Origin of the sequence: Stenotrophomonas maltophilia R551-3 (assembly GCF_000020665.1) — a bacterium.
Classification (GTDB): domain Bacteria; phylum Pseudomonadota; class Gammaproteobacteria; order Xanthomonadales; family Xanthomonadaceae; genus Stenotrophomonas; species Stenotrophomonas maltophilia_L.
Map to the genome: position 1 here is coordinate 2,453,749 of NC_011071.1, position 57,671 is coordinate 2,511,419.

49 protein-coding genes (2 of these 49 only partly in view) are annotated in these 57,671 nt (G+C 67.1%); 13 read left to right on the top strand and 36 right to left on the bottom strand.

Annotated features, from left to right (window positions below):
* On the bottom strand, nucleotides 1-429 hold the 5' portion of the coding sequence (locus SMAL_RS11140; RefSeq protein WP_012511233.1) for an RNA polymerase sigma factor. 75 nt of this gene lie to the left of the window's left edge; 429 of the gene's 504 nt are visible here — the first part of the coding sequence; it begins with the start codon at nucleotides 427-429; the stop codon falls past the left edge of the window.
* A 140-nt stretch (nucleotides 430-569) separates the two neighbouring features.
* Entirely contained in the window at nucleotides 570-1,496 is a 927-nt protein-coding gene (locus tag SMAL_RS11145; protein ID WP_012511234.1) for a LysR family transcriptional regulator, read from the bottom strand.
* Between the two features lie 151 nt (nucleotides 1,497-1,647).
* Here SMAL_RS11145 and SMAL_RS11150 point away from each other — a divergent pair, with 151 nt between their 5' ends.
* The 5 genes from SMAL_RS11150 to SMAL_RS21280 all read left to right on the top strand — a co-directional run bounded on the left by SMAL_RS11150 (nucleotide 1,648) and on the right by SMAL_RS21280 (nucleotide 5,958).
* A complete protein-coding gene (locus SMAL_RS11150) occupies nucleotides 1,648-2,514 on the top strand; it encodes a pirin family protein (protein ID WP_012511235.1) in 867 nt (288 codons plus the stop codon).
* Nucleotides 2,515-2,585: 71 nt separating this feature from the next.
* A complete protein-coding gene (locus SMAL_RS11155; RefSeq protein WP_012511236.1) occupies nucleotides 2,586-3,266 on the top strand; it encodes a hydrolase in 681 nt (226 codons plus the stop codon).
* Between the two features lie 54 nt (nucleotides 3,267-3,320).
* On the top strand, nucleotides 3,321-3,962 hold the full coding sequence (locus SMAL_RS11160) for a hydrolase (RefSeq protein WP_012511237.1): 642 nt from the start codon (nucleotides 3,321-3,323) through the stop codon (nucleotides 3,960-3,962).
* A gap of 85 nt (nucleotides 3,963-4,047) precedes the next feature.
* The gene (locus SMAL_RS11165; RefSeq protein ID WP_012511238.1) at nucleotides 4,048-4,437 is read left to right on the top strand and encodes an OsmC family protein; all 390 of its coding nucleotides are present in this window, start codon (nucleotides 4,048-4,050) and stop codon (nucleotides 4,435-4,437) included.
* Nucleotides 4,438-4,563: 126 nt separating this feature from the next.
* A complete protein-coding gene (locus SMAL_RS21280; RefSeq protein WP_012511239.1) occupies nucleotides 4,564-5,958 on the top strand; it encodes an ABC-F family ATP-binding cassette domain-containing protein in 1,395 nt (464 codons plus the stop codon).
* Between the two features lie 131 nt (nucleotides 5,959-6,089).
* On the opposite strand, the gene SMAL_RS11175 is transcribed toward SMAL_RS21280, so the two are convergent.
* The 6 genes from SMAL_RS11175 to SMAL_RS11200 all read right to left on the bottom strand — a co-directional run bounded on the left by SMAL_RS11175 (nucleotide 6,090) and on the right by SMAL_RS11200 (nucleotide 12,873).
* Entirely contained in the window at nucleotides 6,090-6,419 is a 330-nt protein-coding gene (locus SMAL_RS11175) for a hypothetical protein (RefSeq protein ID WP_012511240.1), read from the bottom strand.
* Nucleotides 6,420-6,516: 97 nt separating this feature from the next.
* Complete coding sequence (locus SMAL_RS11180) at nucleotides 6,517-8,262, bottom strand: putative porin (protein WP_012511241.1); 1,746 nt, start codon at nucleotides 8,260-8,262, stop codon at nucleotides 6,517-6,519.
* Between the two features lie 42 nt (nucleotides 8,263-8,304).
* Nucleotides 8,305-8,970: a TonB family protein gene (locus tag SMAL_RS11185; RefSeq protein ID WP_041864528.1), complete on the bottom strand. Its 666-nt coding sequence runs from the start codon at nucleotides 8,968-8,970 to the stop codon at nucleotides 8,305-8,307.
* Nucleotides 8,971-9,009: 39 nt separating this feature from the next.
* Nucleotides 9,010-9,423, bottom strand: coding sequence for an ExbD/TolR family protein (locus SMAL_RS11190; protein WP_012511243.1), 414 nt, complete (start codon nucleotides 9,421-9,423; stop codon nucleotides 9,010-9,012).
* A gap of 10 nt (nucleotides 9,424-9,433) precedes the next feature.
* Nucleotides 9,434-11,218 carry a DUF2341 domain-containing protein gene (locus SMAL_RS11195; RefSeq protein ID WP_012511244.1) on the bottom strand — a complete coding sequence of 595 codons (1,785 nt, stop codon included), beginning with the start codon at nucleotides 11,216-11,218 and terminating at the stop codon, nucleotides 9,434-9,436.
* A gap of 38 nt (nucleotides 11,219-11,256) precedes the next feature.
* The gene (locus SMAL_RS11200) at nucleotides 11,257-12,873 is read right to left on the bottom strand and encodes a ShlB/FhaC/HecB family hemolysin secretion/activation protein (protein WP_041864529.1); all 1,617 of its coding nucleotides are present in this window, start codon (nucleotides 12,871-12,873) and stop codon (nucleotides 11,257-11,259) included.
* 201 nt (nucleotides 12,874-13,074) lie between these two features.
* Between SMAL_RS11200 and SMAL_RS11205 the strand changes: the two genes are divergently transcribed.
* Nucleotides 13,075-13,410, top strand: coding sequence for a hypothetical protein (locus SMAL_RS11205; protein WP_012511246.1), 336 nt, complete (start codon nucleotides 13,075-13,077; stop codon nucleotides 13,408-13,410).
* A gap of 91 nt (nucleotides 13,411-13,501) precedes the next feature.
* On the opposite strand, the gene SMAL_RS11210 is transcribed toward SMAL_RS11205, so the two are convergent.
* Nucleotides 13,502-13,954 (bottom strand): general secretion pathway protein, encoded by a 453-nt coding sequence (locus SMAL_RS11210; protein ID WP_041864659.1) that lies wholly within the window; start codon nucleotides 13,952-13,954, stop codon nucleotides 13,502-13,504.
* 115 nt (nucleotides 13,955-14,069) lie between these two features.
* Between SMAL_RS11210 and gspH the strand changes: the two genes are divergently transcribed.
* From gspH to SMAL_RS11225, 3 genes are read left to right on the top strand one after another with little or no spacing between them, the layout of a single operon-like run.
* The gene (gspH, locus tag SMAL_RS11215) at nucleotides 14,070-14,516 is read left to right on the top strand and encodes a type II secretion system minor pseudopilin GspH (RefSeq protein WP_012511248.1); all 447 of its coding nucleotides are present in this window, start codon (nucleotides 14,070-14,072) and stop codon (nucleotides 14,514-14,516) included.
* An 8-nt stretch (nucleotides 14,517-14,524) separates the two neighbouring features.
* A complete protein-coding gene (gspI, locus tag SMAL_RS11220) occupies nucleotides 14,525-14,875 on the top strand; it encodes a type II secretion system minor pseudopilin GspI (RefSeq protein WP_012511249.1) in 351 nt (116 codons plus the stop codon).
* Nucleotides 14,872-15,486 carry a prepilin-type N-terminal cleavage/methylation domain-containing protein gene (locus SMAL_RS11225; protein ID WP_012511250.1) on the top strand — a complete coding sequence of 205 codons (615 nt, stop codon included), beginning with the start codon at nucleotides 14,872-14,874 and terminating at the stop codon, nucleotides 15,484-15,486. The genes gspI and SMAL_RS11225 overlap by 4 nt, the downstream gene beginning before the upstream one ends.
* 461 nt (nucleotides 15,487-15,947) lie before the next feature.
* Here SMAL_RS11225 and SMAL_RS11230 read toward each other — a convergent pair whose 3' ends face one another.
* From SMAL_RS11230 to SMAL_RS11305, 16 genes are all read right to left on the bottom strand, one after another.
* Nucleotides 15,948-28,346, bottom strand: a complete 12,399-nt coding sequence (locus SMAL_RS11230) for a filamentous hemagglutinin family protein (RefSeq protein ID WP_012511251.1) — start codon at nucleotides 28,344-28,346, stop codon at nucleotides 15,948-15,950.
* 206 nt (nucleotides 28,347-28,552) lie between these two features.
* Nucleotides 28,553-29,740, bottom strand: a complete 1,188-nt coding sequence (locus SMAL_RS11235; RefSeq protein ID WP_006370760.1) for a substrate-binding domain-containing protein — start codon at nucleotides 29,738-29,740, stop codon at nucleotides 28,553-28,555.
* A 98-nt stretch (nucleotides 29,741-29,838) separates the two neighbouring features.
* Nucleotides 29,839-31,032, bottom strand: a complete 1,194-nt coding sequence (locus SMAL_RS11240) for a substrate-binding domain-containing protein (RefSeq protein WP_006370827.1) — start codon at nucleotides 31,030-31,032, stop codon at nucleotides 29,839-29,841.
* A gap of 217 nt (nucleotides 31,033-31,249) precedes the next feature.
* On the bottom strand, nucleotides 31,250-32,449 hold the full coding sequence (gene gspF, locus SMAL_RS11245) for a type II secretion system inner membrane protein GspF (RefSeq protein WP_012511252.1): 1,200 nt from the start codon (nucleotides 32,447-32,449) through the stop codon (nucleotides 31,250-31,252).
* Nucleotides 32,450-32,456: 7 nt separating this feature from the next.
* Entirely contained in the window at nucleotides 32,457-33,890 is a 1,434-nt protein-coding gene (gene gspE, locus SMAL_RS11250; protein WP_012511253.1) for a type II secretion system ATPase GspE, read from the bottom strand.
* A complete protein-coding gene (gspD, locus tag SMAL_RS11255) occupies nucleotides 33,887-36,268 on the bottom strand; it encodes a type II secretion system secretin GspD (protein ID WP_012511254.1) in 2,382 nt (793 codons plus the stop codon). The genes gspE and gspD overlap by 4 nt, the downstream gene beginning before the upstream one ends.
* Entirely contained in the window at nucleotides 36,265-36,792 is a 528-nt protein-coding gene (locus SMAL_RS11260; protein WP_012511255.1) for a type II secretion system protein M, read from the bottom strand. Before SMAL_RS11260 ends, gspD begins: the two co-directional genes overlap by 4 nt.
* Nucleotides 36,789-37,952, bottom strand: coding sequence for a type II secretion system protein GspL (gene gspL / locus SMAL_RS11265; RefSeq protein ID WP_012511256.1), 1,164 nt, complete (start codon nucleotides 37,950-37,952; stop codon nucleotides 36,789-36,791). Before gspL ends, SMAL_RS11260 begins: the two co-directional genes overlap by 4 nt.
* Nucleotides 37,949-38,854, bottom strand: coding sequence for a type II secretion system minor pseudopilin GspK (gene gspK, locus SMAL_RS11270; protein ID WP_012511257.1), 906 nt, complete (start codon nucleotides 38,852-38,854; stop codon nucleotides 37,949-37,951). The genes gspL and gspK overlap by 4 nt, the downstream gene beginning before the upstream one ends.
* A 9-nt stretch (nucleotides 38,855-38,863) precedes the next feature.
* Nucleotides 38,864-39,301 carry a type II secretion system major pseudopilin GspG gene (gspG, locus tag SMAL_RS11275; RefSeq protein ID WP_006370834.1) on the bottom strand — a complete coding sequence of 146 codons (438 nt, stop codon included), beginning with the start codon at nucleotides 39,299-39,301 and terminating at the stop codon, nucleotides 38,864-38,866.
* 57 nt (nucleotides 39,302-39,358) lie between these two features.
* Nucleotides 39,359-39,943, bottom strand: a complete 585-nt coding sequence (locus tag SMAL_RS11280) for a hypothetical protein (protein WP_012511258.1) — start codon at nucleotides 39,941-39,943, stop codon at nucleotides 39,359-39,361.
* Between the two features lie 120 nt (nucleotides 39,944-40,063).
* A complete protein-coding gene (locus SMAL_RS11285) occupies nucleotides 40,064-40,615 on the bottom strand; it encodes a hypothetical protein (protein ID WP_006370836.1) in 552 nt (183 codons plus the stop codon).
* A gap of 58 nt (nucleotides 40,616-40,673) precedes the next feature.
* A complete protein-coding gene (locus SMAL_RS11290; RefSeq protein WP_012511259.1) occupies nucleotides 40,674-41,654 on the bottom strand; it encodes a FecR family protein in 981 nt (326 codons plus the stop codon).
* A gap of 69 nt (nucleotides 41,655-41,723) precedes the next feature.
* Nucleotides 41,724-42,254 (bottom strand): RNA polymerase sigma factor, encoded by a 531-nt coding sequence (locus SMAL_RS11295; RefSeq protein WP_006370838.1) that lies wholly within the window; start codon nucleotides 42,252-42,254, stop codon nucleotides 41,724-41,726.
* A gap of 16 nt (nucleotides 42,255-42,270) precedes the next feature.
* A complete protein-coding gene (locus SMAL_RS11300) occupies nucleotides 42,271-42,951 on the bottom strand; it encodes an STN domain-containing protein (protein WP_012511260.1) in 681 nt (226 codons plus the stop codon).
* Between the two features lie 470 nt (nucleotides 42,952-43,421).
* Entirely contained in the window at nucleotides 43,422-43,886 is a 465-nt protein-coding gene (locus SMAL_RS11305; protein WP_005409896.1) for an Lrp/AsnC family transcriptional regulator, read from the bottom strand.
* A 127-nt stretch (nucleotides 43,887-44,013) separates the two neighbouring features.
* On the opposite strand from SMAL_RS11305, the gene SMAL_RS11310 reads away from it, so the two are divergent.
* The 4 genes from SMAL_RS11310 (at nucleotide 44,014) to SMAL_RS11325 (ending at nucleotide 47,218) form a co-directional block, all read left to right on the top strand.
* Nucleotides 44,014-44,745 carry an AzlC family ABC transporter permease gene (locus SMAL_RS11310; RefSeq protein ID WP_012511261.1) on the top strand — a complete coding sequence of 244 codons (732 nt, stop codon included), beginning with the start codon at nucleotides 44,014-44,016 and terminating at the stop codon, nucleotides 44,743-44,745.
* On the top strand, nucleotides 44,742-45,056 hold the full coding sequence (locus SMAL_RS11315) for an AzlD family protein (RefSeq protein ID WP_012511262.1): 315 nt from the start codon (nucleotides 44,742-44,744) through the stop codon (nucleotides 45,054-45,056). Before SMAL_RS11310 ends, SMAL_RS11315 begins: the two co-directional genes overlap by 4 nt.
* A gap of 207 nt (nucleotides 45,057-45,263) precedes the next feature.
* Nucleotides 45,264-45,692 (top strand): PAS domain-containing protein, encoded by a 429-nt coding sequence (locus SMAL_RS11320; RefSeq protein ID WP_012511263.1) that lies wholly within the window; start codon nucleotides 45,264-45,266, stop codon nucleotides 45,690-45,692.
* Complete coding sequence (locus SMAL_RS11325; protein ID WP_012511264.1) at nucleotides 45,689-47,218, top strand: diflavin oxidoreductase; 1,530 nt, start codon at nucleotides 45,689-45,691, stop codon at nucleotides 47,216-47,218. The genes SMAL_RS11320 and SMAL_RS11325 overlap by 4 nt, the downstream gene beginning before the upstream one ends.
* A 361-nt stretch (nucleotides 47,219-47,579) precedes the next feature.
* On the opposite strand, the gene SMAL_RS11330 is transcribed toward SMAL_RS11325, so the two are convergent.
* The 11 genes from SMAL_RS11330 to SMAL_RS11380 all read right to left on the bottom strand — a co-directional run.
* Nucleotides 47,580-48,248 carry an ATP-binding cassette domain-containing protein gene (locus tag SMAL_RS11330; protein ID WP_012511265.1) on the bottom strand — a complete coding sequence of 223 codons (669 nt, stop codon included), beginning with the start codon at nucleotides 48,246-48,248 and terminating at the stop codon, nucleotides 47,580-47,582.
* Entirely contained in the window at nucleotides 48,238-48,921 is a 684-nt protein-coding gene (gene modB, locus SMAL_RS11335; RefSeq protein ID WP_012511266.1) for a molybdate ABC transporter permease subunit, read from the bottom strand. Before modB ends, SMAL_RS11330 begins: the two co-directional genes overlap by 11 nt.
* Before the next feature lie 3 nt (nucleotides 48,922-48,924).
* Complete coding sequence (gene modA, locus SMAL_RS11340) at nucleotides 48,925-49,668, bottom strand: molybdate ABC transporter substrate-binding protein (RefSeq protein ID WP_012511267.1); 744 nt, start codon at nucleotides 49,666-49,668, stop codon at nucleotides 48,925-48,927.
* Nucleotides 49,669-49,687: 19 nt separating this feature from the next.
* Complete coding sequence (locus tag SMAL_RS11345) at nucleotides 49,688-50,464, bottom strand: helix-turn-helix domain-containing protein (protein WP_012511268.1); 777 nt, start codon at nucleotides 50,462-50,464, stop codon at nucleotides 49,688-49,690.
* Nucleotides 50,465-50,475: 11 nt separating this feature from the next.
* The gene (locus SMAL_RS11350; protein ID WP_041864531.1) at nucleotides 50,476-51,690 is read right to left on the bottom strand and encodes a coproporphyrinogen III oxidase; all 1,215 of its coding nucleotides are present in this window, start codon (nucleotides 51,688-51,690) and stop codon (nucleotides 50,476-50,478) included.
* Nucleotides 51,691-51,812: 122 nt separating this feature from the next.
* On the bottom strand, nucleotides 51,813-53,144 hold the full coding sequence (locus tag SMAL_RS11355; RefSeq protein ID WP_012511270.1) for an MFS transporter: 1,332 nt from the start codon (nucleotides 53,142-53,144) through the stop codon (nucleotides 51,813-51,815).
* Nucleotides 53,145-53,167: 23 nt separating this feature from the next.
* Entirely contained in the window at nucleotides 53,168-54,067 is a 900-nt protein-coding gene (locus SMAL_RS11360) for a peptidylprolyl isomerase (protein ID WP_012511271.1), read from the bottom strand.
* A 3-nt stretch (nucleotides 54,068-54,070) separates the two neighbouring features.
* Entirely contained in the window at nucleotides 54,071-54,778 is a 708-nt protein-coding gene (gene narI, locus SMAL_RS11365; protein WP_010485313.1) for a respiratory nitrate reductase subunit gamma, read from the bottom strand.
* Entirely contained in the window at nucleotides 54,775-55,455 is a 681-nt protein-coding gene (gene narJ, locus SMAL_RS11370; RefSeq protein ID WP_012511272.1) for a nitrate reductase molybdenum cofactor assembly chaperone, read from the bottom strand. The genes narI and narJ overlap by 4 nt, the downstream gene beginning before the upstream one ends.
* Nucleotides 55,455-56,999: a nitrate reductase subunit beta gene (narH, locus tag SMAL_RS11375; protein ID WP_012511273.1), complete on the bottom strand. Its 1,545-nt coding sequence runs from the start codon at nucleotides 56,997-56,999 to the stop codon at nucleotides 55,455-55,457. The genes narJ and narH overlap by 1 nt, the downstream gene beginning before the upstream one ends.
* On the bottom strand, nucleotides 56,999-57,671 hold the final stretch of the coding sequence (locus SMAL_RS11380; protein ID WP_012511274.1) for a nitrate reductase subunit alpha. It continues 3,071 nt past the right edge of the window; only the last 673 of its 3,744 coding nucleotides appear in the window; its start codon lies beyond the right edge, outside the window — the gene reads right to left on this strand; its stop codon occupies nucleotides 56,999-57,001. The genes narH and SMAL_RS11380 overlap by 1 nt, the downstream gene beginning before the upstream one ends.

The window sequence follows — 57,671 nt, forward strand, 5'->3', positions numbered from 1 at the left end:
GGAAATGCCGAGCCGAGTGGCGATTTCACGCTCGCTCAGGCCCAGGTAGCGGTTCAGCACAAAGCACTCACGCACCTGCGCCGGCAGCGCGAGGATGGTCTGGGTGATCTCGCGCAGTTGTGCCTGGTCCAACGCCTGCGCCTCGCCATCGTGGCCGGCCTCGGCCATGTCGGCGGCGTACTCGGCCATCGCGCGCCGCTCGCGGGCGTCAGCCTGGCTGCGGTTGAGCGCGTGGTGGTAGGCCATCCGGTACAGATAACCACGCGGTTCCAGGATCGGCGGATCGCCGGGCACGCTGCTGGCCTTCAGGTACAGGTTCTGCAGGGTGTCCTCGGTACTGGCCGGGTCGAGATAGCGCGCGATGAAGCGCGACAACGCACGGCGCTCGCGGATCAGCAGCTCGACCAGCGCCAGGGCATTGGGAGACATAGGTGCCAAGGCCGGACCGGGGAATGATGGGCGTGATGGCGACGGTCCGGACGTGGATTGTGGGCTGCACGGCCGCAGGCGGCAAGCGAAGGCCCGTCGCGCGGCACCAGGATCATCCACGCATGGCGTGGATGCGGAGCCTACGGTTCATCCAACGCCTCGAAACGCTCGGCGAGGTAATCGATCAACGCGCGTACCGCCGGCAGCAGCCCACGCCGCGACGGGAACACCGCATGCACGATGCCGTGTTTCGGCACCCACTCGGGCAGCACCGGCAGCAGCGCCCCGCTCTCCAGCTCATCGGTGATCATCATCCGCGGCAGCATCAACAGCCCGACCCCGGCCACCGCCGCCGCACGCAGCGCGATCATGTCATCGCTGACCAGGCGCGGACGGTGATGCACACTGGCCTGTACGTCGTCCGGCCCGCTGTACTCCCAGACGTGCTGCTGGCTGGCCGAAGCGAGGTCCACCGTCGGCATCACCGCAAGATCGGCCGGCACCTGCGGCGTGCCCAGCCGCTGCAGCAGCGCCGGACTGGCACTGGTGCACCACACTCGGCGCGCCAGCACGCGTACCACAAGGTCACTGTCCTCCAGCGGCGGCGGCCGTACCCGGATCGCCACATCCACGCCCTCGCCCACCACGTCCACGCGGCGGTTGGTGGCGTCCAGCTGCACCGACACCTGCGGGTGCAGGGCCAGGAAGTCGGCCAGCATCGGACCGATGCGCGCGTGCAGGATCGCGATCGGGCACGCAAGGCGGATGGTGCCGCGCGGCTCGGCGCGTGACATCGCGATGGCTTCTTCTGCGGCCTCGGCCTCGACCAGCATCGCCTTGCAGTGGCGGTAGTAGTCCTGGCCGACCTCGGTGACCGAGAAACGCCGCGTCGAGCGCTGGATCAGGCGCACGCCCAACCGTTCCTCCAGCAGCGCGATGCGCCGGCTCAGTTTCGACTTCGGCATGGCCAGCGCCCGGCCTGCCTGCGAGAAGCCGCCGTGCTCGACCACCATGGCGAAATAGAACAGGTCGTTGAGGTCACAACGGCGGATATCTGCGATGAACACGGGGCGATCTCCTGCGGCCCACGGCCTGCGACCATTGTTCACCATATAGGACTATGACGGCAAATATTGGCGTCTACCGGCCCAATTGTCGCGGCGATATCGTCTCCTGCAACGAAGAACAGCGGCCGACAGCCCCGGCCAGGAGATCGCCATGAAGCGTGTCACCGGTACCTACAGCGCCCCCCGCCCGCACTGGGTGGGCGACGGATTCCCCGCCCGCTCGATGTTTTCCTACAACACCCACGGCCAGCACCTGAGCCCGTTCCTGCTGCTGGACTATGCCGGCCCCTACCGCTTCGCGCCCAGCGAAACGCCGCGTGGCGTCGGCCAGCATCCGCATCGCGGTTTCGAGACCGTCACCATCGTCTATGACGGCGAGGTCGCACATCGCGATTCGACCGGTGCCGGCGGCACCATCGGCCCGGGTGACGTGCAGTGGATGACTGCTGCCTCCGGCATTCTCCACGAGGAATTCCACACACCGGAATTCAGCAAGCGCGGCGGCACGCTGGACATGGTGCAGCTGTGGGTGAACCTGCCGGCCCGCGACAAGATGGGCGCACCGGGCTACCAGACCCTGCTCGATGCGCAGATCCCTTCGGTGGAGCTGCCCGATGGCGCCGGCCGCGTCCGTGTCATCGCCGGCCGCTTCGACGGCCACGCCGGTCCGGCACGTACCCACACGCCGATGGATGTCTGGGACATCCGCCTGCAGCAGGGCCACCACGCCGAACTGGCGGTGGCCGATGGCCGCACGCTGGCACTGGTGGTGCTGAAGGGCACGGTCCGCGTCAATGGCGGCCAGCCGGTCGGTGAGGCGCAGCTGGTCACCTTCGACCGAAGTGGTGAAGACGTGTTCGTCGACGCCGACAGTGACGCCACCCTGCTGCTGCTCAGCGGCGAGCCGATCGACGAGCCGGTGGTGGGCTACGGCCCGTTCGTGATGAACAGCCAGGCCGAGATCAGCCAGGCGGTCAACGATTTCAACAGCGGCCGCTTCGGCCAGATCGCGCACTGAGCGCTTCCGCGCGGCGGGTGATGACCCGTCGCGCCAACGGGCCATCGCCCACCTTCCCCAGGAGACTGACCATGAGTACCCCCGCCAACTTCAACGGTGCCCGCCCGGTGATCGATCCGGACAACGCCGCGATGCTGCTGATCGACCACCAGAGCGGCCTGTTCCAGACCATCGGTGACATGCCATTCACCAGCGTGCGCGCCCACGCCACTGCGCTGGCGAAGATGGCCACGCTGGCGAAGATGCCGGTGATCACCACCGCCTCCGTTCCTCAGGGCCCGAACGGCCCGCTGATCCCGGAGATCCACAACGCGGCCCCGCATGCCCAGTACGTGGCGCGCAAGGGCGAGATCAACGCTTGGGACAACCCGGAATTCGTTGCTGCGGTGAAGGCCACCGGCCGCAAGCAGCTGATCATCGCCGGCACCATCACCAGCGTGTGCATGGCCTTCCCGTCGATCTCCGCCGTGGCCGATGGCTACCAGGTGTTCGCGGTGATCGATGCCTCGGGCACCTATTCGAAGATGGCTGAAGAGATCACCCTGGCCCGCGTGGCGCAGGCCGGCGTGGTGCCGATGGACACCGCCGCGGTGGCCTCGGAGATCCAGCGCACCTGGAACCGCGACGACGCCCAGCAGTGGGCCGAGGTCTACACGAAGATCTTCCCGAACTACCAGCTGCTGATCGAAAGCTACCTGAAGGCTCAGGACGTGCAGAAGAATCACGAGCAGCTGGATTCGCAGCGCAGCTGAGCTGCCCCCGGGGTGCCCGCCAGCCGCCGGCCCCCTCCCAACCGGAGACCCACCATGTCCAGTGAACCGATCCGCGACCCGGCCAGCGACCACCTGCTGACCCCGCAGAATTCCGCCTTCATCATCATCGACTACCAGCCGGTGCAGGTGAACTCCATCGCCTCGATGGACCGCCAGCTGCTGGTCAACAACATCGTCGGCACCGCCAAGGCCGCAGTGGCCTACGGGCTGCCGATCGTGCATTCGACGGTCAACGTCAAGACCGGCCTGAACAAGCCGCCGATTCCGCAGCTGCGCAAGGTGCTGGCCGACCACCCCACCTACGACCGCACCACCATCAATTCCTGGGAGGACGTCGAGTTCCGCCAAGCGGTGGAAGCCACCGGCCGTCGCAAGCTGATCATGACCGCGCTGTGGACCGAAGCCTGCCTGACTTTCCCGGCCCTGGATGCGTTGAAGGAAGGCTATGAGGTGTATGTGGTGGTCGACGCCGTCGGTGGCACTTCGCTGGCGGCACACGAAGCCGCACTGCGCCGCATCGAACAGGCAGGTGGCCAGCTGATCAGCGTGCCGCAGCTGTTCTGCGAGCTGCAGCGCGACTGGGCCCGTTCGGAAACGGTGCCGGCGTTCATGAACCTCTTCATCGAAACCGGTGGTACGGCGGGTATCCAGTTCTCGTACGATCGTACCGAGTGATTTCGTGGCGGCGCTGGCCTTGGCTGGCGCCGCCTTTATGGAGCAGTCGAGCACGGCTCGACGCTATAGACAGATGGAGACTCCGATGGCCTACGCACGCATTGTTTCGACCGGCGACAACTACCTGCACCACATCAGCAATGGCAGCTTTGATGTGGACGCGGACGAGCCGGCATCGCTCGGCGGCCAGGGCAAGGGCTTCGCGCCGTTCGATCTGTACCTGGCCTCACTGGCGGCCTGCACCGCCATTACCCTGCGCATGTATGCGCAACGCAAGGGCTGGGAGCTGGGCGAGTTCCATGCCGAGCTGCGTTCGGAACGCGATGCGGATGGACGCCTCCATGTACATCGCGTGCTGCACGCCAGCGCTGAGCTGAGCGATGCACAGTGGCAGCGTCTGCTGGAAGTGGTGGAGAAGACCCCGGTGACCCTGGTGATGCGCGAGGGCGCACGGATCACCAGCGAACGCGGCTGAAGCAGGTCTGGCCCACCTGCGGCGGATCTTGGCCGGTTCCTCGCTTGTTCCGGCCTCGCCCCTGTTCCAAGCTGCGCGTCCGCGTTCGGATGCAGTGAGCGCGCAGCAACAGGAGGACCGCACGCGATGTTACGTGCCCATGCTTTGGATCTGGATTTCAACGGCCGCGCCCTGCTGGCCGACGTCAACCTGCACCTGCCCTCAGGCGCCCGCATCGCCCTGATCGGCGACAACGGCAGCGGCAAGAGCTGCCTGTTGCAGATGTTGGCCGGTACTCTGGTGCCCAGTGGCGGGACCATCATCCGGCGCGATGGCGCACGCATCGCCTACGTGCCGCAGCACGTGCTCGATGACTCCTCTCGTAGCGGCGGCGAGCAGATGCGCCATGCGCTCGCCCGCGCGCTTGATGCCGACCCCGACGTACTGCTACTGGATGAACCCAGCAATCACCTGGACCGCAGTGCACGCCGCTCGTTGATCGCGCGCCTGCGCCAGTTCCATGGCGCGCTGCTGGTGGCCACCCACGATGAAGCCCTGATCGATGCGCTCTGTAATGAGCTCTGGCACATACGTGGCGGGCGCGTGAGCCACTTCGGCGGCCGCTACCGCGACTATCAGGCGGACCTGCAGCAGCGACGCGAGGCCAGCGACCGGCAGCTGCGCCAGCTGGATCAGGAGCGCGGCCAGGCCCATGAGGCGTTGATGCGCGAACAGCAGCGCGCCGCCAGCTCGCGGGAACGCGGTGTGCGCAAGGTGGAACAGCGCAAGTGGGGCGGCGTGCGTTCAGCCACCAAGCTCGGCCGTGGCAATACCACCGCCGGCAGCAAGCAACTGCTGATCCGTGAGCAGCAGGAAGACATCGAGGCTCGTCGCAATGACCTGCAGCGGGAGACCATCATCGAGCCTACCTTCGCGTTGCCGGCCGGCTGGCGACGTGAGGGAGTGGTGGTGCAGCTGACCGACGCCAGCGTGGCGCATGCCACGGAAACGGTGCTGGGTGGACTGCATCTGCGCCTGGATGTCGGTGATCGCCTGGCGATCACCGGTGACAACGGCAGCGGCAAGTCCACGCTGGCACGCGCGCTGTGCGGCGACCCAAGCATCCACCGTGATGGTGACTGGTTGCTGCCGCCAGCTGATCAGATCGCCCTGCTCGACCAGCACTACCGGGACCTGCCGATGCAGGCCACGCCTCTCCAGGCGCTGTCTGCCCAGATGCCGGACTGGAGCCAGACCCAGTGCCGGCTGCACCTGGCCGACTTCCTGTTCCGCGGCGATGCCACGGCGCAGACGCCCGTGTCCGCATTGTCCGGTGGCGAACGGGCGCGGCTTTCATTGGCATTGATGGCGGCCAAGCCCCCAGCGCTGCTGGTTCTGGACGAACCAACCAACAACCTGGACATGACGCTGCGGATGCACCTGCTGCAGGTGCTGCGGGTGTTCCCGGGCACGTTGGTGGTGGTGTCGCATGACGACGCGTTTCTGCAGGCGCTGGAACCGGGACAGGTGCTGGCGTTGTAGCTGCGGCCGGGTGTGGCCTATCCACATACCGCGTGGATCTACGGTAGAGCCGAAGGCAACGGCAGGGGCTGTTGCCAACCTCGCGTGCAACTGCCCGAAAAGCCGAGCATGGGCTCGGCTCTACGGAAGGCTCAGCGCCGCGAATGCAACACGGTGCGCTGGCGCATGGCGTTGAACTCCTGTTCCACCTGCTGGATGTCCTCGGCCTGGAAACCGGCCGCATCCAGCAGCTGCTCGGCGGCAGCCGCCGCCAGCGGGTCATCGTCGCGCTGACGCCAGCAGCGCGCCGGCAGGAAGTAGCCCACTTCGCTGCGCCCGCGCATGATCACCACCGGCCGGCCTGCGTACAGCAGGAACTCGGCCAGGTGTTGGCGCAGGCCCTCCACTGAAACATAGGCCGGTCCAACACCCAGCATCTGGCTGGACGGTTCGGGACTTTCGAACAGCTTGCGACGGCTCATCCATTCCTCCTTTGTGCAACGCGTGGTCTCCTTTCCTTAGACGGGTGCATCGCTGCGCCCCCGCCACGCTTCGCGTGATGCCCATCACGCCATCCGCTTAGAAGCCGGTGTTGAACTCCAGCTGGAACACGTCGATCGACAGCGGCGCACCGGACACTTCCTTTGCCGCCATCCACTTGCCGCTGATCCAACTGCGCGCGTCGAGCGCGTAGGCACCGCCCACGTAGTAGCCGCGGGCATTGGTGCCGCCCAGGTGGAAGTTCGGATCGTTGTAGGCGTCGGGCAGCGCGTCGGCCTCAATGTGCTTGTAGCCCAGCAGCGCCTGCCACTGGCCCTTCTCCTTCAGCTCGGTGGCACCGAAGGTGGCCTGCACCATCCATGCGGTGTCGCCACTGCGGAAGGTATCGATGCCGACAGTATCGCCGGCGCCGTAGTTGTTGACGATGCCGTTCTGGGCGCGACTGAACATGGCCTGCTTGTCATAGGCCAGGTTGCGGATGTAATCGCCATCCAGGCGCAGACCGATGCCCTGCGCCAGCTGTGTATCCCAGCGCAGGTTCAGCGTGGCCAGACGGAACGCCGAGGCCAGGCCGACATACTGCGGGGTCGGCGTACCGGCCGGATCCACCGGATTGCGCGCGATGTTGCGGATCAGCATCAGGGTGTTGCCCTTCTGCATGAACGCCGGGCGCGACCAGTCGGTGTCGCAGCCTACCGCGCCCGAATACAGCGAGCACGTTGAGGACAGGCGACCGCTGATGTTCTTGAAGTCGTAGTAGCCCAGCGCAGCACGCAGCGCGTTGTCATCGTTGAAGCGCCAGTTCACGCCCACCTGGGCACCGGACAGCCACTTGTTCTCGTTCGGAGTCTTGACCTTGCTCTGGCTCGGCGAGCTGTCGGAGGTGTACTCCAGCGGTACCACCGCGAGGTTGCCGAACAGGTCGAGGTCGCCACCATCGAAGTCATACTTCAGGTTGGCGGCCAGGCCATCGAAGTTGAGATCGTTGGAGAACAGCGTGTCGCTGGTCCAGAACGGATTACCGAAGCGGCCGCCACGCACCGTCACCCAGTCCGCCGGGCTGTAGGCCAGCCAGGCCTGGTCCAGCCACACGTCCTTCTTGCTCAGGCCGCCACCCAGCTGCTCGGTGGTCGACACCGGGCCATTGCTGCTGCCGCTGGCCAGGCGCACGCCGGCCGTGGTGTGCTGGCCAATGGTTGCCTCGATGCCCAGGCGGGCACGGATGCGCCACAGGTTGCGGCGGTCCTGGCGGGTGTTCAGCAGCGGCGGCAGCTGCAGGTTGGTATTGGTATTGGTGTCGAAGCCGTTGCCGGAGTTGATCGACGACCAGTTGCTCACGATGTCGCTGTTGCGCTCGGAGTAGAAGCGCGACTCGCTGCGCACACGCATGTCACCGGTGACCTTGATGCGCTTGGTCCACTCGGCCACTTCGTTGGGTGCCGCCCAGCCTTCCGATTTCGCCTGCGCCATCACGTCCTGGCGCACTTCGTCACGGATACCGTCGCGCACGCTCTGAGGTACGTACGGCACGCGCACGTCACCGGCCTCCAGTGCCACGCCACCGCTCGCCGCGGTGCTGCCCGTGGCTGCAGTGCGCTGTGCGGCCGCCGCTTCGGCCTCGGCCTGCACCAGCAACGCCTGGCCGTCTTCGGGTTTCAGTGCACCGCTGGCGATCAGACCCTTGATCAGCTTGACCATGGTCGTTTCGGCAGCCATCGCACCGGCCGGGGCGGCCAGGCTGAGCAGCACGGCGCAGCACAGCAGCGCCCGTCGGGCCGGCCGCGGGCGGCGGGAGTCGGTTCGTGCGCGGACGTGGTCGTTCATCACGGTTCTCATCGAAAGAAGGGAAATCATGGAAGTCGGGAATCAGGCCCCGGGCCGGCGGCCCTGGATCAGGACGCGGGCGGGGAAATCGAGTGACGGCGGCGGTGCCTGGTCGACCTTGCCGATGCGTCGCAGCGCGTCGAGCACGGCCGCGTCGGCCTCCTCGTTGCCACTGCCACGCACCAGCTCGACTTTCTCCAGCCGACCATCCGTGGCCAGCCAGACGTTCACCTGCAGCTGGAACGCGAGGCGCTTGACCTTGTCGTCACGCGAGATCGCCTGCTGCATCAGGTAGCCGAGATAGCGACCGTAGGTGGCATTGCCGGCGCCGCCACGGCCGACGCCGGACGAACCGCCGCCACTGCCGGACTGGATGCCGAAGTTGTCACCGCCAGCCTGCGCATCGGCATTCATCGTCACCGGATCGGCATTGTCCGGGGTCGGCGTCGGCTCTTCAGCGGGCGTCGGCTGATCCAGCGGCTCCGGCTCGGGCATCGTCTCTTCCGGCGGCGTTTCCGGCTCTGGCGGCTTTTCCGGCGGCGGGGGTGGCGGCGGAGGCGGCGGTGGCAGTGCCAGCATCGGCGGCTGCACCACCGGCCGACGGGTGCTGGCGGTGTCCTTGAACAGCAGCCACCACACCGCGATGCCGAGTACCAGCACGGCGGCCAGCACCAGCACGACGGTCACCAGCAACTGGCGACCGCGCATGCCGGGCTCTGGCCGAGGGGGTTGATGGGCCGTCATGCCTCAGCCCTGCGCCTTGCCGGTGACCAGGCCGACCTGGGCCAGCTCCAGCCGCCGCAGCAGGTCCAGTACCTCGACCACGCGGGCGTACTGCACCTGCGCATCACCGCGCACGATCACCGGGAAGTCCGGTGTGGTCGCGCGCTCGGTACGCAGGCGGTCTTCCAGCTCAGCCATGGTCACCGGGTAGGCATCCAGGAACACCTGGCCGCTGGGGTCGATGGTGATCGCCTTGGTCTTCGGCTTCTCCAACGCCGTGCTGTTGCTGGCCTTCGGCAGGTTGACCTCGATGCCGGGAATGGAGGCGTTGCTGGTCAGGATGAAGATCACCAGCACCACCAGCAGCACGTCCACGAAGGGCGTCACGTTGATGCCCTTCTCGCGCTTCTTGATGCCGAACTTCGCCTTCTGGCCCATGGCGCGCCCCTCAGCCCTGGACCGCGGCCGGGCCGCGCCCGTCCTGCTCTTCGGCCAGGCGCGCGGCGAACTCGTCGATGAACACCGCCATGTCGGCGCCGATCGCCTCGGCGCGTGCGCCCAGGTAGTTGTAGCCGAACAGCGCCGGGATCGCGACGCCGAGGCCGGCTGCGGTACACAGCAGCGCTGCAGCCATGCCCGGCGCCACCGAGTTGATGTCCACCGCGCCGGCCATCGCCGCCACCACGAACACCAGCATGATGCCGATCACGGTGCCGAACAGGCCCACGTAGGGCGCACCTTCGATGGTGGTCGACAGCCAGTTCATGCGCCGTGCCATCGCTTCCTGCTCGCGCACCATCACCGCATCCATCGAGGCACGGATCGCGGCGATGGTGGCGCCGCTCAGGTAGCCACTGTTGCCATCGCGCTGGTGGCGCTGCTGCATTTCATCGATGGCCACCTGGTAGATGCGCCACAGCGAGCCGTCGTGCATCGCGGTCGGCGCCTTGCCCTGGCGGTCCATCTCGGACAGAGTGCGCAGCGGCACACCGGACAACTTGCCGAAGCTTTCGGTGAATACCGCGTTGGCCTTGCTGGTGCGGCCGAAGTGGCGGCTCTTGGCAATCATGATCGCCCATGACATCAGCATCATCAGGCCGAGGATGGCGACCACCACCCAGGCATCGAACGGCATCGCCTTGAGAATGAAGCCGAAGTGGCTCTGCCCGGCGGATTGCTCGTCGGCGCCGTAGCTGATCAGGCGCGAATCGGCGCCCTGCGCGGTGGCATCGGCCAGCAGCAGCGCGGCCGGACGTGCCACCCGCGAGACGCGCAACTCATCCAGCGCACCTTCGAAGTTGGCCAGCGGCTGCGCCGCGCCCGGCGCATCGGCGCCCACCACCGGCGCGGTGGCCAGCGCCGGCAGCTCGCCGCTCAGCTGGGCAACTACGCGACCATTGAGGTACAGCTGCAGCGCGCCCTTCTCCGCGGTCAGTGCCACGTGCGCCCACTGCCCTTCCGGAATCGGCTGTGCCGGCGTGCTGCGCTGGCCATTGAGCTGCACGAACGGCACGCGGTTCTCGATACCGACCACCAGCTCGGAGGCGCCATCGCGACGGGCGTAGATCGCCTGCGCCGCATTGTTGCTGCCCGGCTTGATCCAGGCCGAGATGGTTAACGGCGTACCCGCTTCCTGTGCCAGCGAGGCGCTGGCCGGCAACGGCAGCGGGCCTGCGCCCAGCTGCACGCCACGGCCGATCACCGAACCCTCGGACGGCGGTACCACAGCACCGGCATTGTTGCCGTAGGCGGTGGTGTCGCGTGCCGGCGCATTGGCTTCGGCGAAGTGGTAGACCAGCGTGTAGTCCGGGTCGAATACCTGCTGGCCGTTGCCGCTGGCCGGGGCCTTCTCGTTGCCGTAGTACATCCAGATCGTCTGCGGCGCCGCGGCGCTGACCGCCGGCACGTCCACCCAGACCAGGGCCAGGCCCAGCTTGGGATCGAACTGCTCGATCTGGTGGGCCAGCACGGTGCGGCCATCACCCGAGACGAAGCGCAGGTCATTGCCCGCATCCTGGGTGCCGTCAAAACCGAAGTTGCCGGTATGCAGGCGCAGCAGCAGCGGCGTACGGCCCGGGTCACCGGCCAGGCCCGCACCCTGCGGGCCGGCATCGACGGTAATCGGCTTGCGGTACTTCCATTCGGCCTGCCACCAATTGGCATCGGCCGCAGCGGCGGGCAACGCAACCAGCGCGGCCAGCAGCAGCAACACTCGGGAAAGCAAACGGTCCATGCGAAGGGTCTCCGGAGAACGCATGTTCAAGGAAAGGATCAGTAACTGGTGCTGATGTTGAAATGCAGGCGCGGGTCGTCCTTGCGCGTGACCGGGCCATCGGCATAGGGCCAGGCGTAGTCAAGGCGCAGTTGCAGGTGTTCGCCCAGGCGCAGCTGCGCACCCAGGCCGACCGACGCCAGGTTGTACTTGTCACGCTGCTCGGGCAGCGGCTGGCGCAGGCGCAGGTAGGCGGCGTCGGCAAAGCTGTAGACGCGCAGATCGGTGCCGCTCCACAGCGACCATGCTGGGGTACGCCACTCCAGGCTGGCCAGGCCGCCGTAGTCGCCGATCGCCTCGGCCGAGAGATAGCCGCGCACGGTGTACATGCCACCGGCGGCGAACTGCTCGGCCGACACCAGCGGCGCATCGGTTACCTGCAGCGAGCCGCGCGCGTACCACTGCCAATCGCTGCCGAAGGTGTGGGTGTTGGCCACATCGGCCTTGAAGGCCACGAAACTTGGATCGGCCCAGTAGCGCTTCTGCCCGAAGCCGATGGCATCGCTGCCATAGCCGAACAGGCGACGGGTGCCGGCGACCAGCTGGGTATTGATGCTCAGCTGGTCCTGCTCACCCTGACGCACTCCGACGAATGCCAGGGTGATCGGCGCGTACTTCAGCGGCGTTTTCAGGCTCTCCTTGCCCATCTGCGTGTCTTCCTCGGTGTCCTTGAAGTCCACACCGAGGCTGAGCTGGCGCCACCACTGGCTGCTGCCGGCCAGTCGATAGTTGAGCTTGACGCCGATCGAATGGCCGTTGCCGATCACGTTGGTACCGGTGCCGGTACCGACCTGTCCGCCTGCGTTCAGTACGCGGCTGTCGGACTTGTAGCCGGACGCTTCCAGGCTCCACGGCGTGCCTTCGAACGGCATCATGTACGAGGCCGAAAACACCTTGGCCTGCTTGGTATCTTCCGGGGCCAGATACACGCCGATGTTGGCGCTGTGCCCGCGCTGCCACAGATTGTCGTAGGCCAGTGATGCACTCAGGCGCAGCTTCTCGGTGTCGGCGCTGTGGTCGTTGTTGAGCGCCACGCTGGCCCGCCACGGCGACTTCTCCTCGACCTGCAGGTCCACATCCATCGTGCCCGGCACCTGGCCTTCGCGCACCAGTGGCATCACCTGGCGACGGCCACCTTCGTTGAGCGCGGTCAATTCCTTCTGTGCCTGGTCGAAATCAGGCACCTTGCCCTCGGCCAGTGCCGGCACGCGCTCACGGATGCGTTCGGGCGATTCGTTCTTCGTGCCTACGACCCGCAGCTGGCCGATCGGCGTCTGCTGCACTTTCAGCAGTACCACGCCAGCACTGACCTGTTGTTCGGGCAGCTCGACATAGACCGACTGGTAGCCCGCCTGCTGATACAGCGCATTCACCGCGTCGCGTGCCTTTTCGACATCGGCCAGGGTCTTGCCCGGGCCGAGGAACGGCTCCACCGCGCGTTCAATCTGGCGCGAATCGAGCACGGTGTTGCCACGCACGATGTACTCATTGATGTTCACGCTGGGCGCAGGCGCCGCCTCCTGCGCAAACAGCGGCAGCGGCAGGGTTGCCAGGGCCAGCACCAGCGGATGCAGGCGCAGCGGAAGGCGGACGGCTCGGTACGGAACAGGAGTCATCGAAAGCATCGCGTCGTATCGAAGGAAGTGGCCATGGAGCGGCGCGTGGGTCTACCAACAGGACGTGTAGGTCGCGTCAAAGCCGCCAACAGTTTTGTGACAGCACTGTCATCTTTTGACGGTCCGCCAACGCGCGCAGGCGGACACTGCGCACGCCATACGTCTGCATTGCAGAGCCCTTGCTGCTGCGGGAGATCGGAAATGAGCGGACTGTTGATCACATGGCGTCGTCCGGCGCTCGCCTTCGTCGTGTTGCTGGTGTTGCCCTCGGTGCAGGCCGGCGAACAAAAAACACAGGAGGACGCTGCACCGTGTATTGAAGTACAGGTCAACGGCGAACGGATTCCCGCCTGGGAGTGCCTGCAGCGCAAGCTGGCGCCGCCGGCGAAATCTGCGAAGTCACCGGCGTTGCCCGAAGCCGAACGGCTGATGCGGCAGCCCGGCAACCAGCTGATGCAGTACAACCTGGAGGGCACGCGACAGCGCATGGGCGATGCCTTTGGTCGTTCGGTGGTACCGCAGCGTCCGGCGCGTTGATCCTGCGCATCTGTAGAGCCGAGCCCACGCTCGGCTGCGCCTACCTGCGTTGCGGACGGCACGCGAAAAGCAGCCGAGCGTGGGCTCGGCTCTACAGGGAGTTGGCGGGCACGATGCCATCGGTCGGCACCGGTGGCAGCTCCGGCACCGGCAGGCTGCGCGACTGGCCTGCCTGCTGCAGCTCCACCGCGCTGGCACTGATGCCGGCCAGTACCGTGGATGGACCCAGCCGCTGACCGGGGGCATAGGCTTCCGCCGGGCGGCCATCCACCGAGAGCAGGGCCAGTGGCGCGTGGTCACCGGCCATCACGCCCAGCACGACCACTTCTGTCTGCACCGCACCGGGTGAAAGCAGCCGCACCAACGGCAGGCTCGCCGCTGCGTCGAACACGGGCCGCACAGGCACATTCGGCTGTGCCTCACTGGCGGCCACCGAGGGTATTGGGCCGACAAGGGTCACGCTCCAATAGGCCAACACCGCCAGCAGCAGCGTCGCCGCCAGCAGGGTCAACACCCGATTGCGATCCCAGCGCCTGCCATCCATGTTCCGCACCATTGCCACGTTCGTGTCCGACCACGCTAGCAGCCGTCGCTGACGCTTTTGTTTCATCATCCGCGCGTACGCTGGCAGGCATCGGCAAGGACAGGAGGCGATGTCGATGCAACGCATTCCGCACGGCTTCACCCTGATCGAACTGATGGTGGTGCTGGTGATCATCGGCATCTGCACGGCCGGGATCGGCCTGGGCCTGGGTAGCCTGCTCGACCCCGGCCGGCAGCTGCGGCAGGAAGCCGAGCGGCTGGCGCAGCGCCTGCAGGTGGCACGCGACGAGGCCCGCATCGACGGCCGCAGCATCCGCTGGCAGGCCGACGCCAGCGGCTATCGCTTCAGCCGCCGTGAGGGCAACCAATGGGTGACCGTGCAGCGCGACGACCTGTTGCGGCCGCAGCGGTGGCAGGCTGCCGGCATTGCGGTGCAGCCCGCCAACGCCATCGAACTGAGCCCGGAGTGGATCGGTACCGCCTGGGAGCTGGGGCTGTCGCTGGAGGGCCGCACACTGCGCCTTCGTGATGATGGCAGCGGACAATTGCAGGTCGTGCAGTGAAGCGGAACATGCACGGATTCACCTTGATCGAAGTGCTGATCGCACTGGCGATCGTTTCGATTGCGCTGGCGGCGGTGATGCGCTCGGTGGCGGTGGCCACCGACGATCAGTCACGACTGCGTGATCGCCGCCTGGCACTGATGTGCGCGCAGGACCGCTGGCAGGAGCTTCGTTTGGCCGGGCAGGCACCCCAGGATGCGCGGCAACGCTGCGTGCAGGGACGCGGAACCTTCCTGGTGCTGCAGCACCTGGGCACGGGCAGCGACGGCCAGCCGCAGCTGGAACTGAGCGTGGTCGCCGAGGATGCACCGCGGCAGTCGCTGGCGCGGATGCAGCTGCCGTGGACGGCCGCGCCATGAAGCGCGCCGTGGGCGGTTTCACCCTGATCGAGGTGATGATCGCGATCACCATCATGGGCGTGCTGGCGCTGATCTGCTGGCGTGCGCTCGACAGCGTGGCCAGCAGCGACCAGCGCCTGCGACAGGCAGATGCCGAGACCACCACCGCACTGCGCGTGCTGCAGCAGTTCCAGCGGGATATCGAGATGCGTGCGGATGATGCGCTGATGAATGGCGCGGTGCGTCCGGCTGATCGTCCGCAGCGATTGCTGCCTCCGTCGCTGGTGAGTGAACGGCACCCGGATGGAAGCTTCGCGCTGGAGATCACCCGCAGCGTGGGCAGCGATGGGCTGCACTGGCAGCGGGTGCGCTGGTGGCGTCAGGGCAGCACACTGTGGCGGGCCAGCGGCGCGGCCACGGACCGGTATCCATTGCCGGCGCCGGAACAATCCAAGGGCATCGTGGTAGCCAAGGATGTGCAGCGGTTCGAGCTGCGGGCGTGGCAGCCCGGCGCGGGATGGGCCGTGTTGCCGAGCAAGGGCGAGGTGCTGCCAGCCACCGGACTGGAGCTGCGGCTGGGCCTGCGCGATGGGCGTGGGCCGTTGAGCTACCGGCGGGTGCTGGAGTTGTAGGATTCGTTCGTGGCACCGCATCCGCGCATGGTGTAGATCTTCTGCAGAGCCTGCTCTGGTGATGGCCGGGATCTACTGCTGAGCCTGCTCTGATGATGGCGGAGATCTACTGCTGAGCCTGCTCTGATGATGGCGGAGATCTACCCCCGAGCCTGCTCAGGTGATGGCGGAGATCCACCCCCGAGCCTGCTCTGGTGGGTGCCGACCGTTGGTCGGCACTGATGCTGGCCCAGGCATCCACGCATGGCGTGGGTCTACTACCCTCCGGCCGCCGGGTGCTCTCCTGCACCCGGCGGCGCTGTGTCGGTGGTCCTCACCGCTGATGGCCGCTCCCTGCCCTCCGTGCCGTCCTGGCTGGGGCCGCCACCGTTCCCTGGCGGCTGGCCCGATGCTGCAGCCCGATGCGGTGCATCGGGCAATGCGTACCGACCAAGGTCGGTACCTACCGGGGCGTGCTATGCCTATCGGCGCTGCGTGCCTTCGTCGCGGCTTGCCTGCGGGAACTGGAAGGCGCTGTTGGCGTCGTAGCCGCTGTTGGCGGTCGTGCCGCGCGCCGGCGGCGCAATGCTGCTGGTGCCGCTGCCGAAGCCGAGAATCTGCACGCTGATCACTGACGGCTGGTTGCGCCGTGCGTCGTCCTGGCTCTTGCGCATCACGTCCTGTGCGGCCTGGCTGGCACTGTTCGCTGCCGCACTGGCCGACGCCAGCGCATTGACGTTCACCGTGGCCAACACCGGCAGGCCCTTGCTCTCGCCCTGCACCTGGATGTTGGCGGCGTTGAGCACCTGCAGCGCTGCCAGGTTGATGTTGCCCGAGACTCGTATGCCTGCTTCGCCCGCGTCGATGGTGCCCAGCGGCGCGATCAGGTCGACGTCGCCCGGCGGCACTTCGGCGATGGGGTTCAAGGTGGCGATGCCTGCGCCACTGGCGGGAGCCTGCGGCGACAGGATCACATTGCCCCAGCCGTCATAGACGCGACGCGGCGGCGTGTACAACAAGGTGGTCTGCGAACCGCGACCGGCATTGATGTCACCCTGCTCCGACCATGCCAGGATGTCACCGCCGAACGTCGTCATCACCCGCGACAGGCCCAGCAGCACGCTGTCCTGGCTGAACAGCCGGATGTCACCCTGCCCTTGGGTCACCAGCCCGGCACTGGCCGGTGGCACCACGCCCTGTACACCCACCACGATCTGTCCGCCCGGTGCCATCAGCTCGATGTTGCCACCGGCTTCGGTACGTACGCCGGCGCCGCCATACATCAGGATATCGCCGGTGCGTTGGATCGTCGCACCTGCTGCATCCTTGTCCGGCATCAGCGTGGCGATGGCCTCACGGCCCCGCAGGTAAGAACCAACACGTGGTCCATTCCGATCGTTGTACTCGCGGCCACCTTCGCGCAGTTCGGCGTAGTAGACCTGGCGAAGGAAGATCCGTTGCTGTTCGCTCGGCAACCGGTCGAACGCAGCCAGCACCTCGGCGCCGTCGACGGCCAGGCCGAAGCGCTGCTGCAGCCACTGCTTCAACTCCTTGTCATAGATCTTCACCGCCTTGCCGGGCTGCGATGCCAGCGACTGCGCCGGATCGGCCAGGTTGGCCGGGTCCAGGTAGCGCGTGCGCAGTGCATCGAAGTCAATGCCCTGATTGCCGGCAGTCACTGCGATGCTGGCACCGGGACGGGCATCGCCCTGGACGACGCCACCCAGGCTCACGATGCTTCCGGCCTCTTCCTGGCGCAGCTGCCGGCCCGCACTCACTTCAACGTTGCCGGGGCCGGCCACCGTCAGGTTGCTGCGGATGATGTCCCGGCCCGCCTCGATCCCGCTGATATCGGTACCGCTGGTGTTGAGCGCTGTGACGTTCGCATTGATCACGTCGCGACCGGCGCGCAGCTGTACGGCCGAGCCCGCTTCGTACCAGTCGAACAGTGTCCGGCTCTCCTCGCCGATGTTCCGCCTCAATTGCCTGCGCCCGCCGCTGCCCAACCCGATGATGTCACCGGCAACGGCATAGAAGCGGCTGGGCGACGTGGGCCGGGACGTCAGCGCACCCGTGGTCGGAGTACTGGGGCCGAACGCGAACAAGGGCAGGATCGCCGACGGATCCGCTCCCTGCACCCCATCGTCGGAGAGATTGTGGCCGACCCGGGTCAGGCTGGCGCCCCGCTGGGCCATGAATGCAGGATCAAACGGGCCAGGCAGGCGGGCGTCGCTACCGGAACGTGCAATGCCGGTGGCGTTGATCGCGGCATGGATCGAGCCTCCAGCCAGAACATCGAGCTGGCCGCTGGCCGAAGGCGCGAGCAGGATCACATCGCCCGTAGTCGCCCCTGGTCCGAGACCTCGAAGCGGGGCGCTGATGATGTCACCACTCGCTGCCACCGCGCTGAACCTGGACGGATACAGCCAGTAATTGATGCTGGCGGGAACGGATTGCTCGCGCAGCGCGATGCCTTCAGCGAACATGTTGCTACCGGTTGCATGCAGACTTCCGGCCAGGCTGGGTGCGAGATTTCCGCCTGCCGAGAACAGGTCCAGTGCCGTGCCTCGGGTCCAGAGCGAGAACCACGTCGTGCCAGCTGCATGCTGGCCATCGCCCAGAACCACGTCGTTGTAGTTGGCCGTCGGTACACGCCCTGCATCTGCGGCGCCACCGAGAACAATGTCACCACGGGCCTGCAGGCGGGCAGTGGAATCACCCAGAATGAGCAGGGGCCCCGCCATCGCCACCGGGGCGTCCGCCACGAACGGATCCATCAGGCCCAGCGTTCCGTAGCTGCTCTGTATCGCGCTGAGGCCACCGATGCGTGCCGCCTGCAGCAGGGTGCTGCCGCGCAGGTTGGTCACCGCGCCATTGAGATCCAGATCCTGCAGGAAACTCTCCGGCTGCTGCGCGCTGGCGCGCAGGCCAGGATTCAACGCACCGCCACTGCGCAGGGTCAGGTCGCCGCCACCGGTCAGATGCAGCTCACCATTGCTGACGCGCCCGGTCGACCCGACCGCAGCAACAATCGCGCTGGAATGAGGCGCGGTCAACAGACCCAGGGCATTGCCCATCGGGTCGAGCACGCCCGCGTGGCGGCCCGCTTCCAGTGACAGATTGCCGCCTCCCAGCGTGCCGAAGCCGGTGAACCCGACCATGCGGGGAGCTGCGTCCGCTTCGGCGCCCACGGTGCTGTACGTGCCGAAGTTGATCCACCAGCTCGTCGGTGTTGCCTGGGCGCCTTCGGTGGTGCCCGTACCCTGCCGCCACAACCAGCCGCCCACGGCTGCGCTTGAATGCCCAGCCTGGTCGCGCTGCGCCGTACCGGATTCGGACCGGGCGGTCCAGGCGTCGCCGATGATGTCGCGTCCAGCTTCAACCCTGACATCGCCGCCATGGTCGGGATACCACGCACGGTAACTGGCCAGCGCCGCATCATAGTTGCCCGAGACCTGGTTCCTGCCCAGCAGCGAGGTGTGCCAGGGCGCAGCCGTACGCACCGGATTGAACTGGGGGTCGCTGCCATCGCCCAGTAGCGTCGGCGCACCTGCGGTGTACACGCCGAAGCCGGACTTCATGCGCACGTCCTGCGCGGCCAGCAGTGCCAGATCACCCTTGCCGGTACGTAGCACGCTCCAAGCCGGCGAGCCCAGGCGCTTGCCGTAGGTGGTCACCTCGGTAAGCGTACCGCCGCCGTAGCAGTAGCCCATTGCCGCGCAGATCTCTTCCTCCGACATGCCCATCTCGGCGCCCAGTTCCGTAGCCGGGCGGCCGACCCAGGATTCATCGCCCCACCATGCCAGCGAGCCTTCCTTGTCCACCAGGCGCGGGGCCGGGCCGCAGAAGGCGCCTGCGCCACAGATCTCCGCCTCGGTGGTCCCGATGATCTCGGCCACCTCGGCAGGTGACTTTCCGGCCAGACTCTCATCGCCCCACCAGTACAGAGAACCTTCCAAATTGACGATTCGATCACCCTTCCATTCCGTCGTCTTGGTCACCGTCCCGATGGTGCTGTAGTGGCTGTCGGCCAGCACGATGCTGCCGTCGCTTCCCCAGCTGCGGGTACGCGGATCGGCAGCGGTCGTATCGGCACCGGCCACTGCAGTCAGATCCCACGAGGTGGTGCCTTCGGGCAGCATCGCCGCCAGCGCCCAGTTGCGTCCCTGGCGCCCGCTGGCGTCGGCAGGCCGCAGTTTCACCGGCGCATCGCCGGCCAGCTCCACCTTGGTCATCGACGGGATGATCGCGCCGGCATGCAGGTCCACCGCGTCTGACAGCTTCATCGCCATCGGCAGCGCGACGCCGGCCGGCCACACCTGTGCGGCCACCGGCGCCGGCGCGCGCAGCCGGAAGCCGGCCCCCAGGCGCGCACCCGCCTGCAACGTCAATGCCTGGGCCAGCACGGTTCCAGCCGCTACCACCTCGCCACCCGCCGTCGTCACTGCCGCGCCCAGCACAGTGCCGGCCGGCAGCAGCAGCGGTCCCGACAACCGCATTTCCGCGGGCAGCACGGTTCCGGCCGGCAGGGTCACGGCCTCGAAGGGCAGTGCATAGTTCAGCGTCGCGCCAGCACGGAATTCGGTGCCGCGCTGCAGCTGTACACCTTCGCCGGGCACGATCAGGTCGCCACCGAACGCCGTGTTGGGCGTACCGGCACTGCGCCCCTCCAGCAGCACCCAGCCGTCCTCATCGGGATTGGCAGGCGGCGGCGCGAATCCATCGTTGATGCTGCCGTAGACGTTGATATCGCCTTCGGCGCGCAGCACCAGCGCTGCCGATTCACCGAAGCCTCGGCGCGCTGGATCGGTCCGGTTCGACTGCGGTCCGTAGCGGTAGCCGGACAGATCGATATCGCCGGCCACGACCAGATCGCCACGCGGGTTGTCACTGCTGGTCCGCGCCACGATCTGCACGCCGGGACGCAGGCGATAGCTGCCCAGTGCGGCAGTGCGCTGCTGCAGTCCCGTATTGGTCAGCGCGGCGTTCATCCATTGGCTGTTGTCCGGGTCCACAACCGTGTCCAGCCAATGCTGGTTGATCACCTGCGGACGATGGCCATGCACGTCCGGAGCGCTTGCCAACGGCGCCGAATCATAGCTGCGGAAGGCGTTGACCTGGAGATCGGCGGCACCGGCGATGCGGAGTCCGCTGGCCACGTCAATCGCAGCGTCGTTGCTGCCCACGCGTGGCACGTTGAGCTTGACGCTGCCGCGTGCGCGGCCATCGTTCTGGCCAGGGCTGCTACCCGTGGCCACCGAGGTGCCGGCGCGCAGGTCCATCGATGAGGTCGCGCCCAGCTGCAGGCTGCCACTGGCCGAGGTCAGTTCGATCATCGCCCGGTTCGGGCTGTCGATGATCTTGCCGTAACTATCGACGCGCAAGGCGCTGCCATGCGCGTCCAATGTGCCGTCGATACGCAACACATCGCGGGCGGACAGGCGGATGCTGCCGACCTGTTCGCCACTGGCATCAATGCGGCCATTGACGAGCAGGCTGCCGCCATCGACGCTGATATCCACGTTGCGTGCCTTCACTTCATCGCCGATCACCAGGTCGCCTTCGCTCAACTGGAACGTCCGGCCACCGGTAATGCCACCGGCGGTAAGCCGGGTGTTCAGGCCGGAGAAGTCCTGCAACTGGCGTGCACGCACTACCAGCTCGCCGCCGTCGTAGGGCACTTCAGTGCCACCGGCGTCGTAGCGGCCGCTGGCTCCGCCAAGCAACGTGCCTGCCAGATCCACACGGCCGCCCTGCGCGCCCAGCGCAGCGACCGTCAAGCGGCCGCCGCGGTTGTTGCGGGCGGAAAGATCGATGCGCGACGCCGCGTCGGCAACGATGTCACCGTCACGGCTCGACAGCGCTACGTCGCCGCCCCAACTGTACTTGTCCACGTCGAACAGGCTGACCTTCCGCCCCGCCATGTCCAGCACTGCATTGCTGCCAAGCGCCACGCCCTGGCGGGCATTGGCTTCGAACCGGCCGGACGCCAGCGCCACCCGGCTGTCGATCACAACGCGTTCGGCCGTGATGGACAACTCCGCACCCAACGCATCGCTGCCCGCGGTTGCCGCAGCACCGCGCAACTGCACCGTACCGCCATTGCGGATTGCCAGCTGCGCGCCCGCACTGCCGGTCAGCAACGGGGTAACGATATCCAGCGCGCCGCCGCTGAACTGCCAGCCGCTGCCTGCCACGTAATCGCCCTGCCGCTGGAAGACATCCAGACTGCCCTTGCCGGAGAACAACATGCGATCCGATGCTGCCAGGGTAACGCCGGCGAAGCCGAGCACCTGGCGATCCGCGGCCACCGACGAACTGGGCCGGGTAAAGGGCGCACGCCCCAGCTCCAGCACCCGTGCATTGATTTCCAGCTGCCCTTGGCCAAGCCGGCCCACCATCGCCTCGCCGGCCGGCTGGGTCTGCTCACCGCCGGGCAACGTGGTGCCGGCCAGCGTACCGTCCCAGACCAGCGTATCGGCGAAGATGCGCGCGTGGTCGGCCGCAGAGCCGTAGCCATGAATGGCAGGGGCGCCCAGCACCAGGCTGCGCAGGCTGCTGCGACCGGTCGCACCGTCACGCGTATCCAGGTCCACGCTGCCGAACACATTGATGGCGTCGCGCGCGGTCAGGCTCAGCGCCTCCAGCGCCGGCGCGCCGGTGGCGGTGTTTCCCCGCAGCAATCGCTGCAACACCTCCTGGTTCATGGTCATGCCCGCCGGCAGGGCGCCGGCCGCCGCTGCCGCCGCAATGGCCTCGGCGCTGCCGAGATTGAGCGCCGACATGCCCAGGCCGAGCTGGCGCGTGCCGTAGCTCACCGAATCACCAATGTTCAAGGCACCGTCGGTGACCACATTGATGCTGCCTGCCGACAGCAACCGGGTCTGGCCATTGCAGTCCACCACGCATCCGCCGATGTCGATCGCCACCGGACCGGCGGCACTGCCGCCCTGCGCACTGAGCGCCGTCAAGCGCTGGTTGGACACGGCAAGCAGGCCGCCCGACACCAGATAGGGCGTCGTGGGCTGCGCCACGCGCGAGGTATTTGCCCCGGTCAAGGTATCGATCGAAGCGCCCTGCTCCACCAGGATTCCCTTGCCTCCGAACGCGGCCGACAGCAGCACTTCCTGCGCCGTCAGGTTGACGCCGTTGCGCACCACGATGTGCTGCGCCCTGCCCTCCAGCGAATGGGTCGTCGCGTCACGCCGCAGCACGCCGCCGATCAGCATCGTCTCCGGGCGGAACGCATTGAGCGCCGAGTCGAAGACGGTGGCGCCGCTACCGCTGCCGGCGCTGCCGCCTTCGGTGACAATCTCCAACATCGCGTCATTGGAGGTGAGCAGATTGACCGAAAGCGTGCCCCCGCGTCCGTCATTGCTGCCGGCGTTGAAGCGCGACACGCCTTGGAAGATCGCCGCTGGCACACTCGAACGTCCGGCGCCCTCACCCAGTGCCAGGTTGAGGTTGCCGGCGTCCGTAGGCCGCCAGCGCAGCGCTTCGCCACGCCGTTCGGCCACGCCCTGTACGAACGTGCTGTAGGACGTTTCGTTGTAGTTGGCATGGCGGCGCACCGCTTCCGCGGGCGTCAGCACCAGATCGGTGAGCAGCGGCGACACTGCCCCGCCCAGGCTTTGCGCCCGGTGCCCGCTGACACGCCATGAGCCTGTGCCGGTCGCCACTGCCTGCCTGCTGCCGACGGCGCGTTCGGCGCCGACTTCGACGCGGAATGCGCCCTTCTGCAGTGCGTAGCTGGCCGGCAGCAGCGTGTAGGTTCCGGCCGGGAGGCCGGGGACCCCCGCAGGTATGACGATCTGCTGGCCGATGCGCGGATCGGCGCTGCCATCAGCAACCGCCTGTGGCGCCTGGGTGCCAGAGCGTCCCGGCATGATCGCGTAGACCGCATTGTCACTGCCGCTGAAGCGGTAGCGCGGGTTCGCATCCGCCAGCGCATGCCGCAGGATGTCCACCGAGCCACCGCGCCCGGCCACGAATGCAGCGCCGGACAGCTCGCCTCCGCCGGACACGTCCAGCACGCTGCCCACCACGCCATCGACGGCGTTGGCGACGATGTCGATACCGATCGGGATGTTGGTCGAGCCGGGGCCCAGCACATCGAAGTCGGCACCGTTGCGGCGCCAGCCCACACCATCCACGGTACCGCCAAACGGCAGCTGCAGGCCGGCACCGCTCACCGACGTCACGCTGCCTGCAAGCAGGTCGACGCGGCTGGCCGCATCAGCGTTGAATTCCCTGCCACCCAGCTGCACATGGCCCCAAGGCGCCTGCACATTGCCGCCCTGCACCACCGTCGCTGCCACCAGCTCCAGGCTTCCGAACGCAGAGTCCGGTGCCGGTTGCGCGCCGCCTGCAATGCCATGGATGCGCAGTACGGCGTCGGGGTTCTGCCAGAACGGCAGGCCTGAAGGACCGATGTCGGGGACGCCCGCCACGATGCGTCCCTTGGCCCGGGCCGCCGGATACATGCGTGCGGCGCTGATATCGATCGAACCCGGGCTTGCAAGCGTGGATTCCCGTGAACTACTGGCGACCGCGGCCAGCATGCGAATGTCACCGCGGCTGCGCAGCGCGACCTGATCAAATCCCGCCAGCCAGGTGACGTCGCGCAGGTCAATCAGATCGGCGCTCACGTCCAGGCGATGCTGGCGGCCGCTGTCGAACCCCGCTTCCTGCGGGCGCAACGTGCCTTCCCCGGCCGGCTGCCACCAGCGCCCCTGCGCAAGGCGGACATACGGCGCGTCCAGTTGCAGACGGTTGCCCTCGCTGTTGCCCGGGACGAAGCCGAGGTAACGCTCGTTCAAGCCCTGGAGGCGCAGGCTCTGGTCCATGCGCAGAGTGACATCTCCCTGGGCGCGGATATCGCCGAACAAGGCCAGATGATCGAAACCACCGGCCTCGATCTGCTCCACCGACAGTGCCGCATGGCCGTACTCAAGGCGTGCAGGCAGGTCGGTCGTCTGCGCGGCGTGCTGGGTCAGCGAGATCACCCTCGGCGCCAGCACTTCCTTGTTCATTGCCGTTCTGCCGTAGGTTCCGCCACCGAAGGCAACGCCGAGGGTGCCACCGCGCGCGCCGTCGCCGCCCGCTGCTGCGTCCAGGTCGCCCTGCAGGTACAGCGCATTGCCGGCGCGCAGCACGATGCTGCCGCCGTCGCTGTCCACCCGGGTGCGCCCGCTGCCATCAATGTCCAGCAGCGCCGAAGCACCGGACGCGTCCAGCCGCGCACCGCGCTCCACCACCACGAAGGTATCGGGCGGCAAGTGGCGTACGTTGTCCTGGTCTTCCCAGTCCAACGCCCCCCCGATCTCGATCGTTCCGCCCTTGCGCACCTGTCCGCGCAATGTCCCGCGCGCGTCGGGCAGGGAAACGCTATCGCCGCTCACGTCCAGCAGGGCGCCCTCGGCAATCGTCCAGCGACGTTCGCGGCGTTGATCGCCACGCACACCGGTCGGATCGAATGCCTCGTCCAGGCGGATACGGCCGCCGGCCGCCTTCAGACTGCCAGCCACGTCCAGGTTGCCGGCGCTGAACAGTTCGATCGTCTGGCCGGCATCGACCTCGATCCTTGCGCCCTTGCCAACGCGCAGATCGGCCGTGGACAGCGGATGCCCTGCGCGCAGTGCCAGGCTCGCGCCGCCGCGCTGCGATACACGCCCGCTGGCCGGATCCGCCTCATACAGCGACGGCGTCCAGGCCTGAACGCCCTGCTCGCGGGCCAGTGCCTGCTGTGCGCCCTCAGCCAGGCGCAGCGCCGGTCGTTCCACCAGCAGCTGGGTACCTTCTTCAACCGTCAAACCGTTGTGACCGGCGATGTCATAGCCGGCGAAGCCACTCCTGAACAGTGCTGACTGCAATCGCAACGACGCCGCCGATGCATCCGTGCCAGGCGCGCCGATAGACACCGCACCGCCTGTTGCCAGCGTGAAATTGCCGCTTCCATTGCCGAGCGCGCTGAAGCGTGTGCCATCGCCGATACGGATCCGCCCGCTGCCGTCGGTGGCAACCTCGGTGCTGGCCGCGAGCAGGCTGACACTGCCGCCCTTGCCTACGCGCCCTTTGCCACTGGCATCGATCGCGCCGCCGGCATCGACAAGAATCGCTGCCCCTTCACCCACACGGATGTCGTGACTGCTGTTGAAGCGCATCTGTCCACCGTCGATCCACGCCTGCGCGGGGTCGCCATCCGGCGCAGCAAGCGCGTTACTCCAACTGCCGCCAAGATCGATCCGTGCGCCCGCCGCAACATCCACCGCGCCGCGTCCGGACCTCAGCAGGGCCGTGGGCCCGCCGAGCGCCGGAAGCAGGTTGCCGGCCTCTACCTGCCCGCCGGCAATCTGCACCGTTCCACCGAAGCTGACGCGGCTTGCAGTGAGCCCAAGCCGGCCGCCCTCCTGCAACCTGAGCGTGCCATCCAGGTCAATACGGCCCGCCGAAGCGAGGTCCACCTGCCCCCAACGCTGGGCGCTCAGGACCTCACTGTCCAACCACACGGTATTGCGCTGTGTTTCCCCGATCGGCGCCTGCAACGTCCATGACCGGGTGTCGGCCTGGAGCGCTCCGATGCGGATCTGCGAATCGAACACTGCACTTCGGCCGGTGTTGTCGAAACGCCCGAGCCAGAGCTGGGCGTTGCGGGCCGCGGCCGTCTGTGCCTGCACGTACCCGTCCTGCGCCTGATCCGGGCGGCGGGTCTGCTGCAGGCCCTGGAAGGCCACCGTATCCACCTGGCCCTGCAGGACAGCCGTGGGCGCCGAGATCAGCAGACGGCCTGCATCGCGTCCCACGGTATAGCCATTGTCGAAACGCTGGGTGGGTGCCACCAGCGGATTGCGGAACGATTCGGTCACCCCCCAACGTTCCTGCTTCACTTCATAGCCCTGGTACAGACCGTCGTACAGCATCTCGGCCGGTGCATCATCAAGCCGGTACAACTGCCCGTCGCGGCCACGCAGCCAGCTCTGCTGCACCACGCCAGACTGCACATCCAGGCTGCCACCGGCCAGATTGATGCGCGAACCGGCGTGGCTGACGACTTCCTTGCCTGCCAGCTGGACGGTTCCACCCTGTGCTGCCCATTCGCTGATCGAATGCCCCTGGTTGTCCAGGTAGCCCCCCACTTCCAGCAGGCCGCCGCCGGCATACCAGCGCGTACCTTCATAGCCGCCGGTACCGGCGGCGACTTCGGTCAACTGGCGGCGGTCGATCCACACCTCGCTGCTGATCAGCTTGCCGCTGTCACGGTTGTCTGGCGAATCGCGCAACTCATTGCCCTGCACCTTCACCTTGACGTTGTTGCTTTCCATCGCCACCTGCACGCCCACCGCACCGGAGACGTCCACGCGCGCGCCATCATCCAGATAGCTGCGCCGGCTGGCGTCGGCGATCACCTGGCCGCCGGTGGCCACTGCCAGTGCGCCGGCCTGGAAGTTCACATCGCCGCCGGAGACGACTTCGATGCGCGATTGCTCGCGACGGTCCTGCAGGCGCGAAAGATTGTCGAAGGTGCCGCTGTTGCTGGAACCGCGCAGCTTGTCCTGCTCGGTGGATTCCTTGATGAGCGCGTCGCGCTGGCTGTCCAGCGCCGTGCTCTTGCCATCGTCTTCCAGCAGTACTGCAGTGGTCGAGCCGGAGGCCAGGGTCACACTGCCCGCCGCATCGGACGCCGAGTTCAACAGGTGCACCGTACCACGTTGATTCAGCGTGGTGGACGCGACTGCAACGCCAGCCTGTTCGACCCGGCGTCCAGCCAGGGTGATGTCACCTTCGCGCGCCTGGATCAGACCACTGTTGCGAACGCCGCCCGCCGTACTGTCAGCGATGAAGCGCGGGGCAATCTCATTGCCTCGGGTGGTGGACGCGGTGTTCTGGGCGGTGCCCATGCCGCGGCGGATCACGAAACTGTCACCGGCGGCGAGCTGGGCCTGGCCTTTTCGAGTCTCGATCTGTCCGGCGTTCTCCACACTGTGGCCGGCCAGCAGTACATAGCCACCGCCGCGGGTGGCCGTGGTCGGTTCGTGCGTGGTGATGCGTGCACCGCGCTCGACCATGACCTTGCCCACGGCGTCGGTCAGCGCCGAGGTGTTCGCGTCGGCACTGTACAGGCCGTGCTCACGGAACTGCGCATCGCTGATGCGTGCGGCCGCTGCCACCAGATTGCGGACATTGACCTGGCTGTTGTTGCCGAACACAACACCGTTGCGGTTGGCCACGAACACCGTGCCATTGGCCTTCAGCTGGCCAAGGATCTGGCTGGGCCTTGCGGCGGGATCGTTGACCCGGTTCAACACGGCCCAGTCGGGGTTCTGCAGGAAATTCAGTGTGGTGTTGCCACCAATGTTGAAGGTTTCCCAGTTCAGGATCGCTTGGTCGGCTGTCTGCTCAATGTTGACCAGCACCCGCCCGTCGGCGGCCTGCGACTGTATCGCCTCGCGGGCGTTGATCCAGCCGCGGGTCAGCGGATTCTCGTCGACCTTCAGGCCATCCTTGCCCAGGCCATCGGCGACCACGAAGCCCGCCTCGCGGCGCGCCTGCCGTGCCTGTTCCTGCAGGCGCTGCTGCAGGGCGATGGCCTGCGCGGCCGTACCAAGGTTGTCGATCGACTGCTGCAGCTTCTGCCGTGCCGCATCCTGCTGCTGCGCGGGTAGCTGGAACTGGATCGGCACGCCATTGGGCATGCGCCCGCTCTGTGCCGCCGCGCCCTGCGCCGCACCGCGCTCGGCGAACCAGCCGGGGCTGAACGCCTGTTGGGCCTGAGTGGCCGGAGCCACCACGCTGCCCAGGGCCACTGCGACGGCCCAGGCCATCGGATGGCTACGCCACAAGGCAGCAGGGAAACGGGCGGTGGGCGAATGCGGGTGCGACATCGGGGACCTCGTCAACCTGATGGGCCGCGTCGGCGGCGGCGTGTGTACGGATGGGCCTGCTCGAGGCACGCCCTGCACCTCATAGACGGTGGCGACGGCGTGAAGGCGACAGGCGCATCACTGTCATGCAGCGGACATACGCGGAAGGCGCCGGCATTGCTGCCGGCGCCCTTGTGCGTCTCCTGAAACTACAGAAGCAATTGCAGTTACAGCGGACGGCCGATTCCCGAGCAGGTGCTCGGATTGTTCAATGCTCCAGCGTTGCTGGCGTTGACAAAGCGGGAACGGACCGCATCGCGCCAGGCTTTATTCAGCGGAATGAACCTGTGCGCAACGATGGCGGGATCCTGCGGGCCCTGTTCGACACCGTTGACCACGGTGCTGCCATAGATTCGAAGAAGCCCGCCGCGAATTCTTGCAGCCACCAGTACATCCTTGTAGCACTGCCCAAACAGGAGATTGGTGGTACCCACGATTGGATATCCTGAGCTCGGGTTGCCGAACCACGGCACCCAGTTCGCTGGGTTCTCGGCAGCGGCACCGGCCGGCGGTGGCACGTTATCCAGTGTCGCCTGAGTACTCACGTCCTTTGGAGAGAAGCCCTTGACCTGTGCAACTCGAGTAGCATCCGAGAGATCAAGAGACAGGTCTGGACCTGTGTATCCCATTGTTCCGACGGTCGCAAAAATGGCGGCGTACACCGCCGCGTCACCGGACGCCGGAGCTGCAACAAAGTTCTCGGGAACACTAGTGAAAAGATTGGCGAAGGTCGACTGCACCGAAAACGCCGGCACGCCGTTGGTCAGCTTCAGCGTGGTGCCTGAGACATCGGCCGGCTGGCAGGCGCTGGTCAGGAAACGGGCCAGAAATTCAGTGGCGCCGCTGCTCTCGCCACGGTAGACAACCCGAATGGTGCCGGTGCGGGCGCTGTCGATGCTCGACCAGTTGGTGATCTTGCCGGAGAATATCCCGCAGATCCGGGTGACCGACAGGTCAATTGCTGAACCAGGCTTGTTGAAGGGAATAATCACCGGAGCCAGCGCAACGGGAATCTGGATCAATGCCCCATAACGGGTGGGATCACCAGCCCGGTTGAAGGTGCTGTTGTAGCTGTACAACTCGGTGCTGCTCAGTACCGCATCGCTGCCAGCAAAGTGGACAGTCCCCGTCGTCGAAAACAGTGATGGGTCATTGCTCAGGAATGCCCGCTTGCCGACGCCCGAGCCCCTGGGAGCATAGCTGAACGACGTCGGAAGAATGCTGTCCGGACTCCCTTGGTACAGGGCCGCGGGCATTGTCGCACCGCCGCCCTGGACAAGAATCTGGGCATTTGCTTCTAGAGTTCCGACCAGCGCGCAGCTGGCCAGCCAGAATGCGTTCAATGGCGGCTTCATGAAATTGGCAACTCCCTGCCTTCTCTGGATACGGTCGTTCATACCGCAGTGCGCCGGCCTGACGGCCGGCGCACCTGGAGAACACTTCTATGTCGCAGTTACAGCGGACGGCCGATGCCCGAGCAGGTGCTCGGATTGTTAACCGCACCGGCGTTGGTGGCGGTGGCGAAGCGAGCACGGACCGCATCACGCCAGGCCTTGGTCAGCGGGATGAACTTGTGCGCGCGGATGGCGTCGTCGTTCGGGCCCTGCTCCACACCGTTGACCACGGTGCTGCCGTAATGGCGGGTCAGGAAGCCGCGCACATTGGCGCCCACGGTGGCGTTCTTGTAGCACTGGCCGAACACGAAGTTGGTGTAGCCAGCGATCGGATAGCCCGCGCTCGGGTTGCCGAACACCGGCACCCAGTTGGCGGGGTTCTCAGCAGCAGCGCCGGTCGGCGGAGCAGCGGTCTCCAGAGTCGCCTGCACGCTCACTTCATCCGGCGAGAAGCTCTTGACCTTGGCGACCTTGGTGGCATCGGTCAGGCTCGGGATGACGTCCGGGCCGACGTAGCCGACGCGGCCGTCAACGGCATAGACAGCGTTGTACAGCGCGGAGCCACCGGTGGCCGGGGCAGCGACGAAGTTCGACGGCACGGTGGTGAACAGGTTGGCGAAGGTCGACTGCACCGAGAACGCCGGCACGCCGTTGGCCAGCTTCAGGTTGGTGCCCGACACGTCAGCCGGCTGGCAGGCGCTGGTCAGGAAGCGGGTCAGCAGTTCGCTGGTGCCGCTGCTCTCGCCGCGGTAGACAACCTGGATGGCACCGGTACGGCCCAGGCCCGCCAGCTGGCTCCAGTTGTTGATCTTGCCGGAGAAGATGCCGCAGATCTGGGTCACCGACAGGTCAACGGCCGAACCGGCCTTGTTGAACGGAATCGTGACCGAGGTGGCCACCGACGGGATCTGCACCAGGGCGCCGTAGCGGTTGGCATCGCCGGACACGTTGTAGGTGCTGTTGTAGGTGTTCAGCTCGGTGCTGCTCAGCACCGAATCGCTACCGGCGAAGTGCACGGTACCGGTGGTGGAGAACAGCGCCGAGTTGTTTTCCAGGAAGGCCTTCTTGCCGGTACCCGAGCCGGTCACGGCGTAGCTGAAGTTGGCCGGCAGGATGCTGTCAGCCGAACCCTTGTAGAGGTCGGCTGGCAGCGAGGCGCCGCCACCGGTGACGGCAGTCTGCGCCGAAGCGGCACCGGCGGTGGCGAGCAGCGCGGTGGCAACCAGCGCGGCCAGGGTCTTGTACTTGTTCATGATCTTCTCCTGAAGGGTTTACTGCGAAGGGAAACGCCAAGGGAGGAACGGTCACTACACGCCTGCTGCCGCCGAGGGCCTCCCAGCCCACTCTGCGGCGACGTGTCCATGCTGGTCTGCGCCGATGACAGGCCGCTTAAGAAACCTGTGGAAGATCGAAAAAAGGTGTGGAGGATTGTGTGGAGAATCGAAAGCGTGCCGTGATGCGCGTTGCGCATCACTGCACCAATTGATTCATTTCCATGATCGGCATCAGCACGGCCAGCACGATCGTCAGCACCACACCGCCCATCACCAGGATCATGGTCGGTTCCAGCAGCGCGGTCAGTGCCATCGCGCGACGTTCGATCTCGCGCGAGATCGTCTGTGCAGCACGATCCAGCAGCGGTGCCAGCGAGCCGGTCTTCTCACCGCTGGCCACCAGGTGCACCAGGATAGGCGGATACACCTTCTGCACCTTCAACGCAGCACCCAACGCCGCACCTTCGCGCACGCGCGCGGACACATCATCGGCACAGCGCGCCAGCAGCGCATTGCCAAGCGTCTGCCGCGCCGCCTCCAAGGCACGCAGCAGTGGCACACCGGCATCCAGCAGGATCGCCAGCGTCGAGGCAAAGCGCGCACTGTTCACCCCCAGCACGAAACGCCCGACCATCGGCACCCGCAGCAGCATCGCGTCCCACCGCAGGCGCAGCTCGGGCTTGCGCAGGGCCAACCGCCATGCCACCACCAACGCAGCGATGCCGAGCCCTGCCCACACGCCCCAGCTGCGCACGAACGCGCTGGCGGCCAGCATCACCTGGGTCAGCATCGGCAGCGTCTGCCGCGCCTGCACGAACGCGGTCACCACCTGCGGCACTACGTAGCTGAGCAGGAAGATCACGATCGCCACCGACACCAGGCTGATCGCCGCTGGGTAGATGAAGGCGGTCAGTACTTTGGCCTGCAGCGCGTTGCGTTCTTCGATGTAGTCGGCAAGGCGCTCCATCACCCGCGCCAGGTCACCGGAGTCTTCACCTGCGCCCACCAGCGCCCGATAGATCGGCGGGAAATCGCGCGGCCGCGCGGCCAGCGCAACGGTCAGGCGCTGGCCGGCACGCACGTCGGCGCGTACGGCGGTGAGTGCCTGGGCCACATGCGGGCGCTCGGCCTGTTCGATCACCGCAGTCAATGCGGCTTCCAACGGCAGGCTCGCGGCCAGCAGGCTGGCCAGCTGGCGCGTGGCCCAGGCCAGCTCGCTGGCAGACAGCCGGCGGGCGCCCCAGCCACTGCCCGCACCGCGCGCCGCGCTGACCTGCACGGGTGTCAGCCCGCGACCGCGCAGCAGCTGGCGTGCGCCGCGCGGGCTGTCGGCGTCCAGCTGACCCTTCTCGATGCGGCCCTGCGCGTTGGCAGCCTGGTAGTCGAACAGTGCCATGCAGGCCTCAGTCGTCGCCCGTGACGCGCAGGATCTCTTCCAGCGTGGTCACCCCGCTGTCGACCCAACGCTGGCCGTCCTGGCGCAAGGTCCGCATGCCGGCACGCCGCGCCGCCTCGCGCAGCGCAGGTTCACCCTGCCCTTCATGGATCAGCGCACGCACGCGATCGTCCACCACGAACAGCTCGTGGATGCCGGTACGCCCCCGGTAGCCGCTGTTGGCGCAGGCCGCGCAGCCAACCGCACGCCACACGGTGTGGCCTTCGCCATCCACCTCGGCACGCCGGCACTGCGTGCACAGGCGCCGCACCAGCCGCTGCGCCAGCACGCCGCGCAACGAGGACGCCAGCAGAAAAGGCTCCACGCCCATGTCGGCCAGGCGGGTCACCGCCGAGATCGCATCATTGGTGTGCAGCGAGGCCAGCACGCCATGGCCGGTCAGCGACGACTGGACCGCGATCTGCGCGGTCTCCAAGTCGCGGATCTCTCCGATCATGATGGTGTCCGGGTCCTGGCGCAGGATCGCACGCAACGCGGTACCGAAACTCATGCCAATGCGCGCGTTGACCTGAATCTGGCCGATACCAGCGAAGTCATACTCCACCGGGTCCTCCACGGTGAGGATGTTGCTGGTGCTGCTGTCGAGCTGGCCCAGCGCCGCATATAACGAGGTGGTCTTGCCGCTGCCGGTCGGGCCGGTGACCAGCACGATGCCGTGCGGCTGCCGGATCAGGCCGGTGAACGTGGCCAGGGTGTCATCGGCCATGCCCAGGCGCTGCAGCTGCAGACGGCCGGCATCCTTTTCCAGCAGGCGCAGCACAGCACGCTCGCCATGCCCGGTCGGCACCGTGGAGACACGGATGTCCAGCGGACGCCCACCCACGCGGATCGCGATGCGCCCGTCCTGCGGCAGCCGCTTCTCGGCAATGTCCAGGTGGGCCATGATCTTGATGCGCGACACCAGCGCCGCGTGCAGTGCGCGCCGCGGCTGCACCATGTCGCGCAGGGTGCCGTCCACCCGGTAGCGCACCACCGAGTGGGTCTCGAATGGTTCGATGTGCAGGTCGCTGGCGCCATCGCGTGCGGCCTGTGCCAGCAGCGCGTTGATCATGCGGATCACCGGCGCATCGTCCTGCGCGTCCAGCAGATCGGTGACTTCCGGCATGTCCTGCATCAGCCGGTCCAGATCGACTTCGCTTTCAGCGGCGCCGACCACGGCAGCGGCATCGCCGCCGTCACGGTACTGCTCACCCAGCCGCTGCTGCCAGGCCGCTGCATCCAGCGCCTGGAACGGCAGCGGGCCATGCCGGCGGCGCAGTTCGGCCACGGCCCACGCCGCAGTTTCGGCGGTGCCCAGCAACACGGCCTCGCCGCCCGCCTCGGACAGCATCACGCCATGGCTGCGCACCCAGGCGTACGGCAGCGGCGCGGCGGCGCTCACGGCCCGATCACCAGTTCCGGCGTGTAGCCGAGTCCGCGCAGCTGCTGCAGTGCCGGGTCCAGCGTCGCCGGATCGCGTGGCAATCGCACGCGCAGGCGTTGCCCGCTCTCGCCGGGCGTCGCTTCGGCATACGCCTGCAGGCCCAGTGCCCGCACCTGCGCCACGCCTTGGCTGGCACTCGCGGGGTCCAACCCATGCGCGAACTGCACCAGCTGGGCATCGCCCTCACCGGCCGGATACAACGCCGCCAGGCTGGTGTTCTGCAGCGGCTGGCCCTGTCCATCGCGCGCATTGCCCTGGCCGAGCACAGACAAGTCCTGCGGTGGCAGCTGCGGCGCCGACAAGGCGGGCAGTGCCCAGCTCTGTACCGGCTGCGTGCCGGCCTGTGCATTGCGCATGTAGTCGTAGCGGTCGCGGGTCAAGCGCTGCCCGGCGGCAGGGTCACGCACCACGTGCGGGCGCAGGAACACCATCAGGTTGGTCTTGGCGCGCTTGCGCGTGTCGCTGCGGAACAAGGCGCCCAGCACCGGGATCTTTCCCAGCCCCGGCACCGCATCACGGCCATGGCTGACGCTGTCTTCCAGCAGGCCACCCAGCACCATGATCTGGCCGTCGTCCAGCAGCACGCTGGTATCCAGGGCGCGCTTGTTGGTGATGATGCCGACCGTGCTGTTCGCGCTCTGCGCGTCGATGCTGCTGACTTCCTGGTAGATGTCCAGCTTCACCGTGCCACCCTCGGAGATCTGCGGGCGCACCCGCAGCTTCAGGCCCACGTCTTCGCGCACGATGGTCTGGAACGGGTTGTTGCTGCCGCCACCACCGTCGGTCACGTAGCGACCGCTGACAAACGGTACGGTCTGGCCGACCATGATGCTGGCCGCTTCGTTGTCCAGCGTCATCAGGTTCGGCGTGGACAGGATGTTGGCACCGCCCTTGCTCTGCAGCGCGTTGGCCAGCGCCTTCATGTTGAGGATCTGACCGACGCCGGGCAGGTTGATGGTGCCGTCGATGACGCCGATCTTCAGACCGTCCTTGGGCAGCACGTCCAGCGTGGTGCGCGCGGCGGTGTTCAGGCCGCTGCCGCCGTTGGTACCACCGAAATGGGTGCCGCCGAAGGTGCGGCCATTGCCCAGCATCCACTGCACGCCCAGTTCGGCCGCGTCGGTCTGGTTGACTTCCACGATCAGGCTTTCCACCAGTACCTGTGCACGGCGCTGGTCGAGCTGATCGATCACCCGCCGCAGGTTGCGGTACACCGGCTCAGGCGCCGAGATCAGCAGCGTGTTGGTCGCCACGTCGGCCTGCACCGAGATGCCGTTCTGGCTGAAACCGGTGCTGCCGGCATCAATCGGATCACGGCGATTCGGGTCCAGCCGCTGCGACTCCAGCGCATTGCCACCGGTCTTGGCCTGCTGTGGCTGCGACGGTTGCGCGGGTGTGGAACGGTTTGCATCGCCGGGCAGTGGCGTGATGCCTTCGTTGCTGCCCATTGCCGGTGCATCGCTCTGCCCGGCCACCACGCCGCGCAGCACACCGGCCAGCTGGTTGGCCTGGGCATTGCGCAGGTAGACCACATGCAGATTGCCGGACTCGTCCTGCGCCTTGTCCAGCTTCTCCACCAGCTGCCGCGCCAGGCGGGTACGGCCGGGGCTGCTGGAGCGCAGAAGCACGCTATTGCTGCGCGGGTCGGCCATCACCACCACCTTCTGGTTGGGTTCGGCACCCTGCGCATCCAGCAGCGGCGCGACCATCGCCGCCACGTCGACGGCGATACCCTGCTGCAGCTTGACCACGTCGGTGTCCATGCCCGCCGGAGTGTCCACGCTGGCAATCACCCGCGCGATGCGTTCCAGGTTGTCGGCGTAGTCGGTGATCACCAGGGTGTTGTTGCCCGGGTTGGCAGTGATCGGATTGTCCGGGCTGATCATCGGCCGCAGCACCGCTACCAGCGCGGCGGCATTCTCGTAGCGCAGCGCGAAGGTGCGCGTGGCCACCTCGCCGCCGGCCCCGCCGGCGCCCACACGCCCACCAAGCAGCTTGGCGTCGGCCTGCGGCACCACCCGGCTGACACCGCCGTTCTCGACCACGGCAAAGCCACGCATGCGCAGTGCGCCAAGCAGCAACTGGTAAGCCTGGGTACGGCTGACCGGGCCATCAGAGACCACGGTCATCTTGCCGGTCACCCGCGGGTCGACCAGAAACTGGCGACCGGTGAAGCGCGCCGCCATGCGCAGTACACCGCCGATATCGGTCTCCACCAGGTTCAACTGCACCGGCTCATCGCGGGCGTCCTGCGCCAGCACCGGTGCCGGAACGTGGGCCATGCCCACCACCAGGGCCAGCGCGGTGCTGCAGGCAAGGCTGCGCATCACCCTCATGGACGGCCACCCACGGTGGGTGCCATCACGATGTTTCCGGAAATCCGTGCCACCGGCATGTTCGCGTCCCCTGTGCGTGTCAATTGCAGCTGCTGCAGTTCGATGGCCGGATCGGCCAGCACGGGCAGCAGCCAGTTCCACAGCGCGTCAGCGGGCACCGCCTGCACCTGCAGGTGCCAGCGCCCGTCGCGTGCGTCGATATGCAGTCCGTCGGCAAGGCCGGCGGTCTTGATCTGTCCGCGCAGCCCAGCCAGCGTCGGCTGATGCCCCTGCGCCAGTTGCTGGCGTTCGCGGGCGTGCAGCAGCGGCGCCAATACGCGCGCCTGCGCCTGCAGCCGTGGCAGTTCGGCCTGCCAATGCGTGCGCAGCTTCAGCAGTGGCTCCAGCCACAACATCCACAGACCCGCCGCCAGCAGCGCCACCACCATCACCCACAGCATCAGCCGGTCGCGCGGCGGCAGGCGCTGCCAGCGCAGCTGCAGGCCTGCCAGACCTTCGCCCAGGCGCAGCGTCCTGGCAGTCACTGCCCGCCCCCGCTCACGCGCAGGCGGCCGCCCGCGTCCCGCACCAGTTGCAGACCCTGCGCCTGTACGGCCTGCTGCCATTGCTCCAGCCGTTGTGCGTCATCGGCCAATATCCGTGCGTTGTCATCCAGCTCCAGTTCCAGCTGGCCCGGCGTGTAATGCAGACCACGCACCTGACCACCCAGCTCCGGCACTGCCTGCAGTGTGGTGGCAACCTGCCGCTGCACCGGTGGCAACGGCGGCGCCGGCAACGGCACCGCCAGCGCGCGCCGCGCCTGCAGTACCGGGTCCACCACATCGGTGATCTCCGGGAAGCGCGCACTGAACTGCCGCGCCATGTCCTGCTGCAGCGCCTCGCCCTCGCTGCGCCAGCGCGAGACCTGCAGCTGCAGGCCCAGCGCCGCCAGCACCAGCGCCGCCACTGCCAGGCCGACTGCCAACCGCGGTGCCTGCCTGCTGCGGCCCGGCAGTGGCAACGACCACGCTGGCAGGGGGCCGCACGCCTGTAGTTCATGCGCGACCACGGTTGCCGGCAGACTCTCCGGCCACACCGACGGCACGCTGTCGATCCATTGCACGGCCTGCACCCCGGATTGCTGCAGGCGCGCCGCGAGCGACTGCAGCACCGCCCCCACGTCGCGCCCACCGCACCACTGCACAACGCCACGATCGCGCCCGCAGCGCACCAGCAGATGCTCACCGTCAGCCTGCAGCGTTGCCTGGCCGTTCTGCCACGGCAGCAGCAGCGGCGTCGGATACAGCGCCTGAAGCTGCAGTGCGCACGAGGCCAGCAGCTGCTGCGCCTGCATGATCGCCTGCTGCCCGAGCCAGGCCACCGGCACGCTGCCATCGGCCGCCTGGGTACCATGCGCCAGCGCGACCTCCTGCAGGTCATCCAGCAGCATCGCCTCCACTTCACCCTGCAACGCGGCCTGCAGCCTGCGGCCCGACAGCGGCGGCAGCTGCAGCTCCAGCAGGATCAGATCCTGCGGATCGAGGCAGGCCAGCACCCCTGCCTGCGGATGACGCTGACCCAGCACGGCCAATGCGTCGCGGCCCTTGGCCAGCACCCCACCCTTGTGCAACTGCGCCCACTCAACCGCACTGTCGGCACACAGGCGTTCCAGCGCCGGCAGGCGCACCCTCAGCTGCACGCTCATGCACCGATCCTCGTCCACACACGCTGCACGCGCACACTGTCGTCGCGGTACTCGCGCCAGATCAGCGCGCGGAAGTCGACCACACTGCCATCGGCCTGCACCTGGCCGACGGCGAGGAACCACTCGCTATGGATGCCAAGCGGTACCACCGCCATCTGCGCGTTGCTCAGTTGAAGCCGATTGGCGATGTCGCCGCGGTTGAGCAGCCAATGGCCACCATCGCGCTCACCGAGCAGCGCCTGCAGGCGCCCGGGTTCGACACTGGGTACGACCGCCTGCAGGACGCTGAGATCGCTGGTGTTGGCGTTGACCAGGGTCTGCGCAGGCAGCACCACGGTGCGCCGTGCCAACGCCTGCACGGCCATTGGATCGGAACCCGCGAAGGCCTGCTCGATCAGTGATTCACGCGGCAACGGAGCCTGCGCCTGGACATCGCCATCGCGCAGGCGCGCCTGGATGTGATCCGCCGCAGACGCACAGGCACCCTGCCCCAGGCCCTGCCCGGAGCACAACGCGATGAACGCGCGCCGCGCTTCCGGGTCCGGCTTGCCGTAGGCCAGCAGGTTGCGCAGGTTGAACATGGACTGCGCATCGACCAGCTGCAGCTGCACTGGCAACGGCGCCTGCAGCTGCAATGGCCGCGCCCAGCGCCCGTTGCGGACCGTGGTCAACTGTTCGCGCACATCCTCACGCAGCTGCTGCGCGGCACGCTCCAGCGTCGCATCCACGGCCATGCGCACCTGCGCACGCAGCTGGTCGCCACGCAGCGCGCGCAGCTGCGCCGACTGCCGGGTCAGCAGCGCGGTGGCGATCACGGCCACCAACGCCACCACCAGCATCGCCACGATCACCGCCATGCCGCGCTGGCGGGCGCACGAAACCGAACACTTCCTGGCTGCCATCGGCGCGCCTCAGAGCTGCCAGGAACCGACGTCCGCGTTCCCGGCGTCACCGCCGGGCTTGCTGTCCGCGCCCAGCGAGAACACATCGATATCGCCATGGGTGCCGGGAATCTGGTACTGGTACGGGTGACCCCACGGATCATTCGGCAGCCGGTCCAGGTACGGCGTGACCGGCATCGTGCCGCTGCCCTGTGGCGGCTTCACCAGCGCCTGCAGGCCCTGCTCGGCACTGGGGTAGCGGCCATTGTCCAGCTTGAACAGCTTCAAGGCCTGCATCAGCGCGGCGATATCCTGGCGCGCCGCAACCACCCGCGCCTGGTCCGGGCGATCCATCAAACGCGGCACGATCAATGCGGCAAGGATGCCGATGATCACTACCACCACCATGATCTCGATCAGGCTGAAACCCTGCTGCCGAGCCCTGCGACCACCCACCTGCCTTGCCATTGTTCCGCCCTCATCATCCTGGAAGAGACCGCTGCGCCATGGTCAGCGGTGCATGTGTCAGTACGATAAACATCCGCCTGCTATTCGCTGCGGCTGTGCCTGCAGCGGTGCAGCACGTACCGCTGGCGCACACGCCGCTTCAAGCAACGGAGATGGAAGGCTGCCCAGCGTGTCGTCGATACAGGCCCGCAGCAGTGGATGTGCGCAGGCCTGCAACAGACGTACGCACTGCATCGGCGACCAGGCCGTGCCGTGGTCGAGGCCGATGAACTGCCGGTAGGCCTGGTGGTAGCGCAGATCGTCGTACACGCGCTGCGCGCTGTTCAGGCCGCGCATCACCACCAGCAATGCCGCGCGTTGCAGCACGCGCACATCACCGGCCTCAAGCGGCAGCAGCGCCGCCGCACATTCGGGCCAGGGCCGCAGTTGCGGGTCGAGCGCCCTGCGCAATGCCAGCAGCGGATGCGACGAACTGTCCAGTGCAGCCCAGCGCGCGGCGTCGGCCCAGGCGTCGCTGGACAGCACCCAGACCCATGAATGCCCGTAGCGCTGCACGTTCAATGGTGCATGCCGCGCCTGTTCCAGCGACTGGCTCAGGTGGCGATCCAGTTCCAGCATATTGATCCTGCGACTGTCTGCCATCAGCGCCGCCTGTGCTCCGCGACGCGTGGTGCGTCGTACTCTGGAGAAGACGTCGACAAGGCAGGTGAAGCGACAACGCGAATGCATCTCTGTGCACTGGGTGGCGCTTCATCCGCAGCGTCACAGCAACGTCATCCGCCTGCAGGTTTCGCGATCCAGCCGTGGTGCGTCGCCACCGCATCGCCGCGCCAGCACCGCCACGTCGCTGCGCTGCGCGAACGCCGCCAGCACATCGGTCATGCCTGCGTCATCCAGCCATGACGCCATCGCGACACGCAGCGCTGGCAGCTGCCAGCCGTCCATCACGCCATGGCCGCCGGCCACAAACCAGTGCCACAGGCGCTGCTGCTGGACCTGCTCGTGCAGCTGCGGAAGATCATCGATGCCGTGCATGTCCGCCAGCAGCAGCGCACGGGCGATCGCCGCCGGCGGCAACACGCCACTTTCGGGCAACGGCACAGCCTGCTGCTGCAGGCGCAGCAGCATCGCCAACGGGTGTGACTGCGGATCGAACTCAAGCAGCACTGCTTGTTGTTGCCAGTGCGCATCGGACACCACGCACACCCAGGGCGATCCATAGCGATGCACCATCAACGGCCGCCGCTGCGTGGTTTCCAGCAACGCCGACAGGTTGCGACGCAGATCCAGCACACCGATGGTCTCGTTGCGCATCCTTGGCTTCTCCTTGCTTGCAACAGCCCCGCGCGACGCGCACGGGCAGCGTCTTCATCTAACCAAGGACGGCAATGCCACCCGGAAAGCGACGCAGATCCAGTGACATCGTCAGTCGCAGCTGCTCCAGCGCTGCATCGGGATCATCGATGCGGAAGCGGCCGCTGACCGGCGCGCGGGCCAATGCCGATTCGCCCAGCATTACCTTGCCACGGCGATAGCGGTTGATCTCGTCCACCACCTCGTGCAGCGGCGCGCGGCGAAACACCAGCATGCCTTCGGTCCAGGCGCTCACGTCCGAGGCCACGGCCTCGGCCACCACGCCACTGAGGCGCTCGTCGTACTGGGTCTGCTGGCCCGCCTGCAGCTGCAGCCGGCCCTGCGGATGCTCGATGCGGGCGCTGCCATGCAGGCAGGTCACCCGCACCTGGCCATGGGTGTTGCGTACGTCGAGGCGCACCGCACCTTCATCAGCGATCACGCAGCCCGGTCCAGCGAACAATGCAAGGCGCAGGCCAGGCTGGGTTTCGATCGCGGCCTGGCCCTGTACGAGCTCGAAGCCTTCGCCCTGCGCGTCCGCACGGCGGCGCAGGCTGCTCTGGGTGTCCAGCTCAATCTTCAGCTGTGGCGAAGGCGCGATCTGCAGCCGCTCACCGGTGCCGGTATGGAAGTCGGCCGCCATCGCCGTCACCGATGGCCACAGCCCCAGCGGTGGGCGGATCGCCGCCACCACTACCAGACTGGCCGGGGCGGCAATCGCTGCACCGAGGAAGGCACGACGGCTCCAGCGCTGCGCAGGACTCGCGGCAATTGCCTGGCGCGCAGCGGCGGGCAGCTGCTCGCCGGCCAGGCGCACCTGCTCCCATTGCCGGCGCGCGCGGCCGAATGCTTCACGATGGAGAGGATCGGCCTCGCACCACGCCCGGAACCTGCGCCCGTCGGCGGCGGTGGCTTCGCCCGAGGTCAGGCGCACCACCCACGCGTGGGCCTGACGCTCGACGGCATCCAGCGGGCGTTGCGGGCGATCGTCAGGATCCATGGGGGCTCATGCCGGACCCGCACGCTGCGGGGTTCTGCTCGGCGTCAAAGTGTAGACGGATGCCGCCGCTCAGAACCGCACCTGGCGCCCCTGCCCGCTGCGCTCGGCCAGATAGTCCTGGGCCGCCTTCAGTTCACGCTGCACCAGCCGCAGCGACACGCCGAGGTGATCGGCCACATCACGCTGCTGCAGGCCATCAACACGGATCGCCAGCAGGATGCGGCGGCGGCGCTCGGGCATGCGCTGCAGCAGGCCGACCATGTCCTCCAGCGCGAATTCGAGCTCGGCGGCCTGTGCCGGGCCCGGACCCGGGTCGGCCATGTCCATCAGCGTATCCACCTCTTCCAGGCTCAGCAGGCGATGATCGGCCCGCTGGCGGTCGATCACCGTGTTCATCGCCATGCGCAGCAGGTAGGCCGCCGGGTTCTGCACCGCATCCAACCGGTCACGACGAGCACTTAGACGCATCCAGGTGTCCTGCAGTGCATCACCGGCCAGTTCTTCCGAGCCGAGCTTGCGCACCAGGCGGCGCTTCAGCTCGTCGTAGGCCCCCAGAAGGTGGTCCATCAGGTCAACTGCCCCAGCCGTACCGTTGCTCATGTTCGAATCCTTGAAGTCATGGAAGGGGCGAGCGCCGGCCACAGTCGTGGTCGGTGCCGGAAGGTCGGATCTGCAGCGTTACCGGCTGCGGCAGCGCAGCGGCCTCGGCCGCCAGCACCAGGCCCTGCAACGCCTGCAACAGGCGTGCATCGCGGCGGGCGCTGCCACTGCCTGAGAGCAGCTCGGGCGCATGCACCTGGCCTTCGCTGTCGACGTGGAAGCGCAGCGTCGCGGCATAGCGGCCGGGCGCGATCTCGGGGTCGTCACAGAACGCCGCACGCAGGCGCTGCTGCAGCCCGCCATAGCGACGCCGACGCTCGGCCTCGGGAAGTTCGGCACCAGTACCAGGTTCGGCGACCGAGGGCGTGCCCCGGCGCAGCACCACGCGCTGCTCACCGATCATCTCGGCCTCGATGCCGGTGCCCTGCAGCAGCGCCTGCAACGCGGGGAGTGGCGGCAAGCTGGCCCTCAACGCGTGACTGCTGCGCCCGGCGGCAAGGTCACCCGGGTACATCACCGACCACCCACTGATGACACTGAAGCGCTCGACCGCCTGTTCCAGCGGCTGCGCAGGGATGTCGTAGGCATGAACACCGTCCTGTGCGGCAGCGGCAAAGGACAGCAGCAGCCATGCGGCGATGGCCACCTTCCAAGTTCTGACCGCATGGTGTCCATTCAGCCCCCTGACGTAGAACACATGACCCTCGGCAGCGACAGCAGCTGCAGTGGACGCGCGACACGACCGGAGCCCCGGCCCGCGCGCGACCAGCAAGCGGGCTCAAACCGTACCGGGGCCAGATGTCATTGCGATGACCGCTGCCTACGGTCTGGTGTCGAGGCAGGCTCCGTGACGCCCCCACGAATCAGCAATCAATCAATAGAGTGAACAGACATCTTCATCTGCTCCTGTGGTCAGAGCCCGTTGCGCAGCAACGGGATCCGACCCCGACAGGTCGCGGGGAACTGTCAGGCAGCGGGGCGGTGTGGCCAGGCAGGACCGTTGGCGCCATGGATGGCGCCACCGAGCCCCCAAGGAAGGGTTTACGGCGTGTCCTGCCTGGCCACACCGCCCCGCCGCCCCAGGGAACATCGCTGTTGCCGTTGCGGTTGCTCCGGCTGTTGCCTCTGCGGGTGCCGGGTGCAACCCGGCCAGAAATCACCCATTCCTCAAAGCGGCAGCTGGGTCGTCTGCTTGATCCGCTGCATCGGAATCTCGGTCTTCGTGTTCTGCACCCCGGCAATCCGGTTCAGGTGCTGCATCTGGAACTGCCGGTAGGCATCAAGATCGGCCACCGCCACCCGCAGCAGGAAGTCGCAGTCACCGGCCATCAGATGGCATTCAAGCACTTCCGGGAAAGACTTGATGCTGTTGATGAAGTGATTGGTGGTGTCCTCGTCCTGTCCGCGCAGCCACACCCGCACGAACACCGTGAAGCCGCGGCCCACCTTGGCCTCGTTCAACAAGGCCACGTAGCGGTCGATGTAGCCGCCCTCCTCCAGCAATCGCACCCGGCGCAGACAGGCCGAGGGCGAAAGGCCCACCTGCCGGGCCAGCTCCAGGTTCTGCAGGCGGCCGTCACGCTGCAAGGCGTCGAGGATGCGGCGATCAAGGTTGTCGAGCTGGTACTGCATTGGATTTCACCTTTGGCGACCCTGGCCGCATGGAATCTCAATATTCTCGAATCGAATGGCATCAACGCAACCCGATTTCGCGATCGGACCGCTAGCATGGGCCACCCCTACCTCGTTGTGCCGTTCCATGGACGCCCGTACCACCCTCCCCCTGCCCGACACCTGCGATACCGCGCCGCGTGCCGAATTCCTGCGCGGCCTTCGCGCTGCCGTGCCGGTGATGATCGGCTTCATTCCGTTCGCCCTGGTACTCGGCGCCCAGGCAGCACAGAAGGGCCTGAGCGCACTGGAAGTGCCGCTGATGACCGGCCTCAACTTCGCCGGCGGCTCGGAATTCGCCGCCGTCGAACTGTGGAGCTCGCCGCCGCATATCGCGCTGATCGTGGCGATCACCGCGCTGGTCAACAGCCGCCACTTGCTGATGGGTGCCAGCCTTGCCCCGCTGCTGCAGCACCTGCCGCGCCGTCGCGTGCTGCCGGCCCTGTTCTTCATGTGCGACGAAAGCTGGGCGATGGGCGTGGCCGACGCGCGCCGCCGTGCGCTCGGCTTCAGCCTTTCCTACTACCTGGGCGTCTCGGCCGGCCTGTACACGGTCTGGGTGGCCTGTACCGCGCTGGGTGCGATCGTCGGCCCGATGCTGGGCGACATCCACGCCTATGGTTTTGACATGGCCTTCCCGGCCGTGTTCCTGGTCCTGCTGCGCGGCATGTGGCAGGGCATGAAAGCAGCGCGGCCGTGGCTGGTCAGCCTGGTGGCGGCCGCCGCCACCTACCTGCTGATCCCGGGCGCGTGGTACGTGGCCAGCGGCGCACTGGCCGGCCTGGCGGCAGCCTGGCTGCTGGCGGAGGACCCGGCATGATCTTCAACGGACTGATCCACTGGACCTCGGTGCTGACCATCGTGCTGATGGCCGCAGCGACCTACCTGACCCGCATCGTCGGCTTTCTCGCTCTGCGTAACCGCTCGTTGAGCAAGCGCGCGGTGACGGTAATGGAAGCCGCTCCGGGCTGCGTGCTGATCTCGGTGATCGCCCCGGACTTCGTTGCCGACAAGCCGGCTGATCTGGCCGCGCTCGCCATCACGCTACTGGTCGCCACGCGCTTTTCAATGCTGCCCACGGTGTTGATCGGCGTGGTGTCGGCCGGCGTGTTGCGTTACCTGATGGGCTGACGCCTCTTCGCCGGGCATGGCCCGGCGCTACCCCTGTACCGCCCCCCTGGTAACGCCCGGCCATGCCCGGCGGAACACCCCTGCGACACCCGGTCGCAGCCGATCCCACTACCCGCTTGATCAATGTCAAACCGCCCGCCGCCGCGCGGGCGTATCTCTATGCAGGAACCCAATACGCCGGCGTCACCGGCATCCAAAGGACCTGCGATGAGCTACACCCCCGACAACGCCCAGCTGCTGAATGCCATGCAGAACGTCATGGTGATCTCCACCACCGACCTGCAGGGCAACATCACCTACGCCAATGACCTGTTCTGCACGCTCACCGGGTTCGCGCGCGAGGAGCTGATCGGCCAGCCGCACAGCATCGTGCGCCATCCGGATGTGCCCAAGGCGGTCTACAAGGACATGTGGGACACCATCAAGGCCGGCAAGACCTGGACCGGCATCGTGCCCAACCTTGGCAAGGGCGGCGTGCTCTACGTGGTCGACACCACCGTGCAGCCGCTGTTCGACGCCGACGGCAGCATCACCTCGTACATCAGCATCCGCCGCGTGGTGAACGACCTGATGCAGAACTACGACCTGGTCGAGTTCAGCAAGGAAAAGTTCGACGACTTCTACGAGGCCGCGTGAACGCTCTCCCGACCAGTACGCCCTTCAGCCGCCTGCTGGTGGGTTTCGCGTCCGAGTCGGGCAATGCCCGCGCCCTGGCCCAGCGCCTGGGCGCGGACCTGCAGCCGCACGCGCCGCAGGTGCTCCCGTTCAACGATATCGACGTGGCCAGCCTCGGCCACGGCGATGTGCTGCTGGCGATCTCCAGCTCGTTCGGTGACGGCGAACCGCCGGCCAACGGCGAACAGTTCTTTGAAACCCTGCGCCAGACTCCGACACTGAGCGGCCTGCGCTATGCAGTGTTCGGCCTCGGCGACACCGGCTACCCCAGCTTCTGCGGCTTCACCAAGGCGCTGGATGCCGCGCTGAGCGAGCGCCAGGCGCAGCCGCTGCTGCACCGCGTGGATGCCGACCTGGGTTACGAGCAGTTCTTCCAGCAATGGCAGCCGGTGCTGGGCCAGGTTCTGGATGGCGACCTCGACGCTGGCGAGGACCTGCACCTGCAGGTCACCGCCTATGGCGAAGACAATGCCTTTGCCGCCCCCATTCTCGAACGCCGCCGCTTGAACAGCAGCGACCCGGCCGCCTGGCACCTGCAACTGGACATTGCCGGCAGTGGCATGGCCTACCGCGCGGGTGACACCCTGCACGTGGTGCCGGAGAACGACCCTGCCCTGCTGCAGGCATTGGCCGCCTGGTACGGCGACACCGCCGCTGTGGCTACGCTGCATGACCGGGAGCTGCGCCTGCTGAGCAAGGGCGTGCTGCGCGAACTGGCCAAGCTCGGTGGCAGCGACGTACTGAAGGGCCTGTTGAAGGTCAGCCAGAAGCGCGAGCTGGAAGCCTACCTGCACGGCCTGGACCTGCTGGACGTGCTGCAGGACCACGCCACGCCGGACAGCATTCCGCTGGTCCGCCTTCGCGAGCTGCTTTCACCACGCCTGCCGCGTGCCTATTCGATCGCCTCGCACCCCTGCGACGACCAGCTGAGCCTGTGCGTGCGCGAAGTGCGCTACACCCTGCGTGGGCGCGAGCGCTTCGGCACTGCCACCGGCAGCCTGCTGCACGGCGGCGACCACGCGCGCGTGTACTGCCGTTCCAATCCCGGCTTCCATCTGCCCGATACCGGCGAAGCTCCATTGCTGCTGGTTGGCACCGGCACCGGCATCGCGCCGTTGATGGGCCTGATGCAGGAGCTGCAGGCCAACGCCTGCGAACGCGAAGTACACCTGGTGTTCGGCGAGAAGCACAGCCAGCACGATTACCTGTACCGCGAGCAGCTGCAGGACTGGCGCGCGCGCGGTGTGCTGGCCGGCCTGCATACCGCGTTCTCGCGCGATGGCGCCGAAAAGGTCTATGTGCAGCATGTGCTGCAGCAGCGCGCCGACGAAGTGCGCGATGTGCTGGCCCGCGGTGGGCATCTGTACCTGTGCGGCAACAAGAGCCACCTGGAAAGCGCGGTGCGCGAGGCCATCGATGCCATCGTTGGCGAAGGGCACTGGGACGCGCTACGAGGTGAAGGCCGCACGCACTGCGAGCTGTATTGATCCATTCCACTGGATTGCCCGAACGCTGGATTGGTAGAGCCGGCCTCTGGCCGGCTGCTCCGGATTCCATGGTTGCCGGCCAGCGGCCGGCACTACCATCAGCTGTAGTCAACCATCGCCCGTGCGTCGCGAAACCCCTGAGCCGGTAGAGCCGGCCGCTGGCCGGCTGCTCCGGATTCCATGGTTGCCGGCCAGCGGCCGGCACTACCATCAGCTGTAGTCAACCATCGCCTGTGCGTCGCGAAACCCCTGAGCCGGTAGAGCCGGCCGCTGGCCGGCTGCTCCGGAATCCGTGGTTGCCGGCCAGCGGCCGGCACTACCATCAGATGCAACCAACCTTCGCCTGTGCGTCCAGCACGGGTCAATCGCCGACGATGCGGCCGTCCACGACGCGTGCCACCTGCTGGCCGAACATGGCCACATCCTGCGGGTCGTGGCTGATCAACAGCAACGGGATGCCGGTCTTGTCCAGCACGGTCTCCAGCTCCTGGCGCAGGTGCTGGCGCAGATCATGGTCCAGCGCGGAGAACGGCTCATCCAGCAGCAGTGCCTGCGGCTGCGTCACCAGGGCTCGTGCCAAGGCGGTACGCTGACGTTGCCCGCCGGAGACCTGCGAGGGCAGCAGATCGCCCACTGTGTCGATGCGGAATGCGTGCAACCATTGCTCCACTGCATCAAAGCGCTGCCCGGTGCGTGGATTGAGCCAGCCCTTCTGCAGACCGAACGCCACGTTCTGGCGCACGCTCAGGTGTGGGAACAACGCATAGTCCTGGAAGACATAGCCCAGCCGGCGGCGCTGCGGTGGCAGGTCCACGCCGGCCGCCGCGTCAAACAAGGTCTGCCCCTGCAGGCGCACGTGGCCCTGGCCCGGCCTCAGCAGCCCGGCCACTCCCTTCAGGGTCAGGCTCTTGCCCGCGCCCGAGGGCCCGAACAGCACCACCTGCCGCTGCGTGCACTGCAAAGCTACGTCCAGCACGAAACTCTGGCCGGCCGCCTGCAGTCGGCGCTGCACCTGCAGATCAAGCCACATCGCGCAGCTCCCGGCGACGCCCGCCCACCAGCCGTGCGGCCAGCAGCAGGATCACGATGCACACCACCGAGGTCAGGATCACCAGCGCATTGGCCTTACCGTCCTGACCGGCCTGCACCGCTTCGTAGATGGCGATCGACAACGTCTGCGTGCGGCCCGGAATGCTGCCGGCCACCATCAGCGTGGCACCGAACTCGCCCATCGCGCGTGCAAACGCCAGCAGCAGGCCGGCGAGGATGCCGCGCCAGGCCAGCGGCAGCGTGATGCGGAAGAACACCGCCGCTTCGGACACACCAAGCGTGCGTGCGGCCTGCTCCAGCTGTCCGTCCACTTCCTCGAACGCCGCGCGTGCCGGCTTGAACACCAGCGGCAGCGAGGCCACCGCCGCAGCGATCACGGCGGCCTGCCAGGTAAACACCAGGTTGATGCCGAACCACGACTGCAGCCACGCGCCGATCGGTCCGTTACGGCCGATCAGCACCAGCAGGTAATAGCCCAACACGGTCGGTGGCAACACCATCGGCAAGGTCAACAACGAATCCAGCAGCTCGCGGCCGGGAAAGCGCCGCCGCGCCAGTAGTGCGCCCAGTGCAACGCCCGCTACAAGATTGATCGCGGTAGCCCAGCCGGCCACCTTCAGCGACAACCCCAGCGCGCTCCAGTCGAGATCCATGCCTCAGGGCTTGCCGAACCCGTGCCTGGCAAGGATCGCCTGGCCCTGCGCCGAACGCACGAAGGTGGCGAAGCGTTTGGCCTCGGCCGGCTGCGCGCTGGCCTTGGTCACCGCCAGCGGATAGGCGATGCGCCCGGCAACCGGCACCGCGAAGGCACGGCGCACCCGGTCGGGCATCGCCTGCGCATCGGTGGCATAGACGAAGCCGGCATCCACTTCACCACGCGCCACGTAGTCCAGCGACTGGCGCACGTTCTGGGTGGTGATGACCCTGCCCTGCACCGACGGCCACAGGCCCGCCGCTTCCAGCGCGCCCTTGGCGTAGCGACCGACCGGCACGCTGTCCGGGTTGCCCAGTGCGATGCGCTGCACGCCGGCACCGGTCAGGTCCTTCAAGCTACGCGGCGCGACCTTGGCCTGCGGCGGCACCACCACCCACAGCGCGTTCACCGCGAATACCTCGCGGGTGCCGGGCGCCAGCAGGTCCTGCTGCTGGGCCTGGTCCATCGTGGTTTCATCGGCCGAGGCGAACACGTCCACCGGTGCACCACGGCTGATCTGCTGCAGCAGCACGCCGGACGCAGCGAAGTTGAAATCGACCTTGGTTCCCGGGTGCGCCTTCTCATAGGCGGCGCCGAGTTCGCGGAAGCTCTCGGTCAGGCTCGATGCCGCCGACACCGTCAGATCGGCCGCCCAGGCCGGCACCGTGGCCAGCAGTCCCAGCAACAACAGTCCAGCGCGCTTCATCGTCGGCTCCCGGCCAGGTTCAGTTCGGATCGGATTCGTCGGCCACCGCCAGCGCCGCCAGGCGCTCGGGCTGCAGCAGCAGGATCTCACGCTGTTTCACCGCGATGATCCCATCATCGCTCAGGCGACGCAGCACGCGGCTGGCGGTTTCCGGCGCCATCCGCAGGTAATTGGCAATCTCGGTGCGTGCCATCGTCAGGTTGAAGCGCGTGGCGGAAAAACCGCGCCGCGCGTAACGCTCGGACATGTCGAGCAGGAACGCCGCCATGCGCTCTTCGGTACGGTGATTCGCGGCCAGCGTGGCGACCTTGCCGATCTCCGCACTGAGCAGGCTGAACAGCTTGGCCTGCAGCCCCGGCATGCGTGTGGCCAGCAGGCTCAGCTTGGGGAACGAGATGCGGCACAGGTGCACGGTGTCCAGCGCCACCGCATTGCAGGGGAAGCGCGAGCCGTGGATCGCATTGAGGCCGATCACTTCGCCCGGCAGGCTGAAGCCCAGCACCTGCTCGTTGCCCTGGCTGTCATCGACGAAGGTCTTGACCATACCGGCGCGCACCGCAGCAATCGAATCGAACGATTCGCCAGCGCGGAAGATGTAGTCACCCGCATGGAACGGGCCAACGTGGTCGACCAGGACGTGCAGATCGCCCAGCGCGGTCTTGTCATAACCCTGCGACATGCAGGCATCGGAAAATGCACAGGTACTGCAGAAGTGCAGCGCGTCGCCATCATCGGCGGCGGCGGGGTTCGGCGTGGCCCGGCCGAGGCGACCCTGGGAAGGCGGAGTTGAAGACATCGGGGCAGGACTCAAGCGATGGCGGCCGCCGGCCGGAAGCATGAGGCCATCATACGCCACAGCAACCGCCCTTCTTCGGCCAGCCGCAGCACGCGTGCATCCCACTGCGCCCAGCCGCGCGCCAGCAGCGGCGACAGCGCCGGCAGCTGTTCGGCGAAGCATTCCTCGAAGGGTTCATCATTACGCCACTCGAATGCAGCCGCATCGAGCGCATGGTCGCAGGCGATGCTCTGTGCCACCTCGGCCGCAAGCCGCTCGTCCTCGGACAGGATCAGGCCCGCGGCCACGCCCATGTGACCGGACTGCAGGCGCGCCCGCCATTCACCCAGCTCGTCCTCCAGCCGGTAGAACACTTCGCCGATCTGGCTGCAGGCGGACAGGCCAAGCCCGATGAAATCACTGCGATCACGGCGCGGCACGCCGGCCAGGTCGCAGTGGCGCTGGCCATCGCCGGGCCCATGCGGATTGGGCAGGTCACCACGCTGGTAGTGGTCACCGCCGATGGGTTCATAACCGGCATCGCGCAGCAGGCGCCAGGCCTGCAGCCAATGCGCTGCCGACGGACGCTGCGGTAGCGCGCACGGTGCCGGCAGCAGGATGCGCTCGGGTGCTTCGGCCAGCACCTCGTGCAGCCGTTCGATGAAGCCGGTGTCCTCGCTACCGGGCACCCGCAGCTGGTAGTAGCGCGCGGTGAAGCCGACCTGCCGCGCCTGTGCCAGCAGGGTCGGCCCCGGTGCATCGGCACGGTCGATCACGTTCAAACGGGTGCAGCCCACCGCACGCAGCTGCGCTGGCGACAATGCGCTGCCCGCGTCCAGCCGCACCTCCACCTGGGGCCGTGCCACGGTGCGCAGGTGCTGCGGCACCGCATCCAGCAGCTGGCCCAGCTGGGGTGGCGGCAAGGTCTCGGCCAAGCCCAGCTGCAGCACCATCGCCACTACTTCGCGGTCCTCGGCCAGGGCATCGGCCTGCAGCTGCAGGGCCAGCAGCAAGGTGTCCAGATACGCCTGTGGCGGCACATCGCGTCCGCCGCGACCGGCCTGGAAGCCGAGCGTCAAGCCACGCGGGATCAGGTGCTCATTGCTGGCGCGCACGGCGGCGCGCCAGCCGCTTTCGCCAAACCCGGTGCTGAACTGGTCAGCCGCCGGAAACAGCACGTGCCGGGGCTGCCGCAGCAATGCCGCCTGCAGCGCAGTGTCCTCGCTCTCGTCAACGTGGAAGCTCATGGCAGACATCTTCGGGCGTTCCTCTTCGCGTGGCCCTGATTGAAATCAAGCGTGGCGCATCGGTAGGTTCATGCCGGCCAGCGGCCGGCACTACCCTTTCGGCCGCTGGCCGGCAACCCCGTTCAACCGCCACGCACCCGCTCGGCGGCGGCCGCATCAATGGCTTCGGGCAGGTCGGTCTCGCGGTCGATCTGCGGGAAGTGACGGCGCTCCATGCGGCGAATAGCAAAATGCATCCACGCCAGTGCAGCTGCCACCAGCACGAACAGCAACATGAAACAGCTGCTCCAGATGCCCAGGGCATCATTCAAGGCCCCGAACACGATCGGCAGGATGAAGCCACCAAGTCCGCCGATCATGCCGACCACACCACCCACCGCACCCACGTGCTGCGGGTAATACACCGGAATGTGCTTGTACACCGCGGCCTTGCCCAGCGACATGAAGAAGCCCAGCACGAACACCAGCACGGTGAACATCACCACGCCGATGGCCAGATGGAAGTGGATCGGGCCGTGGATGCCTTTCACCACATATTCGGTATCCGGATAGGCCAGCAGGAAGGTGCAGATGGCCGACACACCGAAGGTCCAGTACATCACCCGGCGCGCACCCATCCGGTCCGACATCCAGCCACCGACCACCCGGAACAGGCTCGCCGGGATCGAATAGCACGCCGCCAGCATGCCGGCGTGGCCCACGTCCATGCCGTAGGCGCCCACCAGGTAATGCGGCAGCCACAGCGCCAGCGCCACGAATCCACCGAACACGAAGAAGTAGTACAGCGAGAACCGCCACACCTGCAGGTTCTTCAGCGGCGCCATCTGCTCGGAAAACGGCACCGGCTTGACGCCATCACGGCGGCGCTGTTCCAGCGACGGATCCTCCTTGCTGAACAGGAAGAACAGCACCGCAGTGATCGCCAGCGCGACCGCCCACACCTTGGCCACCATCATCCAGCCCGCCGCCACCATCACCATCGGTGCCAGCAGCTTGGTCACTGCCGAACCAATGTTGCCGGCGCCGAAAATGCCCAGCGCGGTGCCCTGCTTGCTGGCCGGGAAGAACTTGGACACGTAGGCCACGCCCACCGAGAAATTGCCACCGGCAATACCCACGCACAGCGCGGCAAACAGGAACTGCGGGTAGGTGTGCGCATAGGTCAGCATCCAGGTGGCCACCGCGCCACACAGCATCACCAGCGCCATCACCTTGCGGCCGCCGAACTGGTCGGACCAGATGCCAAGGAACACGCGGCTGACCGAGCCGGTCAGTACCGGCGTGGCGATCAACAGCCCGAACTGGGTGTCGCTCAATCCGAGCTGTTCGCTGATCTGGATGCCGATGATCGAAAAGATCATCCACACCGCAAAGCACACGGTGAAGGCGAACGTGCTCAGCCACAGCGCACGCTGCTGCTGCCCGGCACTGGCGGGGGCAAGGGCCTGGTTCATGGGGTCTCCTCGTTCAATGGGGTTCAGCCGATATCCGCTTCGGCGTCGATCTCGTCCAGCCCGCGCACCGGGTAGCGCTCCTGCAGCTGCAGCAGGTAGGCCTGCACCTCGCGCTGCCGTACCTGCAGCTCCAGGTAATCACGCAGCTGCGGCAGCACCGCCTCGAACGGCTGCGGCTGGCCTTCCTCGCGGGCATCGACGCAGACCACGTGGTAGCCCCAGCGCGATTCCACCGGAAATCCCGCCAGGCCCTCGCGCAGCCGGAACACCTGGCGGTCGAACTCCGGCGTGGTCTGCCCGCGCTGCAGCCAGCCCAGGTCGCCGCCCTCGCTGCTGGACGGGCAGCGCGAATGGCGCAGGGCGAAATCGGCGAACAGGTGCGGCGACTCCTTCAGCAGTCCGACCAGCCGCTCGCCTTCGGTGCGTGCGGCGAAGCGCCCGGCCACGTCGTCGGCCGGCGCAGCCAGCAGGATATGGCGCAGGCGCACGCGGTCAGGCGAGCGGAAGCGCTCCGGGTTCTGCTCGAAGTAGCGGCGGCAGTCCTCATCGGTCGGCACGCGGTCTTCGATCGCGTCTTCCAGCAGTTGCTGGATCAGCACTTCCTCGTCGCTGACCCGGTTGCCCTCCGGTGCCTGCAGGCCCAGCCGCTGCGCTTCCAGGCGCAGCAGCTCGCGCACCACCAGTGCACGTGCCGCCTCGGCACGTGACTGTTCCGGGCGCATCGCCCGGTGGTGCTGCATCTCGCGGGCGATGTCGGCCTCGCTGATCGCGGTCTCGTCCACGAACAGCCGGCACGGCGCCGGCTGCCCGAGCGAGCGCGGTCCCTGCTCCGCCGCGTCGTGGTGGTGCGAATGCGCCTCGGCCGGAACCGGGGCATTGGAGTCGATCACGGTGATCGGCAGGGATTTCGGCAGGCTGCCCATGAATTACTCCCGCGGACCGTAGCGCAGCGTGGCCTGGCGGCGGCGCACCACCTGGTACGGCCGCCACAGGTAGCTGATCGGAATGCTCCACACGTGCACCAGGCGGGTGAACGGCGCGATCAGGAACAGGGTCAGGCCCAGGAAGATATGCATCTTGTAGACCCAGCTGACGCCCTCGATATAGTCGGCGGCACCGGCGCGGAAGGTCACGATGTGTTGCGCCCACTCGGCCAGCTGTACCATCACCCCACCGTCCAGGTGACCGGAGGAGATGCGGATGCTGTACAGGCCCAGGCACAGCTGGGCGAACAGCAGCACCAGCACCAGGGTGTCGCCAAAGCTGCCAGTGGCACGCACGCGCGCATTGAACAGGCGGCGAACCAGCAGGATGCTGATGCCGATGAAGCACAGTGCGCCGAACACACCACCAACCACCATCGCCAGCATCTGCTTCTGCGACGAGGTGATGAAGTGCTCGTACACCGCGTGCGGGGTCAGCAGGCCGACCAGGTGGCCACCGAGGATGGCCAGGATGCCGATATGGAAGCAGTTGCTGCCGATCCGCATGCCCTTGTCCGACAGCATCTGGCTGGAGCCGGTGCGCCAGGTGTACATGGCCTTGTCGTAGCGCGCCCAGCTGCCGATCAGCAGCACCGCCACGGCGATGTACGGGTAGTACTGGAAGGCGAATTGATGCAGGGAGTAACTCATGGCTGGACCTCTCGATGCGAAGGACGGGCCGGCGAACGCACGGGCGGCTTGCAGTCTTCGGCAGGGGCTTCGGCGCCGAAGCGCACCGCCTCCTCCTCCCACAAGCGGTCCATGGCCTCGGCGGTATCGTCGCGGACTTCCTCGCTGGCACGCTGGCGCAGCGCCTGCAGATCGGCCTTGCCGTCACCGGCTTCGACCAGGATCTCGAACAGCACCCGGTGCGGCAGCTCACGCTCGGCGGCACGCGCGGCCAGCATCCCGGCGATATGGCCGATGTGGTGCAGCCACTCGCGGGCCTCGCTGCCGGGGCGATGGGCCAGGAACTCCAGCAGCAGCGGCAGGTAGTCCGGCAGCTCGCGCGCATCCAGTTCGAAGCCGTTGCGGCGGTAGGTTTCGACCAGATCGACCATGGCCTGGCCACGATCGCGCGACTCGCCATGGATGTGTTCGAACAGCAGCAGGCTCATCGAACGGCCGCGGTCGAAACTGGCCAGCCATGCGGCCTGTGCATCCAGCGCATCGGTGTCCAGCAGCTGCTGCACGAAGCTGCGCAGCTGCTGGCGGCGGGCGGCGCCCAGCACCGGGGCGTCGCAGGCGGCGAGCAGTTCCTCGCCGTGCTGCCACAGTTCTTCACGGGGGTAGTCCAGCAGCACCCCGACCAGCTTGAGCACGCTCATCACACCACCTCCTTGCGGCGGTGGTTCGGGCCCTTGTCCACCACGAAGGTCGTGCTCTTGCGCTGGCCGAACAGGTCGGCCGGGCTGTCACCGTTGCAGCCGTTGCCGAAGGTGAAGCCGCAGCCGCCGCGCTCGCCGAAGGCATCGTTGGCGTACTCGCGGTGGCCGGTCGGAATCACGAAACGGTCCTCGTAATTGGCGATGGCCAGGTAGCGATACATCTCTTCGACCTGGGCAATGCTCAGCCCGGTCTGCTCCAGCACTGCGGTGTCTTCCACGCCGTCCACGTTCTTGGCCCGGCGCCAGGCACGCATCGCCATCAGCCGTTCCAGCGCACGCACCACCGGCGCCTCGTCACCGGCCGTCAGCAGATTGGCCAGGTAACGCATCGGGATGCGCAGCGAGGCCACGTCCGGCAGCTCGCCACTCATGCCCACGCGGCCACGTTCGGCGGCCGACTGGATCGGCGACAGCGGTGGCACATACCAGACCATCGGCAGCGTGCGGTATTCCGGGTGCAGCGGCAGCGCCAGCTTCCAGTCGATCGCCAGCTTGTACACCGGCGACTGCTTGGCCGCATCCAGCCAGCTGTCCGGGATCCCTTCCTTGCGCGCGGCGGCGATCACCGCCGGATCATTCGGGTCCAGGAAGATGTCCAGGTGGGCCTGGTACAGGTCCTTCTCGGCGGCCACCGAGGCAGCCTCGGCAATGCGGTCGGCGTCGTACAGCATCACGCCCAGATAGCGGATGCGGCCCACGCAGGTCTCCGAACACACCGTCGGCTCACCCATCTCGATGCGCGGGTAGCAGAAGATGCACTTCTCCGACTTGCCGCTCTTCCAGTTGTAGTAGATCTTCTTGTACGGGCAGGCCGACACGCACATGCGCCAGCCGCGGCACTTGTCCTGGTCGATCAGCACGATGCCATCTTCCTCGCGCTTGTAGATCGCGCCCGACGGGCACGCCGACACGCACGCCGGGTTCAGGCAGTGCTCGCACAGGCGCGGCAGGTACATCATGAAGGTCTTTTCGAAGGCGCCGTAGATCTCCTTCTGCACCTGGTCGAAGTTGTAGTCGCGCGAGCGCTTGCTGAACTCCGAACCCAGGATTTCCTCCCAGTTCGGGCCCCACTCGATCTTCTGCATGCGCTCGCCACTGATCAGCGAACGCGGCCGCGCGGTGGGCTGGTGCTGGCTGTCCTTGGCGGTGTGCAGGTTCTGGTAGTCGAAATCAAACGGCTCGTAGTAGTCGTCGATCTGTGGCAGGTCCGGGTTGGCGAAGATCTTGGCCAGCATGCGCCAGCGGCCACCGGCACGCGGCACCAGCTTGCCGGCGCGGGTGCGTACCCAGCCGCCGTTCCACTTGTCCTGGTTCTCCCATTCCTTGGGGTAGCCGATGCCTGGCTTGGTTTCCACGTTGTTGAACCAGGCGTACTCGACGCCCTCGCGCGAAGTCCAGACGTTCTTGCAGGTGATCGAGCAGGTATGGCAGCCGATGCACTTGTCCAGGTTCAGCACCATCGCGATCTGTGCACGGACCTTCATCACACCACCTCCTTGGCGGCGGCCGGTACGGCCTCGCCATCTAGCCAATCCACCTTGTCCATCTTGCGCACGATCACGAACTCGTCGCGGTTGGTGCCGCAGGTGCCGTAGTAGTTGAAACCGTAGGCCAGCTGCGCGTAGCCGCCGATCATGTGGGTGGGCTTGAGCACGATGCGGGTCACCGAGTTGTGGATGCCGCCGCGGGTCCCGGAAATCTCCGAGCCCGGCACGTTGATGATGCGTTCCTGGGCGTGGTACATCATCGCCATGCCCGGCATCACGCGCTGGCTGACCACCGCACGCGCGGCGATCGCACCGTTGACGTTGAACAGCTCGATCCAGTCGTTGTCGACGATGCCGGCGCTGCGTGCGTCGTCCTCGCTGATCCACACGATCGGGCCACCGCGCGACAGCGTCTGCATGATCAGGTTGTCGCTGTAGGTGCTGTGGATGCCCCACTTCTGGTGCGGGGTGATCCAGTTCAGCACGATCTCCTTGTTGCCGTTCGGGCGCTGGTTCAGCAGCGGCTCCACCGTGCGCGTATTGACCGGCGGCCGGTAGCCCATGAAGGCCTCGCCGAAGTCGATCATCCACTCGTGGTCCTGGTAGAACTGCTGGCGACCGGTCACCGTGCGCCACGGAATCAGCTCGTGCACGTTGGTATAGCCGGCG

Coding starts and splice junctions, on each gene's coding strand:
- SMAL_RS11150 (WP_012511235.1), top strand. CDS start 1,648: ATGAAGCGTGTCACCGGTACCTACAGCGCCCCCCGCCCGCACTGGGTG.
- SMAL_RS11155 (WP_012511236.1), top strand. CDS start 2,586: ATGAGTACCCCCGCCAACTTCAACGGTGCCCGCCCGGTGATCGATCCG.
- SMAL_RS11160 (WP_012511237.1), top strand. CDS start 3,321: ATGTCCAGTGAACCGATCCGCGACCCGGCCAGCGACCACCTGCTGACC.
- SMAL_RS11165 (WP_012511238.1), top strand. CDS start 4,048: ATGGCCTACGCACGCATTGTTTCGACCGGCGACAACTACCTGCACCAC.
- SMAL_RS21280 (WP_012511239.1), top strand. CDS start 4,564: ATGTTACGTGCCCATGCTTTGGATCTGGATTTCAACGGCCGCGCCCTG.
- SMAL_RS11175 (WP_012511240.1), bottom strand. CDS start 6,419: ATGAGCCGTCGCAAGCTGTTCGAAAGTCCCGAACCGTCCAGCCAGATG.
- SMAL_RS11180 (WP_012511241.1), bottom strand. CDS start 8,262: ATGAACGACCACGTCCGCGCACGAACCGACTCCCGCCGCCCGCGGCCG.
- SMAL_RS11185 (WP_041864528.1), bottom strand. CDS start 8,970: ATGCGCGGTCGCCAGTTGCTGGTGACCGTCGTGCTGGTGCTGGCCGCC.
- SMAL_RS11190 (WP_012511243.1), bottom strand. CDS start 9,423: ATGGGCCAGAAGGCGAAGTTCGGCATCAAGAAGCGCGAGAAGGGCATC.
- SMAL_RS11195 (WP_012511244.1), bottom strand. CDS start 11,218: ATGGACCGTTTGCTTTCCCGAGTGTTGCTGCTGCTGGCCGCGCTGGTT.
- SMAL_RS11200 (WP_041864529.1), bottom strand. CDS start 12,873: ATGACTCCTGTTCCGTACCGAGCCGTCCGCCTTCCGCTGCGCCTGCAT.
- SMAL_RS11205 (WP_012511246.1), top strand. CDS start 13,075: ATGAGCGGACTGTTGATCACATGGCGTCGTCCGGCGCTCGCCTTCGTC.
- SMAL_RS11210 (WP_041864659.1), bottom strand. CDS start 13,954: ATGGATGGCAGGCGCTGGGATCGCAATCGGGTGTTGACCCTGCTGGCG.
- gspH (WP_012511248.1), top strand. CDS start 14,070: ATGCAACGCATTCCGCACGGCTTCACCCTGATCGAACTGATGGTGGTG.
- gspI (WP_012511249.1), top strand. CDS start 14,525: ATGCACGGATTCACCTTGATCGAAGTGCTGATCGCACTGGCGATCGTT.
- SMAL_RS11225 (WP_012511250.1), top strand. CDS start 14,872: ATGAAGCGCGCCGTGGGCGGTTTCACCCTGATCGAGGTGATGATCGCG.
- SMAL_RS11230 (WP_012511251.1), bottom strand. CDS start 28,346: ATGTCGCACCCGCATTCGCCCACCGCCCGTTTCCCTGCTGCCTTGTGG.
- SMAL_RS11235 (WP_006370760.1), bottom strand. CDS start 29,740: ATGAAGCCGCCATTGAACGCATTCTGGCTGGCCAGCTGCGCGCTGGTC.
- SMAL_RS11240 (WP_006370827.1), bottom strand. CDS start 31,032: ATGAACAAGTACAAGACCCTGGCCGCGCTGGTTGCCACCGCGCTGCTC.
- gspF (WP_012511252.1), bottom strand. CDS start 32,449: ATGGCACTGTTCGACTACCAGGCTGCCAACGCGCAGGGCCGCATCGAG.
- gspD (WP_012511254.1), bottom strand. CDS start 36,268: ATGAGGGTGATGCGCAGCCTTGCCTGCAGCACCGCGCTGGCCCTGGTG.
- gspL (WP_012511256.1), bottom strand. CDS start 37,952: ATGAGCGTGCAGCTGAGGGTGCGCCTGCCGGCGCTGGAACGCCTGTGT.
- gspK (WP_012511257.1), bottom strand. CDS start 38,854: ATGGCAGCCAGGAAGTGTTCGGTTTCGTGCGCCCGCCAGCGCGGCATG.
- gspG (WP_006370834.1), bottom strand. CDS start 39,301: ATGGCAAGGCAGGTGGGTGGTCGCAGGGCTCGGCAGCAGGGTTTCAGC.
- SMAL_RS11280 (WP_012511258.1), bottom strand. CDS start 39,943: ATGGCAGACAGTCGCAGGATCAATATGCTGGAACTGGATCGCCACCTG.
- SMAL_RS11285 (WP_006370836.1), bottom strand. CDS start 40,615: ATGCGCAACGAGACCATCGGTGTGCTGGATCTGCGTCGCAACCTGTCG.
- SMAL_RS11290 (WP_012511259.1), bottom strand. CDS start 41,654: ATGGATCCTGACGATCGCCCGCAACGCCCGCTGGATGCCGTCGAGCGT.
- SMAL_RS11295 (WP_006370838.1), bottom strand. CDS start 42,254: ATGAGCAACGGTACGGCTGGGGCAGTTGACCTGATGGACCACCTTCTG.
- SMAL_RS11305 (WP_005409896.1), bottom strand. CDS start 43,886: ATGCAGTACCAGCTCGACAACCTTGATCGCCGCATCCTCGACGCCTTG.
- SMAL_RS11310 (WP_012511261.1), top strand. CDS start 44,014: ATGGACGCCCGTACCACCCTCCCCCTGCCCGACACCTGCGATACCGCG.
- SMAL_RS11315 (WP_012511262.1), top strand. CDS start 44,742: ATGATCTTCAACGGACTGATCCACTGGACCTCGGTGCTGACCATCGTG.
- SMAL_RS11320 (WP_012511263.1), top strand. CDS start 45,264: ATGAGCTACACCCCCGACAACGCCCAGCTGCTGAATGCCATGCAGAAC.
- SMAL_RS11330 (WP_012511265.1), bottom strand. CDS start 48,248: ATGTGGCTTGATCTGCAGGTGCAGCGCCGACTGCAGGCGGCCGGCCAG.
- modB (WP_012511266.1), bottom strand. CDS start 48,921: ATGGATCTCGACTGGAGCGCGCTGGGGTTGTCGCTGAAGGTGGCCGGC.
- modA (WP_012511267.1), bottom strand. CDS start 49,668: ATGAAGCGCGCTGGACTGTTGTTGCTGGGACTGCTGGCCACGGTGCCG.
- SMAL_RS11345 (WP_012511268.1), bottom strand. CDS start 50,464: ATGTCTTCAACTCCGCCTTCCCAGGGTCGCCTCGGCCGGGCCACGCCG.
- SMAL_RS11350 (WP_041864531.1), bottom strand. CDS start 51,690: ATGAGCTTCCACGTTGACGAGAGCGAGGACACTGCGCTGCAGGCGGCA.
- SMAL_RS11355 (WP_012511270.1), bottom strand. CDS start 53,144: ATGAACCAGGCCCTTGCCCCCGCCAGTGCCGGGCAGCAGCAGCGTGCG.
- SMAL_RS11360 (WP_012511271.1), bottom strand. CDS start 54,067: ATGGGCAGCCTGCCGAAATCCCTGCCGATCACCGTGATCGACTCCAAT.
- narI (WP_010485313.1), bottom strand. CDS start 54,778: ATGAGTTACTCCCTGCATCAATTCGCCTTCCAGTACTACCCGTACATC.
- narJ (WP_012511272.1), bottom strand. CDS start 55,455: ATGAGCGTGCTCAAGCTGGTCGGGGTGCTGCTGGACTACCCCCGTGAA.
- narH (WP_012511273.1), bottom strand. CDS start 56,999: ATGAAGGTCCGTGCACAGATCGCGATGGTGCTGAACCTGGACAAGTGC.